This window comes from Aeromonas crassostreae, from assembly GCF_054052445.1.
Genome location: NZ_JBSTYM010000005.1, coordinates 55781 through 112143 on the forward strand (window position 1 = coordinate 55781; position 56363 = coordinate 112143).

Genomic DNA, 56363 nt, shown 5'->3' on the forward strand with positions numbered 1-56363 from the left:
GGCCACCATGCCGGTGGTCTCGTCCACGCTGACGTCGGAGAACTGCAGCTCGCCGGACTCGCCATAGTCGCTGCCATCCTCGAGCTGGAAGCTCACCCTGGCATCGTCAGACTGGCCGGCGGTCAACTTGCCCGCCGCCACCTGGCGCTTGAGGCGCAGCAGGTCGGCGGTGGACTGGCGCACATCCACATACATGGGATCGAGCTGCTGTATGGTGGTCAGGGACGTCGCCTGCTGCGCGGTCACCAGGGCACCCTCGGTCACCGCTGAGGTGCCGATGCGGCCGCTGATGGGCGCCGTGATGCGGGTGTAGCCCAGATTGATCTCTGCGGTGCGCTGGGCGGCCTTGGCGGCCATCACCTCAGCCTGGGCCTGCTTCCAGCTGGCCAGGGCGTCGTCATAGTCCTGGCTGCTGATGGATCTCACCTTGAGCAGGGACTCATAGCGCTTGGCCTTGAGCTGGGCGGTACGCTCGTTGGCCTGGGCCTTGGCGACGTTGGCGCGGGCGGAGGCCAGCTCGGCCTCATAGAGGGAGGGGTCGATCTGGTAGAGCAGATCGCCGGCCTTGACGTCCGAACCCTCGGTGAAGAGGCGCTTGAGCACGATGCCGCTCACCTGGGGACGCACCTCGGCGACCCGCAGGGCCGCGGTGCGGCCGGTCAGCTCTGTGGTGAGCTGCAGCGGACCCGTGTGCAGGGTGATCACCTCGACCGAGGTCGGGGGCATCTGGCCCGGTGCCTCGGCGGCACCCTTCTCGCCACAGCCCGCCAGCAAGCCGGCGGCCAACAAGGCCAGCCCGACTGAACGGGCAATTTTATTTTTATGCATGGAGCACCTGATCCTCTATCTACTGACGAATGACCATGGGGGGAAACACGGGGCCCCCTTGGTAAATGGGCTAAGATGAGGCAATATACATACATTCACGAATGTATGTATATTGGTTTTTGTTATTAAAATCGCCCTTTTGGGACTAAGCGAAACGAGATGGCCAGACGCACCAAAGAAGAAGCCCAGCAGACCCGCTGCCATATCATGAACACGGCACTGGATCTGTTCTGCCGCCAGGGCCTGGCCAAGACCAGCCTCACCGACATCGCCCGGGTGGCGGACTTGACCCGGGGCGCCATCTATTGGCATTTCAAGAACAAGGAGGAGCTGTTCATCGCCCTGTGGGAAGAGCTGTGCGCCCCCCTCTCCCACCAGCTTGATGCCAGCCTGGATCCCCAGGAACCGGATCCCCTGGGGCGCCTGCGCACCTTTCTGCACAGTGCCCTCATCAAGATCTCCCGGGATCCCGGTCATCGCCAGATGTTCGCCATCATGTTCAGCCTGGAGACCATAGAGGGGGAGGCCCTCTTCCTGCGCGAGCACATCCGCCAGCAGTCCCGGCGCTTCACCCAGGATCTGGAGCGATCCCTCGCCAATGGCGTACGCCGCGGCCAGCTCCCCGCCAGTCTGGATCTGGGACGCGCCGCCACCCTGCTCCACTGCACCCTGGATGGCTACATCCTCAACTGGCTGCATTTTCCCGAACACATCGACCTGGCCGCCGAGGCCGATTATCTGCTCGACTGCCTGTTCAACCAGTTGCGTCACATGCCCCCCACCCGTCCGTGACGGCGCCGGGGGCGCCCAGGGTGAACAACCCCTGGCATGGCCGCCCCCGGCCTTGTTAACATGCCCCCCCGCCTCCAGCCCAGGATCTCACAGATGCCTCTGCCAGACGCCACCACCGCCGACCTCCATGCCCTCTGCATCGCGCGCGCGCCCCTCTATCGCGCCTTCCTGGTCGAGCTCCCGCCCGGGGCCCATCTGCTGGATGCGGGCTGCGGCGAGGGGCAGGATGCCCGCCATTTTCAGCTAGAGGGTCATGTGGTCAGCGCCATCGAGCGGGATCTGGCCGCTGCCCGGCGCGCCTCCCGCCATGGCGCTCTGCCGGTGCGGGTCGGCGACATCCTGACCCTGACCACAGTGGTGCCCTTCGACGGCATCTGGGCCTGCGACCTGCTGCCTGATCCGGGGTGCGAGCCGGCGCGGCTGGCGGCAATGCTGGCGCGACTTGGCGCCCTGCTCAAGGTGGGCGGCCTGCTCTACTGCAACCTCCCTGCCTCCCTCGGCCTGGATGAGGGCCCCCCCCCGTTTGCCGCCCACGGCCTTTGCGAGACGCGCCGCTGGCTGGCGCCCCTGCCCCGTCTGGCTTCCTCCACACTCGGCGGGGAGCGCCCTTCGCCGGATGCCCCCTGGCTGCACCTGCTGCTACGAAAAACCGCCCCCTGACCGCTGTGCTCGGCACGCATCCTCCTTGCCCCCTGGTGGCGATGCGTCGGGGCCTGCCCCGCCGGAGGGCGGGGGGTGCCACACAATACTTAACACTGACATAACAAGGCGTAGACAGACATAAGGCTGAATATGTGTTAAAAAGCCGCACTAAATTCAGAATAAGATAACAAATCAGACACTCACACCGGATCTGTCCCATGAAACTCGTGCTCAAACTCCTCGCCGGCATCCTCGCCGGCCTGCTGCTCGGCCTCTACGCCCCGGAATGGGTCGCCCGCCTGCTGTTCACCGCCAAGACGGTGATCGGTCAGCTGATTGGCTTCACCATCCCCCTCATCATCCTGTTCTTCATCACCAGCGGCATCGCCAGCCTGCCGAAGAACTCCGGCAAGCTGCTCGGCAAGACGGTGGCCCTGGCCTATGGCTCCACCATTTTGGCGGGCACCTTCGCCTTCACCCTGGCCCGCCAGCTGATCCCGACCCTGACCGAGGCCGCCACCGCCAGCGCGGATCCCGCCAGCAAGCTGGTCTCCTACATCGGCATGGAGATACCGCCGCTGTTCGGGGTGATGTCGGCCCTGGCCGCCGCCTTCATCTTCGGCATCGGCATCAGCGCCAACGAGGCCACTGACCTGCGCCGCATTGCCGATCAGGGCCGCGACATCATCGACCGCCTGCTGGCCCGGGTGATCATCCCCCTGCTGCCCATCTACATCGCCGGTGTCTTCATCGAGATGACGGTGGAGGGCACAGTGTTCGCCACCCTCAAGACCTTCGGGGTTGTGCTGGTGATGGCTATCGTCATGCACTGGATCTGGCTGTGCCTGCTCTTCCTCGGCACCGGGCTGGCGCTTGGCCGCTCGCCGCTCCTGCTGCTGAAAAACATGCTGCCCGCCTATTTCACCGCCCTGGGCACCATGTCCAGCGCCGCCACCATCCCCGTGGCCCTGCGCGCCAGCCGCCAGAACGGGGTGAGCGAGGGGATAGCCAACTTCACCGTGCCCCTGTGCGCCACCATCCACCTGTGCGGCTCCACCATCACCCTGGTGACCTGCGCCACCGCCGTCATGTATCTCTCCGAGCACCTGGCCATCCCGGGCTACGGCACCATGCTGCCCTTCATCATGATGCTCGGCGTCATCATGATTGCGGCGCCCGGCGCCCCGGGGGGCGGCGTCATGTCGGCGCTCGGCCTGCTCACCTCCATGCTGGGGTTCGGCGAGGCCTCCATCGCCCTGATGATCGCCCTCTACCTGGCCCAGGACAGCTTCGGCACCGCCTGCAACGTCACGGGGGACGGCGTCATCGCCCTCTGGGCCGATCGCTTCGCCCAGGGGGAGCAAACCCGGCTCATCTCCGAACGAGACACGGCCTGAACGCCGACCTCTAACAGCAAAACGGGAGCCAATGGCTCCCGTTTTTGTTGGCTGAATGCGACGTCTCAACCCCGGCGGCGGATCACCCCCTCCTGGGCCGTGCTCGCCACCAGCACGCCGTCACGGGTGAAGAGGCGTTCACGCATCCGCAGCGCGGCGGCGGATCACCCCTTCCTGGGCCGTGCTCGCCACCAGCACCCCGTTACGGGTGAAGAGGCGTTCACACATCTGCTGCGCGGCGGCGGATCACTCCCTCCTGAGCCGTGCTCGCCACCAGCACCCCGTCACGGGGGAAGAGGCTATCGCGCGTCCATCGCCCGGCGGCGGATCACCCCTTCCTGGGCCGTGCTCGCCACCAGCACCCCGTCACGGGTGAAGAGGCGTTCACGCATCCGCAGCGCGGCGGCGGATCACTCCCTCTTGGGCCGTGCTCGCCACCAGCACGCCGTCGCGGGTGAAGAACTGGCCACGCACCAGACCGCGCCCGGCACTGGCACTCGGGCTGTCCACCACGTAGAGCAGCCAGTCATCGAGCCTGAAGTCCCGGTGGAACCACATGGAGTGGTCTATGGTGGCCACCTGCATGTCCGGCTCCCAGTAGGAGACGCCGTGGGGCTGCAGGGCGGTGATCAGGAAGTGGAAATCCGAGGCGTAGGCCAGCAGATACTTGTGGACCCGCTGATCGTCGGGCATCTGGCCGTTGGCCTTGAACCAGACGTGGCGCAGGGGCTCGTGCACATCGGGACGGATGGGGTCGACCAGGGTCACGGGGCGAATTTCGATGGGCTTCTCGCACAGGATCTTGTCGCGCAGGGCCGGCGGGATCTGCTGCTCGTAGGGGCGCACCAGCTCCAGCTCGCTCTTGAGCTGCTCGGGGGGCAGGATCCCCGCCGGCATGGCAATCTGGTGCTCAAAACCCTCGGCCTCCACCTGGAAGGAGGCATTGAGATAGAAGATGGGCTTGCCGCCCTGGATGGCCTTGACCCGGCGGGTGGAGATGGTCTGACCGTCGCGGATGTTTTCCACGTCATAGATGATGGGGCGATTGGCATCGCCGGGACGCAGGAAGTAGGAGTGGAAACTGTGTACCTGGCGATCGCTGGCCACCGTCTGCTTGGCGGCCGACAGGGCCTGCCCCATCACCTGCCCGCCAAACACGGCCCGCAGGCCGAGATCCTGGCTCTGTCCCCGAAACAGGCCCTCCTCGATTTTCTCGAGCGCCAGCAGTGCCAGCAGCTCATCCAGTACCTTGCTCATTGGTTTCTCCTGTATCAATGCCGCAGAGGCTAACAAGCCAACCCCGGCAGGGCAACCTTGCTGACGCTCATTCTCCCGCAGCCCCCCTCCCAACCTTCCTCGCGCAAGGGGAGGAGACCTCTGCCTGTGGGGTTCAAGCGCGGGCAATAGCGGCGGGAGCCGGAAACGAAAAGCCCGCACCAGAGGGTGCGGGCCTTGATGACGGCTGGTGGCACAGGCAGCTGGCGGGCCACCGGCGCCATGGCGGGCGCTTACTTGCTGCCGGTGCCGGAGTTGCGGGTCGAGGAGGTCGGCTTGCGACGGGCGCTCGCGCTGCGGGCGCGGGGCTCCTTGCCCTGCATCTCCTTGTGGCGCTTGACGGCGCGACGGATCTGGGCGGCCTGCTTGTGGCGGGTGCTCTTGCCATCTTGCTGCAGATCCACCTTGGATTCGGTCTCGTTGTTCAGGTTGACCAGGCCGCGCAGGTAGTTCACCTCGGGCAGCTTGAGCTCCATCCAGCCACCGCGGGGAATGGTGCGGTCCAGCTTGACGTCGCCGTAGCGGATGCGCATCAGCCGGCTCACCTGCACTTCCTGGGATTCCCACAGGCGGCGCACTTCCCGGTTGCGTCCCTCGGTCAGGGTGACGTTGAACCACTGGTTCAGCCCCTCGCCGCCGGCGGGCTTGATCTTGTTGAACTTGGCCATGCCATCTTCCAGCTGCACCCCTTTGCGCAGGCGCTGCAGCATGGCTTCGGTGATCTCGCCAAAGACCCGCACCGCGTATTCCCGCTCCACCTGATGGCTCGGGTGCATCAGGCGGTTGGCCAGCTCGCCGTCGGTGGTGAACAGCAGCAGACCCGAGGTGTTGACGTCCAGACGCCCCACCGCTATCCAGCGGGCGCCTTCCATCTTGGGCAGGCGATCAAACACGGTGGGACGGCCTTCGGGATCATGACGGGTACACATCTCCCCTTCCGGCTTGTGATAGGCCAGTACGCGGCAGATCTGCTCTTCTGCGGCACGGGTCTTGACCTGGTGGCCATCCACCCGGATCACGGCGTTCACTTCGACGCGATCCCCCAGTGTGGCGACCTTGCCATCCACACTGACCCGACCTGCGGTGATCAGGGCCTCCATCTCACGACGGGAGCCGTGACCCGCGCGGGCCAACACTTTTTGCAGTTTTTCACTCATCGGGGTTACCTGATTGTTGATCCCCGCCCGGCACCCCGGGCAAGGGTAACGACGGCGGGATCCCGGCTCGGGCCCCGCCATCATGATTGTGGTGCCATCCCGTGACGGGGGCACTCATGGATTGTCCTGACCCTCGCCCGCCATGGCCGACAAGGGGGATTGCAGCGAGGTGTCCAGCTCGGGGAGCTGCTCCAGGCTCTGCAGGTTAAAGTAATCGAGAAATTCCCGGGTGGTGGCGAGCAGCTCGGGGCGACCCACCACCTCCTTGTGGCCTATGCTGCGCACCCAGCCGCGCTCTTTCAGGGTATTCACTATCTGGCTCGAGACCGCCACCCCGCGGATCGCTTCGATCTCGGCCCGGGTGATGGGCTGACGGTAGGCGATCAGCGTCAGGGTCTCCAGCACGGCCCGCGAATAGCGGGGCGCCCGCTCGCTCCACAGGCGAGAGAGCTCCTCGGCGTACTCCTGGCGGGCCTGGAAGCGCCAGCCGGAGGCGACCTCCTTGAGCTCCACCCCCCGCGCGCTGTAATCCTGCCGGAGCTCCGCCAGCAGCAGCTGGACATAGCGGCTGGTGACGGGGTAATCCGCCAGCACGCTCCCCTTGAGCTCGCTCACCGTCAGCGGGCGCCCGGCAACAAACAGCGCCGCCTCGAGCAGGGTCTTGAGCCGCTCAGCAGGCAGGGCCATGATTCATCTCCTGCGCGCCCGCAGCCAGCGCCTGACCGGGCCCGGGCTCCGGGTCGAAATCGCGGGGCGCAGCATACCACAAGTTCGCTGGCGAATTAATGAACTCGCGCCCTTTGCAAGGCCAAGGGGCATTGGTGTCACTGGACATGGGGGGGCGCCTCCTCTGTCTGGCTGGCCAGGGCGAAGTGGATGGGTCCCAGGGGCTCGGCCTGCAGGATCCAGATCAGTTGCTCCTTGCACAGTTCGAGCAGGGCCAGGAAGGTGACCAGCACCCCCATGCGCCCCTCCTCGGCCCGCAGCACCTGCTCCAGGCGCAGGGTCTGGCCCAGGGAGAGCAGGGCGAGGATCTCCGCCATCCGCACCCGGGTCGGGATCTGCTCGCGGCGGATCTGGTGATGTTCAAAATGCGTCGCGCGTTTTACCACACTTTGCATATAGAGGGCGAGCTCCACCAGGGAAACATCGGGGGAGAGCGGCTTGAGGGCACCGAAATCCGGCGGCAAGGCGCTGGCGATGAAGATCTCCCGCTCCACCCTGGGCAGGGCGTCCATCCGCTCGGCGCCGACCTTGTAGCGCTCGTACTCCTGCAGGCGGCGAATGAGGGTGACGCGGGGGTCTTCCCCCTCCTCTTCCTCCGCCAGCTCGGGGGACTTGGGCAGCAGCATGCGGGATTTTATCTCGGCGAGCCAGGCCGCCATCAGCAGGTACTCGGCCGCCAGCTCCAGGTTGAGCTCCTGCATCAGCTCCACATAACCCATGTACTGGGTGGTGATCTGCAAGATAGGCAGGTTGAGGATGTCGAGCTGCTGGCGCCGGATGAGATAGAGCAGCAGATCCAGCGGCCCCTCGAAGGTCTCGAGGAACACCTCCAGCGCATCGGGCGGGATGAAGAGATCCTGGGGCAGCTCATGATAGGGCTGCCCCAGGACGGTGGCGATGGGCGCGGCCATCACCGTCATCGTCTCCCTCTCGTGGGATGGCGTACCGACCTCACTCAAACGGCGTCGGATCCCCGGCGCCGCGGCGACGCACCACGGGCTCGTCATCGGAGAAATCCACTACCGTGGTCGGCTGCTCGCCGAGATAACCGCCGTTGAGCACCAGATCCAGCTGCTTGCCCAGCTTGTCGGCGATCTCCTCGGGGTCGAATTCCGCCATCTCTGAGCCCGGCAGGATCAGGGTGGTGGAGAGCAGCGGCTCCCCCAGGGCTTCGAGCAGGGCCAGGGCAATCTTGTTGTCCGGCACCCGGATGCCGATGGTCTTCTTCTTCTCGTTCATCAGGCGACGGGGCACCTCCTTGGTCGCCTTGAAGATGAAGGTGTAGGCCCCGGGGGTATTGCTCTTGAGCAGGCGAAATGCCGTGTTGTCGACCTTGGCATAGGTGGAGATCTCGGAGAGATCCCGGCACACCAGGGTGAAGTCATGGTTCGGATCGATGCGACGGATGCGGCAGATGCGCTCCAGGGCGCCCTTGTCGCCCATCTGGCAACCCAGGGCATAGCCGGAGTCGGTGGGATAGACGATGACGCCACCGTTTTGAATGATCTGCACCGCCTGCGTGATGAGACGGGCCTGGGGATTGTCTGGGTGTACGTAGAAATGCTGACTCATATATTCCTCCCGGAATAGGGCAGGCTCATCCTGCCATCAAAACAATAGCCACTTTACTACAGGCACGGGGACCTGTGTGGACGCCGCATCAGCCTGCACGGCTGGCAAGCAGGGCCTGATGCTCCTCGCCGCTCAGACCAAAATGGGCGGGATGGGCCAGCCAGAGCGGCATCCCCTCCTTGGGCAGCCAGAGGTGGCGGCCCAGCTCGGTCCAGCTAGACGGGAAGTGAAAATCCGATCCCACCGAAATATAGAGATCGTGCTCCCTGGCCCACTGACCCAGGTTGGCCCGCTCCTGGGGGCTCTGCTGGGGCAGCGAGACCTCCATGGCGTCGCCACCGGCGGCCTTGAAGGCCACCAGCAGCCGCTTGATCCACTTGGCGGTGAGGTCATAACGGCTGGGATGGGCCAGCACCGCCAGCCCGCCGGCGGCGTGAATGGCGGTGATGGCCTCCCCCATCTCGGGCCACTCGGCCGGAGCATACCCCTTGTTGCCACGGCTCAGGTACTTCTTGAATACCTTCTGCATATTGTCGGCCACCCCGCGGGCCACCAGCACCCGGGCGAAATGGGCCCGGGTCACGGCGGCATCGCCGGCCAGGGCCTTGGCCTCTTCATAGGTGCCCGGGATCTGGCACTTCTCCAGACGGCGCCCTATTTCCAGGGCGCGGGCCTCGCGGCGGGCCCGCTGACCGGCCAAAAAAGCCACCAGCTGCGGATTTTTTTCATCCACCCCCAGGGCCACTATGTGGATCTCGTGGTGCTCCCAGCCGGTGGAGATCTCGACCCCGCTCACCAGGCGCAGCGGCAACTGCTCGGCGTGGATGGTGGCACGCACCTCATCAAGCCCATCCAGGGTGTCGTGGTCAGTGACCGCCAACACCTCCACCCCTTTCTCGGCGGCGCGGCGCACCAGTTCCCCGGGTGTCAGCACACCGTCCGAGGCGGTGGTATGGCAGTGCAGATCGAATCGCATCGGTATCTCGCTCGCATGGTTCAGGGCGAATTGGCAAAAAGCGACTTGACTTGGCAGCCGCTTTATCGTTTTCTGTAGGCACTTCATTGCAAACAGCTTTTTACAGGACTCAATCATGCAAACGACTTCCATCCTGACCATCTGGTGGTGGCACACTCCCTGACATGCGGGCGTGTGGTCGTTGCTGTACCTGTAATCTGACAGCAAATTAAGAACCCAAAGAAAAAGCCCGCTGACCCCAGCGGGCTTTTTTATTATCCGGCAAATGGACCCGTGATGAAACCGAGAATTCAGATAAGGGCGCAGACATGGCGATGGCAACCCCATCGACCCGGCCAACACCCATTCATATTCAAGAGATCCAACATCATGAACATCGGTAATTTCCATCACATGCAAGGGACAGCATCATGACAGGCAGCACCACCCCCTTATCCCTTGGCGAATTTGATGCGATCACGCTCAACGCCCCCTATGTGGCCGATCCCCTGGCCCTGTTCACCCGGCTCTGCCAGGACAGAGCCAACACCCTGTTGCTCGAGTCCGTGGAGATCGACTCCAAGGCGGGCACCCAGAGCCTGCTGCTGGTGGATGCCTGCCTGCGCATCGAGTGCCGCGGTCGCACCGTGCGGGTGCGTCCCCTCACCGACAACGGCGTGCCCTTGCTGCGCCTGCTCGAGCAGCGTCTGAGCGCCGTCATCACCCAGACCCGGGTGGCGGGCGAGTTGCAGCTCGACTTCCCGCCATCCGATCGGGAGCTTGACGAAGACAGCCGCCTCAAGGGCTGCGGCGTGCTGGACGTGCTGCGCACCCTGCAGCGGGATCTGCAATGCCAGCAGGGCAAGCAGGCCCTGTTCATGGCCGGCACCTTCGCCTATGACCTCATCGCCTCCTTTGAAGACCTGCCCGAGGTGCCGGAAGGGAGCAACGACTGTCCCGACTACTGCTTCTACGTGGCCGAAACCCTGATCACCATAGATCACATCCACCAGAGCACCCGGCTGTGTGCCTGCCTGTTCGGGGGCCTCGCCGACACCGACGATCACTACGCCAAGCTGACCCACCGGCTGGCAGCCCTCAAGCAGGCCTGCCAACAGGCGCCCGCCCCGACTCAGGCCGCCCCCGTCCTCGATGCCGGCATGAGCGTGGACAAGGGCGACAAGCAGTTCTGCGCCGAGGTCGAAAAACTCAAGGGCTTCATCCGCCGGGGCGACATCTTCCAGGTGGTGCCGTCCCGCAGCTTCTCCCTGCCCTGCCCGAGCCCCCTCGCCGCCTATCGCCGCCTCAAGCAGACCAACCCCAGCCCCTACATGTTCTATGTGCAGGATGAGGGCTTCACCCTGTTTGGCGCCTCCCCCGAGAGCGCGGTCAAGTTCTGCGCCCGCAGCCGGGAGGTGGAGATGTACCCCATCGCCGGCACCCGCCGCCGTGGCCTCAACCCCGATGGCAGCATCAACCTGGATCTGGACGGTCGCATCGAGCTGGAACTGCGCCAGGACGAGAAGGAGGTGGCCGAACACCTGATGCTGGTGGATCTGGGTCGCAACGACATCGCCCGCATCTCCGAGCCTGGCACCCGCTATGTCAAAGACTTGCTGAAGGTGGATCGCTACAGCCACGTGATGCACCTGGTCTCCCGGGTGGTGGGCCGCCTGCGCGCCGACCTTGACGCCCTGCACGCCTATCAGGCCTGCATGAACATGGGCACCCTGACCGGCGCCCCCAAGCTGCGGGCCAGCGAGCTCATTCGCGAGGTGGAAGGGCGCAGACGAGGCAGCTACGGCGGCGCCGTGGGCTATCTCAACGGCGCCGGCGAGATGGACACCTGCATCGTCATCCGCTCGGCCTTCGTGAAAAACGGCATCGCCCATGTTCAGGCCGGCGCCGGCGTGGTCTATGACTCCAAACCCCAGGCCGAGGCGGACGAGACCCGGGCCAAGGCGGCGGCCGTGCTGGCCGCCATCGCCGCCAGCCATGGCACCTCCCTGCAAGCCCTCAGCGCCCAGCAGGAGCAACATAAGGACGTGAGCCATGACTAATATTTTCCTGCTCGATAACTTCGACTCTTTCACTTACAACCTGGTGGATCAGTTCCGCTCCCTCGGCTACCCGGTGCGCATCTATCGCAACAGCCTGCCGGCGAGCCGCATCATGGCGCAAATCGAGTCCTGCGGCGGCGATGCCGTGCTGGTGCTCTCCCCCGGGCCCGGCGCCCCGCACGAGGCCGGTTGCCTGATTGAGCTCATCAAGCTGGCCCGGGGTCGGGTGCCCATCCTCGGCATCTGCCTCGGTCATCAGGCCCTGTGCGAAGCCTACGGCGGCACCGTCGGCGCGGCGGGTGAGATAGTCCACGGCAAACGCTCCCTCATCGAGCACAACGGCCACGGCGCCTTCGCGGGGCTGCCAAGCCCCTTGCCGGTGGCCCGCTACCACTCCCTGGTGGCCACCTATGTGCCACAGGAACTGACGGTGATTGCCCACTATCAGGGCATGCCCATGGCCATCGAGCAAGGGGACGATAGGGTGCTGGGCTTCCAGTTCCACCCGGAATCCATCATGACCAGCGAAGGGGCCCGCCTGCTGACCCAGGCCCTCGCCCATATCACTCGTCCCGAAAGCAGCGTGCGTTAAGGTAAGGAGACCTCATGCATCATCATCTCAACACCCTCTATCAGGGGCAGTCTCTCACCCGCGACGCCGCCCGCGACGCCTTCGGCCAGGTGGTGCGCGGCGAAGTGGATCCCATAGTGCTATCCAGCCTGCTCACCGCCCTCAAGCTCAAGGGGGAGACCCCGGAGGAGATAGCCGGCGCCGCCGAGGCGCTGCTGGCCGAGGCTCGCCCCTTCCCGCGCCCGGACTATGCCTTCTGCGACATCGTCGGCACCGGTGGCGATGGCCTCAACACCATCAATGTCTCCACCACCTCGGCCCTGGTGGCCGCCGCCTGCGGCCTGAAAGTGGCCAAGCACGGCAACCGCTCGGTCTCCAGCAAGTCGGGATCGAGCGATCTGCTGGACAAGATGGGGATCAAGCTCGACATGAGCCCGGCCCAGGCCCGCCGCTGTCTGGACGAGCTCGGCATCTGCTTCCTGTTCGCCCCCCAGTATCACGCCGGGGTGCGCCACGCCATGCCGGTGCGCCAGGCCCTCAAGACCCGCACCCTGTTCAACGTGCTGGGGCCGCTTATCAACCCCGCCCGTCCCAGCTATCAGCTGATGGGGGTCTATGCCCCCGAGCTGGTGCACCCCATCGCCGAAACCCTGCTGGCGCTGGGTCTGAAAACCGGTATGGTGGTACACGGCGCGGGCCTGGACGAGATAGCCATCCACGGCCCGACCCAGGTGGCCGAGATCCGCGACGGCGAAATTCGCGAGTACCTGCTCACCCCGGCTGACTTTGGCCTCGAGACCTACCCGGTCAGCGCCATCCAAGGCGGTGAGCCGGAAGAGAATTGCGCCATCACCGCCGCCATCCTGGAGGGGCGTGGCACCCCCGCCCACAACGCCGCCATCGCCGCCAACGTGGCGCCGCTGCTGGTGATGGCGGGCAAGGCCCCGGACTTCAAGCAGGCGGCCGCCCAGGTGCTGGCGGTGTTGGCCAGCGGCGAGACGGCCCGCCTCGCCCGGGATCTCGCCACCCTGAGCCATCAGGAGGCATGATGTCCACCACCACACAAGACAGTACCCAGCTTCGCAAGGATAACGAGATGTCAGAGCTCATTGCCCCTCACCCCTTTCTGAACATGGCCTCCATCAGCCAGACCATTCTCGGCAAGATCGTGGCCGCCAAGCAGGCATGGGTGGCGGCCCGCAAGCTGGCCCAGCCCCTGGCGAGCTTCCAGGGCGCGCTCACCCCAAGCGATCGGGACTTCGAGGGGGCGCTTCGCTCAGGCTCTACCCGCTTCATTCTCGAATGCAAGAAGGCCTCCCCCTCCAAGGGTCTGATCCGCGACGACTTCAGCCCTGAGGCCATCGCCGATGTCTATGGCCGCTACGCCACCGCCATCTCTGTGCTGACGGACGAGAAGTTCTTCCAGGGGGATTTCACCTTCCTGCCCCGGGTACGCGGCCGCGTCCGGCAGCCGGTGCTGTGCAAGGACTTCATGATTGACCCCTATCAGGTCTATCTGGCCCGCCACTATCAGGCGGACGCCATCTTGCTGATGCTCTCCGTGCTCACCGACGAGGGCTATCGCGCCCTGTTTGCGGTCGCCAGGGAGCTGGGCCTCGGGGTGCTGACCGAGGTGAGCAACGAAGAGGAGCGGGATCGCGCCATTGCGCTCGGCGCCCCGGTGATTGGCATCAACAACCGGGATCTGCGGGATTTGAGCGTGGATCTCGCCCGCACCCAGCAGCTGGCGGCCGACATTCCGAGCGATCGGGTGGTGATCAGCGAATCCGGCATCAAGCACCGCGCTCAGGTGGCGGCCCTGCGCCAGTATGCCAAGGGCTTTCTGGTGGGCTCGTCACTCATGGGCGAGCCGGATCTGGAGGCGGCGGTGCGCAAGCTGGTCCTGGGCCAGAACAAGGTGTGCGGCCTCACCCGGGCCGAGGATGCCGCCACCGCCCATCAGGCGGGCGCCGTGTACGGCGGCCTTATTTTTGTGGCCAAGAGCCCGCGCTATGTGGATATCCCCGCCGCTCGCGCCCTGATGGCCGGGGCGCCACTCAGCTATGTGGGGGTGTTTCGCAACGCCCAGCCCGCCACCATCGCCAAGACGGTGGAAGCCTTGGGACTCGCTGCGGTGCAGCTGCACGGGGAGGAGGACGCCGCCTATATCGAAAGCCTGCGCCCCCTGCTGCCGGCGGGCTGCCAGATCTGGAAAGCCATTGGCGTCTCTCTTGGCAAGGAAAGCGGCGAGCCCCTGCCCAACCTGGATTACCCGGCGGATCGCCTGCTGCTGGATACGAAAGTGGGCAGCCAGAGCGGCGGCACCGGCGAGGCGTTCGACTGGACCCTGCTGGCCGGGCTCGACAAGTCCCGCCTGATGCTGGCGGGGGGCCTCAACCCCGACAACGCCCTGCAGGCCGCCCAGGTGGGTTGCCTCGGCCTTGATTTCAATTCAGGGGTGGAGAGTGCCCCGGGCCGGAAAGATGCCAGCAAACTTGAGGCCTCCTTTGCCGCCCTGCGCCAACTGTGAGAGTGCCCTCTGAACATGTACCAAATTGATGAATCGCTTTCGCTTATAAATACAAGGAATAAACCATGACCCTGCTCAACCCGTTTTTTGGTGAATTTGGCGGCATGTATGTGCCCCAGATCCTGATGCCCGCCCTGCTCCAGCTGGAGAAAGCCTTCGTCGATGCCAGGGAGGATGCCGCCTTCATCGAGGAGTTCCAGACCCTGCTGACCGAGTATGCGGGCCGCCCCACCCCCCTCACCCTGACCCGCAATCTGACCCGCGGCACCAAGACCCGCCTCTACCTCAAGCGCGAAGATCTGCTGCACGGCGGCGCCCACAAGACCAACCAGGTGCTGGGCCAGGCGCTGCTCGCCAAGCGCATGGGCAAGAACGAGATCATCGCCGAGACAGGCGCCGGTCAGCACGGTGTGGCCACGGCGCTGGCCTGCGCCCTGCTCGGCCTCAAGTGCCGGGTCTACATGGGGGCCAAGGATTGCGATCGCCAGAAGCCCAACGTGTTTCGAATGAAGCTAATGGGCGCCGAGGTGATACCGGTGCATTCCGGCTCCAGCACCCTGAAAGATGCCTGTAACGAGGCGATGCGCGACTGGGCCGCCAACTATGAGAGCGCCCACTACCTGCTCGGCACCGCCGCCGGCCCCCACCCCTTCCCCACCATAGTGCGGGAGTTCCAGAAGATGATCGGGGAAGAGGCCAAGGTGCAGTGCTTCGAGAAGGAAGAGCGCCTGCCGGACGCCGTGATCGCCTGCGTCGGCGGCGGCTCGAACGCCATCGGCATGTTTGCCGACTTCATTGACAACAAGGAAGTGCGCCTCATCGGGGTCGAGCCCGGTGGCCACGGCATCGAGTCCGGCGAGCACGGTGCGCCGCTGGGTCACGGCAGCAAGGGAGTCTTCTTTGGCATGCACTCCTACCTGATGCAGGACAAGCAGGGACAAATTCAGGAGTCCTACTCCGTCTCCGCGGGGCTGGACTTCCCCTCCGTCGGCCCCCAGCACGCCCATCTGGCCGCCACCGGCCGCGCCGAGTATGTCTCCATCACCGACAAGGAGGCCCTGGACGCGTTCCAGGAGCTGGCCAGAAGCGAGGGGATCATACCGGCGCTGGAATCCTCCCACGCCCTGGCTCACGCCCTCAAGATGGCCCGCAGCGAGCCGGAAAAGGAGCAGGTGCTGATCGTCAACCTCTCCGGCCGTGGCGACAAGGACATCTTCACCGTTGCCGACATATTTGAGAAAGAAGGAACCTTGTCATGAATCGCTACGCACAACTGTTTTCCCGTCTGGAACACGCCAAGCAGGGCGCCTTCGTCCCCTTCGTCATGCTGGGTGACCCCACTCCCGAGTTGTCGCTCGCCATCGTCGATGCCCTGGTCGAGGGAGGCGCCGACGCCCTCGAACTCGGCATTCCCTTCTCCGATCCGGTGGCGGACGGCCCCACCATCCAGGGGGCGGCGCTGCGGGCCTTTGCCAGCGGCACCACCCCGGATGGCTGCTTCCAGCTGCTGACCCGCATTCGGGCCAAGTACCCCCAGATGCCCATTGGCCTCTTGGTCTACGCCAACCTGGTCTATGTGCGCCACATCGATGGCTTTTATGAAAAATGCCAGCAGGCCGGGGTGGACTCGGTGCTGGTGGCGGACGTGCCGGTGCAGATGTGTGCCCCCTACAAGGCGGCCGCCGACAAGTTCGGCATCGACAGCATCTTCATCGCCCCGCCGAACGGCGACAGCGAGACCCTGAAAGCCGTGGCCGAGCTGGGCTCTGGTTACACCTACCTGGTGAGCCGCGCCGGCGTCACAGGCGCCGAGACCAAGGCGGGCATGCCGGTGGAGGGATTGATCAACACCCTCAACGAGTTCAAGGCCCCCCCCGCCCTGCTCGGCTTTGGCATCAGCGATCCCCAGCAGGTGAAGGAGGCCATCAAGGCGGGCGCCGCCGGCGCCATCTCCGGCTCCGCCGTGGTCAAGATCATCGAGACCCATCAGCAGGATCCCGACCGCATGCTTATTCGCCTGAAGGAGTTTGTGCAAGGGATGAAGGCGGCGACCAACCGATAAGGGGCTGGCATGACAGGCCGTTGGCCGTGAGTAGTCAACCTGCGTATCCGCCTTACGCATAGCGGCATCACTGCATCAAAGGGAGCCTGACCGGCTCCCTTTTCTATTTCCTGCTTGTTGCCGCTTGCAGCTCCCTGTGTCTTTTCCCTCTATCCCCTTGGGAAAGGGTTGGGGTGAGAGGAATATCTACCTTCTCTACTGAACCAAGGGCGACTTAAAACAGCGAGTGCTCACTAACTGATTGAACCGGCTCAGATTTTTATCAACTACCTCTTCCCATGCCTCGAACAGGCCCCTTATGATAGCCAAACGACAATCAACCTCTGGGGAGAGCGTCATGGCAGCGATTGTTGTTATCTCGCGGGTGAAAAGCAGCGAACTGGGGGCTGGAACTCAGGGGCGGTAGCCTTGCCGACGCTTGCAATCACCGACGAAGAAGCCAAGCGAATACGCTCAGGTATCCGAGTCAGACTGGTAATATTTTGATTTAATTTTATTTTTTCGTGGCAACTATCAGGGCAGAGCGGAGTTATATGGAAGGCTCTGCTATCGGATTAGTGCCGCCTTCTATCTAATCACTGTTAGAAATAAATAGGAATATATGAGTATCATTGAAGAAATAAAAGGGTTGAACGCAAATTCGGCTGTAATCTTGGCCATTTTCTTTGTGTCTTTTATTGCGCCTGCATTTTTACTTATCTATCGCCTTAATCCTGATTTATTTCTAGCGTTGGACACGACAAAACTAATCGTTCTTTCTATATCTGTAACAAGCCCAAGTTTTCTTGCGTTATTTATAGTTACATGGATATCTGACATTGTTTTAACACATATAGGGTATCACAAAAAAGGACATCTAGGCACATACACAGACTGGTTTGTTACGCACGGAATAAGTAATACCACAATCATGTATACGGTTTGTTTTATTGTATATGCATTCGAAATATCTGCTAGCACAGCAGTATTGTGGCTTCTTGGTTTAGTTATATTTTATATAGTCTTTGAGTTTTGGCGCGTATTAATTGTAGCAAAAGGCCCAAACTTCAAAAAAAGCGCACTAAATAATGAGTAAAATTTCTAACAAGGCATTGCACCAGACGAATTGTAAGTAGCGCTTATGCAATATTGCTACGCAAAGTTTATCGCACGCGCTACTTACAATTCGCAGGTGACCGCAACGTTACACATGTATATTTTTAATCTTTTCAGTTTGTGCGGTCTGAAGTTTTGGTAGTTGGTGATTTGTTGCAACAATGTAGTTTTGAAATAGCACCGTTCCTTTACCGCCAATAATTATGAATAATTATTGGGACATCCACCATTTTGAGCAGGCCTTGGTGTGACTGGCTGTGGTTGCCGTGATAGCACCATGATTGAGGGCTTTTGGCCAGGAAGGAGAAAAGCTCGAGATTTTGGCTTAAAAAGCGGCTTTTCAGCCAGCGCCAACCATGGCATCACAGGCGATGCTGGGGAGTCAAAGTGGTGTGCCGCAGCTCAGAATGAAGGTTGATGACATCGTCGCTGGCCACAATGTTCTGCGTAACGCAGGCAGCGCGTCTTGTCACCCACCACCCTGATACCCCGCCGCCGAAACAGTGTCACTTGCCTTAACCACTGAGCCTTATCAAGGCCCAACCGTTGAAGAATGGGAGCTAGCTCTTCCGGAATATGGCCCCGTTTATCCGTCCTGATAGCCCGACCGGTCCAATCCACCAGCATCAGATAGTCAGTGAAGGTAAACGGCAGCCCCTCGGGCTGATCTGGGCTGGGAGAAATCAGGACACCCACCTTTCTGAGCGAGGCGCTGCATAGCCCGCGCACCAAAGGTGGGTCTCAGTGTTGGATTTTTACTCGCGGGAATTGGCTAAGCCCGCCCCATAACCAAACGTCATGCCCATACAAGGAATTTTTCGTGATCACAAAATACTTATACATCGCAGGCTGCATACCATTCCTTGCACTTGGGATTCTGCATACTGTCTACACAATCACTGACACGTTCAACCCCAAGAAATTAATACCATACCAATCTGATGTGATGGGGCTCATGAAATCGTCATCCTTGGCCATCACAAAAGAAACAAATATGTGGCGCGCATGGGTTGGCTTTAACATCAGTCACGGTATCGGCATGCTGTTTTTCTCCGTCACTTATTTATACTTGTCAACGTCATATATATCCTTCCTGGAAAGCTCTGTCTTTTTCATGAGTGCGGCGCCAATCATTGCATCACTCTATCTCGCATTGTCTAAAAAATATTGGTTTAGCATTCCCATCATAGGATCAACGATCGGTCTGCTGTGTTTCGTTGCAGGGGCATTGGCACAGTTATATACATAGCAAGTCGTTCAAGCCGTTCGCTTAGTTCACTGGTCACAGGCGAAAATCCGCCTCTTAACCAAACGTTATCATTCAAGCCAGAAACAGGAGTGCCTCACATATGGAAGTCAGTTGCAGCTCACTCGATGAAATCCGCGAGCATATCGACAAGATAGATAGCGAAATGGTGGCATTGCTTGCAAGGCGCGGCGCCTTTGTCGCACAAGCCGCATCCTTTAAGAAGACGACAGAGGACGTGAAGGCCCCCAACCGGGTAGATCAGGTCATCGCCAAAGTCATCTCCCTTGCACAAGAACAAGGCGCCAATCCGGAGGTGGTGGAAAGGGTTTATCGCGCCATGATTGCTGCCTTCATCGACGCGGAACTTAAAGAGCATTCACTGCTGAACGCAAATAGCGAGAGACCTTAACAACGGGTTCAACTCTCTCGCTCTACTTGTTGGGACGGACTAACGCCAGCCTCTTAATCCGAACGGCATATCCAGTCGTCAACGCGGGACGCAACCCAGCCTTGAGCCCATGGCGGGCATTGCCTACAATGACCCACTTTTTATCAACCTCAGGTCTATAAAATGAGCGACAACAAACCTGCACTGCCCGACCGTCTGGCGGCCAACCCGCGCAGCCCGCACCATATGGCCGAGTGCTTCGAGCACGAGATAGGCATTCGCGTGAACGGCAAGGAGCGCACCAATGTCGAGGAGTACTGCATCAGCGAAGGCTGGGTGAAGATCCCCTCCCCCAAGGCCAAGGATCGCTACGGCAACCCCATGCTGATCACCGTCAAGGGCACGGTCGAGGCGTTTTACGCCTAAGAGCCCAGGGCCGCCCTGACTCCGTGGCGCGAGCCTGAATAGCGCTCTTCCTATGCCAAGACACCGGCCTCGCGCCGGTGTCTTTGTTTCTCGTCTGGCAGACGCCCTGGCGCTGCGCCGCCCTCTGCACATAGGCTCCCCGGCTCCCATCCATCGCGCCAAAGCCCGCGCCTGAAAAGAGAGAGGCCCACCATCTGGCGGGCCTCTCTTTTATTCAAGGGTGCGTCAATCAGCCGTTGAGTTCGAGCACAGGGCTGAAGCCGCCGAAGATCATGCGGGCACCATCGAAGGGCATGACCTGATTGGCCGGGTTGCCCGGATCCATCCTGGGGTCTTCCATCATCCTGGCCATGGCCTGATCCCGGGTGGCCTTGTCCGGCCACTCCACCCAGGAGAAGACCACGGTTTCATCCTCCTTCGCCGCCACCGCCCGGTAGAAGTCGGTCTGCTTGCCGTGGGGCACGTCGTCCCCCCAGCACTCCAGCACCCGGGTGGCGCCATATTCGAGAAAGATGGGGTCGAACTGGCGGGCGTGATCGATCAGGGCTTGCTTGTTGGCCGTGGGCACGGCGAGTACGAATCCGTCCATATATGACATCAGACTCTCCTCCTTGGTTGAGGAGTTCAGCATAGCAAACCCGTGTCGACTGCTCCGTCATGCCGCCCCGGGGGGTCAGCTGGCCACCAGCTGCTCCAGATCGCTGCGCTTGATGCGCCGGGAGTCCACCTTGACGTAGAGGGAGCGTTCGGCGCCGTCCAGCAGCACATCGCTCACCCCCTCCCGGGCCCGCACTTTTTGCTCGAGATCCGCGCTGGCCTCCACCCCTGCCGGCAGCAGGATACGCAGGCTGCTGACATAGGGGGGCTCTTTCATGGTGAGGCTGAGCCCGAGCCAGAGCAGCGCCAGCAGGGCGCAGCTGCCAAACACCAGGGCCGCCCCTCCCTCGCCATAGAAGAAGCCCCCCAGGCTGCCGCCGATGGCCACGCCGAGGAACTGGCTGGTGGAGTAGACCCCCATGGCGGTGCCCTTGTAGCCCGGCGGGGATTCCTTGCTGATGAGGGACGGCAGCAGTGCCTCCATCAGGTTGAAGCCGATGAAGAACAGCTGCAAGCCGGCCAGTATGCCCCACAGCTGCAGGCCGGATTGCCACAGCACCACCTCGGCCCCCAGCATGGCCAGCACGCAGAGCTGGAACACCCGTTTCATGCGCCTGCGCTTCTCGGCATAGATGATGACGGGCACCACGCTCACGAAGGCGATCAGCATGGTATAGAGGAACGCCTGCCACTGCTGGTCCCGGGGCAGACCCGCTTGTTCCAGCAGGGGCGGCAGCGCCACGAAGCTCGACATCAGCAGGGTGTGGACGCAGAGGATGCCGACGTTGAGCTTGAGCAGACGGGGGTTGCCCAGCACCCGCTTGAAGCCCCCCTTCACCATGCCGGATTCGCGATTGAGCAGGTGCGCCCCGGGCGCCGGCACCCACCACAGCAGGACGGCGATGCCCCCGAGCGCCAGCAGGGCGATGAGCCAGAACAGGCCGGAGAGGCCGATGGCCTGGGTGATGAGGGGGCCTGTCACCATGGCGATGGCGAAGGTGATGCCAAAGCTCACCCCGATGAAGGCCATCGCCTTGGTGCGGTTCTGCTCCCGGGTGAGATCCGACAGGAGCGCCATGACGGCGGCCGAGATGGCGCCGCTCCCCTGCAGGGCGCGCCCCAGGATCACCCCCCAGATGGAGTGGGTCAGGGCCGCAATCCCGCTGCCCAGGGCAAACAGCAGCAGGCCGCCGACGATGAGGGGCTTTCGGCCGATGCGATCCGAGAGCAGGCCGAACGGGATCTGGAACAGGGCCTGGGTCAGGCCATAGATGCCGATGGCAAGACCGATGAGCGTCTCGGTGGCGCCGGCCAGAGACATGCCGTAGGTGGTCAGTACCGGCAGCACCATGAACATGCCGAGCATGCGCAGGGAGAAGAGGGAACCGAGCGCCCAAGTGGCGCGCAGCTCGCTCCGGGTCATCTTGAAATCATGCATGACGGCCTCAGTGCGATAGAAAAGGGGTGAAAGGGATGGGGCGCGAAAGGCGCTGACAGGGCGAGCAGCAGCCCCTCCCGGACAAGATCCTCGGCTGGCCTTCCCGGGTCGCCCCAATGGCAACAGAGCCGGGACTGTGCCCGGCTCTGGATTTTACGCATTTTCGGGGCGAGATGAAGTCGCCGAGTCCCAAATCCTGAGCCAGCCCCCATCTTGGCAGGCAGGGTTCGGGAAAGGCGGGGCCATCAGGGCAGCATGCTGACCAGCACAGCGGAATCTACATCCGGCTGCCCATCCACCGACATCATCACGCTCAGACAGGTGAAGATGACGACGACAATGGAGAACGAGTCTGCATCAGGGCAGCATGCTGACCAGCACAGCGGAATCTACATCCGGCTGCCCATCCACCGACATCATCACGCTCAGACAGGTGATGGTGACAATCGAGAACATGAACAACTTGCGGGCCCAGAGGGAGTCATCCACCGCCTGCTTGTAACCCGACAGCGCCATCCCCAGCCACCAGACGCTGACCGCGGTGGCCACCACCAGGTACTTGTAACCGGCGTAGCCCCCTAAAAACAACATCAGGGTCGGCACCATGAAGGCCAGGATGTAGAGGGTGATGTGGTGCTTGGCCACCGAAATCCCCTTCACCACCGGCAGCACGGGAATGCCCGCCGCCTGGTAGTCCTTGAAGCGGAAGATGGCGATCGCATAGGAGTGCGGCATCTGCCACAGGCTGAAGATCGCCAGCAGGATCAAGGCCCCAGAGTCGAACTGACCGCTCACCGCGCAGTAGCCGATGACCGGCGGCGCGGCGCCGGAGAGGCTGCCTATCAGGGTGCCGTAGACCGAGTGTCGCTTCATGTAGAGGCTGTAGACTCCCACGTACACGATGAAGCCGAGCACCGCCAGCAGCGCCGCCAGGGGGTTGGCGGCAAAGTAGAGCAGCGCCACCCCGGCCAGACCCAGGGCCGTCGCGTACCAGAGGGAGACCCCGGGGGCGATGAGCCCCCTCACCAGGGCGCGGTGCTTGGTGCGCTCCATGATGCAGTCGATGTCCCGGTCGATGTAGTTGTTGAACACGCAACCGGAGGCCACCACCAGGGAGACCCCCACCATGGTCAGGATGAAGAGGGCCAGATCCAGGTTCCCCTTGGCGGCCAGCAGAAAACCGCCGATCACCGAGATGAGGTTGCCGAAGATGATGCCCGGCTTGGTCACTTGCAGGTATTGCTTCATCATCACGCCGCTCAACCTGGCATCATGTTGATGTTGAGGTTGTACATGATCCACAGGGATCCCCCCACCACGATGGCGATGATGAGCACGGTAAACACCAGGGCGGTCAGGTTCCAGCGCTCCTCGGACGAGGTGTTCATGTGCAGGAAATAGACCAGGTGCACGAAGATCTGCACCACGGCACTGGCGACCACGGTCCCCAGGATGACGCCATGGGAGGCGGTCCCCTCCATCACCAGCCAGAACGGGATGGCGGTCAGGATCACCGAAAGCACGAAGCCAATCAGATAGCTCTTGGCGCTGCCGTGGCTGGCGCCGTGACTGTCAACGGTATGACTGCTCATTTACATTGCCCCCATCAGGTAGACCACGGTGAAGACGCAGATCCAGACCACGTCGAGGAAGTGCCAGAACAGGCTCAGGCACATCAGGCGGGTGCGGTTGCGCTCGTTGATCCCCTTCTTGGCTACCAGCACCATCATGACGATGATCCAGACCAGGCCGCTGGTCACGTGGATACCGTGGGTGCCGACCAGGGTGAAGAAGGCGGACAGGAAACCGCTGCGCTGGGGACCGAAGCCCTCGGCTATCAGGTGATGGAACTCGTAGATCTCCATGGCGATGAAGCCGGCGCCCAGCAGGAAGGTCACCAGCAGCCAGCCATTGACCGACGCCACCTTGTGCTTGTTCATGGCCAGCATGGCAAAGCCGAAGGTGATGCTGCTAAAGAGCAGCAGCATGGTCTCGGCAAACACGAACGGCAGCTCGAAAATGTCCTTGCCGGTGGGGCCGCCCGCGGTGCCGGTCACCAGCACAGCGTAGGTGGCAAACAGGCAGGCAAACAGGATGCAGTCACTCATCAGGTAGATCCAGAAGCCGAACACCTTGGTGGCGCCGGCATCATGGTGCCCGTCGTGGGCACCCTGATGGTGGGAGTGTTGCAGAATATCAGTAGCCATATGGGTTCTCATGCCACCTTGCTGATGTTGTCGAAATGCTGACCTTCGATGCGCGCGATCTCGTCGACCTGCACGTAGTAGTCCACATCATCGTTGAAACTGTGAATGATCCAGGTCCCTATCATGCCGGCGAAGCCGACCAGGGCCATCCACCAGATGTGCCAGATCATGGCGAAACCAAACACCACGCTGAAGGCGGCGATGATGACGCCGGCCCCCGAGTTCTTGGGCATGTGGATGGGGGCATAACGGGCCGGCTTCTTGTAAGCGCTGCCGTCGGCCTTGGCTTCCCAGAACGCATCCAGACCTGTGATGGTCGGCTCGATGGCGAAGTTGTAGAAGGGCGGCGGCGAGGAGGTGGCCCACTCCAGGGTACGGCCACCCCAGGGGTCGCCGGTCAGATCCCGGTTCTTCTCCCGATCGCGAATGCTCACCACCACCTGGATGAGCTGGCACAGCACCCCCAGGGCGATGAGGCCGGCACCGACCGCCGCGACCACCAGCCAGGGGTGGAAGGCGGGATCAATCTGCTGGCTGACGCGACGGGTCATGCCCATGAAGCCCAGCACGTAGAGCGGCATGAAGGCGACGAAGAAACCGACTATCCAGCACCAGAAGGCGCGCTTGCCCCAGGTCTCGTCCAGGGTGAAGCCGAACGCCTTGGGGAACCAGTAGGTGATGCCGGCGAAGCAGCCAAAGACCACGCCGCCGATGATGACGTTGTGGAAGTGGGCGATGAGGAACAGGCTGTTGTGCAGCACGAAGTTCGCCGCCGGCACCGACAGCAGCACCCCTGTCATGCCCCCTATGGTGAAGGTGATGATGAAACCGACGGTCCACAGCATGGGCGAGGTGAACGCGATGCGGCCCCGGTACATGGTGAACAGCCAGTTGAAGATCTTCACCCCGGTCGGGATCGAGATGATCATGGTGGTGATGCCGAAGAAGGCATTGACGTTGGCGCCGGACCCCATGGTGAAGAAGTGGTGCAGCCAGACGATGAAGGAGAGCACGGTAATGGCCACGGTCGCCCACACCAGGGAGGTATAGCCAAACAGCTTCTTCTTGCTGAAGGTGGCGACCACCTCGGAGAAGATGCCAAACACCGGCAGCACCAGGATATACACCTCGGGGTGACCCCAGGCCCAGATCAGGTTGATGTACATCATCATGTTGCCACCCATGTCATTGGTAAAGAAATGGGTACCCAGGTAGCGGTCTGCGGTGAGCAGGGCGACGGTGACGGTCAGGATCGGGAAGGAGGCGATGATCAGGATGTTGGCGCACAGGGCGGTCCAGGTGAACACCGGCAGCCGCATCATGGTCATGCCCGGGGCCCGCATCTTGATGATGGTGGCGAAGAAGTTCACCCCGGTCAGCAGGGTGCCCAGCCCCGAGATCTGCAGGCTCCAGATCCAGTAATCCACCCCGACGCCCGGGCTGTACTCCAGACCCGACAGGGGCGGATAGGCCAGCCAGCCGGTCTGGGCAAACTCACCCACGGCGAGGGAGACGTTGATCAGCACCACGGCGGCGGCGGTGAACCAGAAGCTCAGGTTGTTCAAGAAGGGGAAGGCCACGTCACGGGCGCCGATCTGCAGCGGCACCACTATGTTCATCAGGCCGATCACCAGGGGCATGGCCACGAAGAAGATCATGATGACACCGTGGGCGGTGAAGATCTGATCGTAGTGATGGGGCGGCAGCACCCCTTCCCCGCCGGCCGAGGCCATCACCTGCTGGGTCCGCATCATGACCGCATCGGCGAAGCCGCGCAGCAGCATGATCATGCCGAGAATGAGATACATGATACCCAGGCGCTTGTGATCCACCGAGGTGAACCACTCCTGCCACAGATATTGCCACTTGCCGTAGTAGGTGATGAGGGCGGCGATCGCCAGCCCGCCCAGAATGATGGCCGCCACCGTCACCATGATGATCGGCTCATGGTATGGGATGGCGTCGAGCGTTAATTTTCCAAACATCAGTTATTCCTCGGATCCCGCGTTCACGGAGTGGTCATCCATCGGCATATGCCCTGCATGATCCCCTTGGCTGTCATGGGCCATGGCGGCGTGGTTCATGGCCTGGTGTGCTCCCTCCTGACGAGGGGTTGCGCCGTGCGCCATCCCTGCATGACTCCCGTGGTTCATGTCACCCATGAACTTGTTGATCACCTTGGTGAACAGCACGGGGTCGGCCGCGGAGAAATACTCCACCGGATGGTATTGGGTCGGCTTGGCCAGGGCGTCGAACTCCGCCATGGTGGCCAGCACCTTGGGCGCGGCTCTCACCTTGGCAACCCAGGCGTCGAAACCGGCTTGATCCTGGGTCGCGATGGCCTTGAACTTCATGCCGGAGAAGCCGGCGCCGCTGTAGCTGCTGGAGATGCCGTCATATTGACCCGCCTCGTTGGCGATGAGGTGCAGCTTGGTCTGCATCCCGGCCATGGCATAGATCTGTCCCCCCAGACGCGGAATGAAGAAGGAGTTCATGACCGAATCCGAGGTGATGCGGAAATTGACCGGGGTATGGGCCGGGAAGGCCAATTCATTGACCGAGGCGATGCCCAGCTCGGGATAGACAAACAGCCATTTCCAGTCCAGCGAAATCACATCGACCTGGATGGGTTTGACGTCGGAGGTGAGCGGCTGGTAGGGATCGAGCTCGTGGGAGGTCTTCCAGGTGATCACGGCCAGAATGGCGACGATAATCACCGGTACTGTCCAGACCACCACTTCAATCTTGTTGGAGTGGGCCCAATCCGGGGCATAGGTTGCACTGGTATTGGAGGCTCGATATTTACGGGCAAATACCACGGCCATGATAATGACCGGGATCACCACGATTAACATTAAATAAAGCGCGGTTAATATCAGCGACTTCTCTTCCAGACCAATCTGGCCCTTGGGATTCATTAATGCCATATCGCAGCCACTCAACAAGCCAGTGACGGCGATTAATAACAACGCTCCCAAGCCCCTCTTATAGTCAAAAGGTCTCATGCTACTTCCTTTCTCTTGCAAGGCGTAAAGCTGTAAATAAAACGCATCATTCTGGGCAAGAGACACCCGGCTAAACAACATGAAAAATTAATCCGGGCAGAGGGTCAGGTTTCGGGGAGGGGGCATCGGCTGCACACTAATCAATCCCGGTCTGATACCAATTAATTAACAGCCTCATACAGAACCAACAAAAATCCTTCATCAGCTGAAATGAACAATTCCTGAACGCATAACATGATAAAAAAGAGGGGTAATGACGTGAATTCGTCGGGCGGGAAATAAGGCCGAGGCCGCAGCCAGCGGGTATTTCCTGGCATGATTAATTATATTTTGTACGCCTCGGCACCTGGTTCAATCCCGATGGCGCCATATATTCACAACCTTATTACATTAATAAAAAACAAATAAACCAAACCCTCACCCAATACAACAAATAAGGGCAGAGGCCTGGCCCCTGCCCTGACATCATCGCGTTCCCTTACCGCGACATCCGCCTCGGGGTCAGGGGTGCCGATGCTCCATCCGGGTGGCGACCGCGATCCGGTTCCAGGCGTTGATGGTGACGACCTGCATCAGGCATTGGGCCAGCAGGGCCTCGCCAAGCAGGCCCAGGGCCCGCTGGTAGGTCTCCTCCGTGAGCCCTTGCTCGCCGATCAGCGTCACCTCGTCGGTCAGGGCCAGTACGGCGCGCTCCCGTTCATCAAACAGCGGCGATTCACGCCAGGCAGAGAGCGCCAGCAGACGCTGGGGGCTCTCCTGCTCGGCCATGGCGGCCTCGGCGTGCATCTCGATGCAGTAGGCACAGCCATTGATCATGGAGGCCCGCAACTTGATGAGCTCCTTGAGCATGAAGGGAATGTCGGTGCCACCGAGATAGGACTCGAGGCCCCTCATGGCCTTGACGGCGGCGGGGACCAGACTGGCCAGTTGGATACGTGCTGACATGGGATGCTCCTGTGCAAACAGTGCCCGGTTTGGGCGACGACCTCATTGTTCATCTTCGCAACTGAAAATAGAATACCGCCATAAACTGCAACAGTTTTGCATTCATCGCAAAGGAGTATCCATGCTGGATCGCATTCGTATCCTGGCTCAGGTGGTGGAGTCCGGCAGCTTCTCCCGCGCCGCCCGCGCCCTCAGCCTGGCCCCCTCCTCGGTGACCCGCACCATCGACAGCCTGGAGGCCCAGCTGGGGGTGCCCCTGTTCAAGCGCAGTACCCGTCAGCTGGTGCTCACCGAGCAGGGGGACTATTTTCTCGCCCGCTCGGTGCGTCTGCTGGAGGAGGCCGATCAGCTGGTGCAATCCCTCCAGCCGCTCCATGAGGCCCCCAGCGGCCCGCTGCGGGTCTCGGTATTCGAGAGCTTCGGCGCCGCCTGCCTCTCGCCCCTGCTGCCCGAGTTCCTGGCGCGCTACCCGGGGATACGGCTCGAGATCGAACTCGACAACCGCCTGGTCGATCTCGATGCCGACAACGTGGATGTGGCGATCCGCATCGGCCGCCCGACCGACAGCGGCCTCCATGCCCGCACCCTGCTGACCAACCGCTCCCTGCTGGTCGCCTCCCCCGCCTATCTGGCCCGCCATGGCGAGCCCGGCACGCCGGAGGAGATCGCCGGCCACAACTGCCTCATCCGCGGCCAGGGTCGTCAGCGCCAGCACTGGTATTTTCGGCAAGGGGCGCAGCAGCGCAGGGTCGCGGTGCAGGGCAACCTCACCTCCATTGGCGGCACCCCGCTGCTGGAGGCGGCCCGGGCCGGCTGCGGCCTGTTGTTGCTGTCGAGCTGGATGGTGCAGCGCAGTCTGGATGAGGGAAGCCTGCGGCCAGTGCTGCCTCTGTGGCGGGCCTCCCCCTACGAGCACAGCGACGACCAGATCCTTGCGGTGTTTCGCGGTGGCCGTTTCTTGAAGCCCCAGAGCCGCGCCTTCATCGACTTCCTGGTCGAACGGATCCCGCCCCTGCAAATCCAGGGACCCGGCTGGCCCGAATAGGGGGAACAAAGCCGAGGGGCAAGGGCAAAGGCGGGGCCCATATCAGCAAGGCCCGCCGGGGGGCGAGCCTTGTCATGTCAGCTGGCCTTGGGATCCTCCCCGAAGCGGTTCGGGCCCGCCTGTCCCTCGCATACCATGAAGTAGAGGAAGACCAGGGTGCCGACGATGGGGATCAGGTTGATGAGCAGCCACCAGCCAGTGCGATCCGTGTCGTGCAGGCGCCGGGCCCCCACCGCCAGACTCGGCAGCAAGACCACCAGGGAGTAGAGGTTGGCGATCTGCTCCTTGAGTCCGATCAACTGGCCAAGCAGACTCAGCAGCAGGGCTATCCCCAGGTTGCAGAGCACGAACATCCAGTACTCCTTGCGCCGCGCCCGCCCGGTAAAGACGGCATATTTCTTCATGACGATCAGATACCACTCCATATCGACTCCTTATCAACAATGAAAGAAATGAGATAAACCAAGGATCCCCGTGCTAGTCGCGCCCCTTGCCCCAGGCCACCAGAGTATCCCGATAGAGGGCCAGCAGGGCCTGATCCCGCATCGCCACCCCGACCCGCTGCGCCGGGCAGTCCGCCCACCCGTCATGGGGATGGCGCCTGTCGTCAAACTTTTGCAGGGTGTGGCCGATGGCGGGGCCGTCCGTGACGACCCGCACCGGCCCCTCTCTCAGGGTAAACAGGGTCGGATCGATCACATAGGCGATGGCGGACGGATCGTGCACGTGGCAGCCATCCAGGCCAATGCGCTCGGAATAGAACCTCAGATAGAAGCGGCTGACATCCCACAGGAAGCGGCCTGGCTCCCCCGCCTCGTCGCGCAGGGTGTCGAGGTAGGCGCCGCTGAAGAAACTCTGCTGGGTCACGTCCAGCCCGATGATCACCAGGGGCCAGGGGGCGGTGAACACCCTGTCCGCCGCCTCGGGATCGTCGTGAACGTTGGCCTCTGCGTAGGGGGTCACGTTGCCGCGATGGCCGTTGACGCCAAAGGCGCCCCCCATCACCACCACCTGCTTGACCAGGGTGACTATCTCAGGGGCGGCCTCGAGCGCCAGGGCCAGGTTGGTGAGGGGCCCGATTGTCACCAGGGTGATCTCGCCGGGGTGAGCCTGCACCGTCTCGACGATGTATTGCCAGGCCGGGCGAGAGTCCGGCGTCAGGGTCACCTCCCCCGCCGCCACGTCCCCCAGCCCGCTCGGGCCGTGCACCACTGTGGTCGGCCCCACGGGATCGCGCACCAGGGGCGCGGCGGCGCCCATGGCCACATCGGCCTTCATGCCGTATTTGTGCTTGAGCCAGAGGGCATTGCGGGTGCCGTTCTCTATGGTGGCATTGCCAAAGACGGTGGTGATCCCCACCAGATCGATGGCGGGGTGCGCCTCGGCGAAGAGAATGGCCATGGCATCGTCGATGCCGGGGTCCGTGTCCAGGATGATCTTGCTGGTCATGATAAGGTTCCAATGAGAACGAAAAGCCAGTGTAGCGCCTTGGTGCCCCTGCGTCAGGATCCCCTTCACAGGATGAGCCCGGGGAGGCAATTCCAGGCCCGATCCCGTTTTTATCGCCCTCGGCCTGTTATAGTCGACAGGGCATGGCGCCGGTTTGATGACGGGCCGCCCCAGGCCAAGGCCGACTCTTTTTCTCCCAATCAGGTGGACAGCTTATGGATACCAGACCCTCCCTCGCCGCCCTGCTCACCCTCTGCCTGCTCTGCCCGGCCCAGAGCTGGGCCGTGCCGGTGCGCAGCCTGCAATCTGAATCGGATTACGGCCAGCTCATCAGCAAGCGCCAGGTGGTGGATCAGTTACTCGGCGAAGCCAGGCAGATCTATGACTCCCCCGCCCGCGTCTCGGATGCCGACTTCACCACCAAGATGCCGAGCAACATGGAGCTCGTCACCACCCGGTTGCTCGAGGCCTATCAGCTCGAGCCCTATCGCACCGATCTGCTCATCTCGGCCGCCAACGCCCAGATCGACAACGGCAAGCTGGACAGGGCCATCGCCCTGCTCAACCAGGCCCTGACCGCCGCCCCCGATGATGTGGATCTGCTCTCCTATCTGGCGGTCTGGCTGCGCGCCAAGGGCGACGAGGGGGGCTCGCGCCAGTATCTCGACCGGGTCAAGGCCCGCAACCCGGGACGAGAGGCCGATCTGCGCCGCCTCTTCGACACCATAGACAGGGTGATAGCGACGCCGCTCAAGGAGCGGGCAGGACGGGATCAGGACAAGACGGGACGGCGCGCCATCGTCACCCTGGGCGATGCCCTGAATCCCGATGGCTCCATGAGCGACATACTGCTGGGGCGACTCGACACCACCCGCGCCCTGGCCAAGGCCGATCCCCAGGCCCTCATCATAGTGAGCGGCGGCGTACCCCAGAATCGCAAGACAGAAGCCAAGGCCATGGCCGACTGGCTGGTGAGCAAGGGGATCAGCCGATCGCGGATCATAGAGGACAACTATGCCACCAGCATGGTGGAGAACGCCCTCAACACCGCCTGGGTGCTGGCCCGTCACCAGATAGACAAGGCCACCCTGGTCAGCTCGGCCAGCCATGTGCGCCGTGGTCAGACCCTGCTCGAGATTGCCTGCTGGCAAACCGGCCCGGCCAACATCCGCATCGACAGCGTCAGCTACCCGGACAAGCCCGTCTCCAGCCTGGCCCGGGTCGAGGCGGGGGAGCGGCTCGGCATCTATCGTGATGCCCTGCGCACCTATGGCATGTGGAGCTATCGCTCCCCTCCCCTGCTGGCACGCTAAGCCCCACCAACTTGGGAGGCGTCCCCGGCAGCGGGGGCGCCTCCTTGTCATGGGGCGGGATCAGCGGCGCCTGTGGCCCGAGGGCGGGGTCGGCTGCTGGCCGCGATAGTCGGCGCAAGGGAAGATGTTGCGCACCCGCTGGGCGATGGACTCGGGGATGGAGCGGGAGAAGACCAGGCGCACCCCCTTGCCATCCCGCTGCCCCAGGATGCGGCCGCGTACCGGCTCGTGCTTGAGGATCTGCCGCACCTGTTCGATGAAGGCGGGGGGCAGGCTGCCCCTGTGCACCACCAGCTTGCCCGGGGCAAGCCGGATCTCGAACAGGGGGCCGCGCCCCAGCTTCAGCAACCACCAGATGAGGGCCACCCCCACCAGCAAGGATATCCAGGCCATCGTCACTCTCCTTGGCGTCATGGGCTCCGTTGAGCATAACCCCGGCCCCGCCGCCGGACCTTGATCGAGGCCCGCTTTTCCCACCCGCCCCCTGCCCCGCGCACTGGAAAAAACCGCACTCGCACCGGACGGGCTTGTCCTCGGGGCGGGGGGAGTGGTATCTCTGGGGCCAGACTCACCATGAGGGAACCCAGTGTACCGACTCATCACAGTGGCCCAGCAGCGCCAGATGCCCTGGAAAAATGGCAAGGGCAGCACCGCCGAGATAGTGATTGCCCCGGCGGGCAGCACCCTGGCCAGGCTCGATTTCGACTATCGCCTGAGCTCGGCCCCCATCAAGGAGGCGGGCCCCTTCTCCCGCTTTCCCGGCTATGACCGCATCCTGCTACCCATCAGCGGCGCCGGTTTCGTGCTCAACGGCCACCCCTATGCCACCTTCGAGGCGGCCCATTTCAAGGGGGACGACGAGACCCACTGCGAACTGCTCAAGAGAGAGGTAACGGATCTTGGCCTCATCTATGACCCCGACAGGATCGGCGCCAACGTGCGGGTGCTGACCCTGCCCTTCTCCCTCTCCCTCACCCTGGTCCCGGCCCACACCTATCTCATCACCCTGCTGGAGGGAAGCCTGAGGGTGGCGCAGCATGAGCTTGCCCCGGGAGATACCCTGGTGGTCACGGCCGAGGAGGACATCCGATTCGAGTGCAGCAAGAAGGCCAGCATCGCCTTTTTTACCCTGCAACATCCCTGAAAACAGACATGAAAAAGCCGGGCAAGCCCGGCTTCTCTTGTCTTGAGCGGCGATATCAACCGACCTTGAAGCTGCCCTTCATCATGGCCCAGTGGCCGGGGAAGGAGCAGAAGAAGGTGAGATCCTTGCCCGCCAGCCCCTCGGTCGGGAAGCTGATGCTGGTGGTCTCGCCGCCGCCGATAAGCTTGGTGTGAGCCAGCACCCGGGCGTCATCCTTGGGCAGATAGTTGTTGTCCGGGCCCGCCCCCATGCCGGCGGTGGCCACGTCCTGGAAATCGGCCGTGCTGGTCAGCACCCAGTTGTGGCCCATGGCCGCGACCGGCAGCTTGCCGGTGTGGGTCAGGTTGAGGGTCACCTCCTTGCAGGTCGCGGGCACGCTCAGGGCCTTGGTGTCGAACTGCATGGCATCGTTCGCCTCGACCGTCAGGGTGCACTCATCGGCGAAGGCGGGGGCCGCCAGGGCGCTCAGAAACAACAGGGACATTACCTTTTTCATCATCCTCTCCTATGGGTTGCCAGGGTTGGCGACAGGATTGTCTGACCCGCGGTCGCGAGCCAGACAAAGGTGCTATTTGAATCGACCTTATTGTACTCATATGCCCTTGGTCAACCAGGGTTTACGGCCAAGCCTGCGGGCCAGATCACTCCCTTTCCGATGCCCGCCCCTCTGGGACCGCCCTGGCGCCCCCCTTTGTCAATTGCCTGATCCCGAACTTTGGTGGCACACTGGCGCATCGACGCCCCAAGACCCAGAGCCATGCCGACCCAGGATCCCGCCCTCCCCTCTGCCGCTGGCGATGCCACCCCCAAGCCTGCCCCCGTCAAGCCGCTGCGCCTGCTGCTGGTCGATGATCAGCGCGCCTTTCAGGTGATGATGAAGGCCATGCTGCAAAACATCGGCATCAACCGCATCAGCTTTGCCAGCAGTGCCGAGGAGGCCCGGCGCCGCTGCCAGAAGGAGAGTTTCGATGTCTATCTGTTCGATTACGACCTGGGCGGGGGGGAGAACGGCCGCCAGCTGCTGGAGAGCCTGAGGGACAAGGGACTGATCCCGCCCCTGAGCGTGGTGATCATGGTCAGCAGCGACAACTCCCGCGCCATGGTGTTGAGCGCCCTGGAAGTGGAACCGGACGAATACCTGATGAAGCCCTTCTCCCAGGAGCAGTTCAAGTTTCGCCTGCGCCGGGCCCTGGCTCGCCGCCGGGCCCTGGAGAGCGTGTTCCGGGCCCTGGCCGAGGACAAACCCGAGCAGCTGATCCACGCCTGCGCCGAGCGGGCCGACGCCATCCCGCGCTTTGCCAACTTCTGCCGCTGTCTGCAGGCCGACACCCAGCTCAAGCTGGGTCAGGCCAAGGAGGCCCGCAGCCTGATGCGCCAGCTGCTGGCGGGCCAGGAGAACGGCTGGGCCCGGCTCACCCTGGGCAAGGCGTGCCATACCCTGGGGCTGAACGAGGAGGCGGTGAGCCACCTGCAGGCGACCCTCAAGCACAATCCCCTGATGGTGGAGGCCCACCGCTGGCTGGCGGAAGCCCAGCTTGCCCTGGGGGAGGAGGAGACGGCCCAGCGCGAGCTCAAGCGGGCGGTGGAGATCTCCCCCCAGTCGGTGCTGCTGTCGCGCCGCCTGGCGGAGGTGTGCCTGCAGCGCCACGACTATGCCCAGGCCAGGGATGTGCTCCTCTCCCTCATCGAGCTGGCGCGCAACTCCATCCACCGCACCCCCCACTACCTGGGGGCCTACATCCAGTGCCTCACCCTCTACGCCCTCAACAGCAATGACGGTTATCACATCGCCAACCTGCAAAAACAGGTCAACTCGGCCCTGTCGCGCATTCGCGACTCCCTGATGGTGAGCGAGTTCAATTACCCCGTGTTCGAGCAGATTTGCCAGGCCAGGGTGCAGATCGCCCTGGGCCAGCTGCTCAAGGGCAAGAAGATGCTCTATCGCGCCAACCAGCAGTGGCTGGATCAACCGGCCAGCATGCCGAGTACCCTGCTCGGCGAGACGGTGCTGGCCCTCTATCAGCTCGGGGAGTTCGAGTATGCCGAGAGCCTGCAAGCGCACCTGACCGAGGATGGGGACAGGCTGCTCACCATCTGCATCCAGGCAACCCGCAACGACAAGACGGTGCAGGAGCGGCGCCAGCGCTATCAGCAGCTCAACGAACTCGGCATCAAGGCCTATCAGGGGGGTCAGCTCGAGCAGGCCCTCACCCACTTTCGCGAGGCCCTGCGCCGCGCCCCCGCCAACACGGGGGCGGCGCTCAACAAGATCCAGGTGCTGCTCAAGCTCATCGAGAAGCATCGCAAGAACCCGGACTTTCCGAGCGAATGCAAGGAGACCCTGGCCATACTGGAGGGGATCCCCCTCAATCCGGCCCAGCAGGAGCGCTTTCGCAAGCTGCGCCAGGAGTTCAGCCAGAGCCAATGAGCCCGCGGCTTGCATCGACCCGGGATTCCTTGTCCAATAGCCACCTATAAAAACGACATGAGCACATCGACATGAAGATCATCTCTTTCAATATCAACGGCCTGCGCGCCCGTCTTCATCAGTTGCAAGCCATCATCGACAAGCATCAGCCGGACGTGATCGGTCTGCAGGAGATCAAGGTTCACGACGAGGCCTTCCCGGTGGCGGACGTGGAGGCCATGGGCTATCACGTCGAGTTCCACGGCCAGAAGGGTCACTACGGGGTCGCCATCATGAGCAAGCAGGCACCCCTCGAGGTGCAAAAAGGCTTCCCCACGGATCCCGAGGATGCCCAGCGCCGCATGATCATGGCCAGCTTCCAGCGGGAAGATGGCTCCGTCATCAAGGTGATGAACGGCTACTTCCCCCAAGGGGAAAACCAGGATCACGAGACCAAGTTCCCGGCCAAGCAGAAGTTTTACGAGGACCTGCAGCACTACCTCGAGACCCACCACAGCCCGGACGACCAGATTGCGCTGATCGGGGATATGAACATCTCCCCCACGGATCTCGACATCGGCATCGGCGAGGCGAACCGCAAGCGCTGGCTGCGGGATGGCAAGTGCTCCTTCCTGCCCATCGAGCGCGAATGGATGGCCCGTCTGGAAGGGTTCGGCCTGACCGACACCTTCCGCGCCGCCAACCCCACCGAGTGCGAGCGTTTCTCCTGGTTCGACTACCGCTCCAGGGGCTTTGACGAGAACCGTGGCCTGCGCATCGACCTCATCATGGCCTCCGACGCCCTCAAGGACAAAGTGACCGAGACCGGCATCGACTACGAGCTGCGCGGCATCGAGAAACCCTCGGATCACGCCCCCATCTGGACCTGCTTCGCCTGATCGGCCCTCTCACCGCCATCCAGCCCCCGCCAACGCGGGGGCTTTTTTGTCTGCCCATCCGGCATTTCTCAATCCATATCAACTCTTTGGCAGACGGGTTTTGCCATACCTTGACCTTCACCTTTAGGTAAGGTTTACATTTCACCTATTCGTCGCAGGGAAACCGCCCATGTTGTCATCGAGATTGCCCACAGTGCTCATCGCCCGGCTGTTGCTGGCGCTGATGCTCGTCTGCAATCTCAGCCTCTGCCTCGGCTGGCTGGGCACCCATGCCATGGACTCCCCTCAGGCCGCGCACCACGACGCCGCCATGGATACCGGTGCCATGGAGGGGATCGCCTGCCACCCCCCCCTGGATGGGCAGGCGAGTGATGGGATGAGTCAGGAGTGCCAGATGCACGGCGGCCTCACCTCGCCCACCGGCGCAGGCCTGCCGCTGCTGGCCGCCCTGCTGACCCTGCTCGCCCTGCCCCTGTTGCTGCTCCCCCCCGGGGCCGCCAGCCAACGACTGGACAACTGGCTGCGGGATCCCTTCCTTCGCAGTCGCGGTACCCACCCTCCCTCCTGGCCACGCCGACACCTGATGCTGTCGGTGCTGCGTCACTAGAAAGCTCTTCTCTCCCGGCGGCGGCAAGCCTCGGCTTGCCCCTTGTCTGCCGCCTTGCCTGACCCTGCGCCTTGGCCAAACCGGCCCGCTCACAGGGAGCCGTGCGCACGCTGACCGTTCAGCCGCGCCCCGTTTGCCGCCAACCCCTTTGGTGATGCCTTATCACCCGCCCGGCGGCCTGCACAAGAGAAGAGATATGATGTCACTTGCCCCTATTCGCGGCCTTATCGCCGCCAAACGCCCTGCCCCTCTCCCGCTGAGTGGAGGTGTGCGATGAGCCGGACACTGCTGGTATCGGCCCTGCTGCTCGCCCTCGGCGCCGGTGGCGGCTACTGGGCCGCCAAACAGAGCACTGATGGCACCGCTGCCAAAGAGAAGACGCCCCTCTACTGGGTCAACCCCATGGATCCCCGCGACAGGCGCGACGGCCCGGCCAAGGACAACATGGGGATGGACTTTATCCCCGTCTATGAGGAGCAGAAAAACGGCTCGCCGGGTACCGTCACCATCAGCCCCGAGATCCAGCAGAACCTGGGGGTGCGGCTGGCCAAAGTCGAAAAGCTGCCCATCCACCAGCAGATCGAGACGGTGGGCTATGTCGGTTATGACGAGGACAGGCTCGAGGCCATCAACGCCCGCATGGCGGGCTGGATCCGCACCCTCGCCATCAAGAGCGAGGGGCAGAAGGTGGCCAAAGGTTCCCTGCTCTACGAGATCTACGCCCCGGATCTGGTCAACGCCCAGCACGAATACCTGCTCGCCCTCAACACAGCCAACCCGCTGCTGCTGCGCGCCGCCGAGGGCAAGCTGAAATCCCTGCAGGTACCGGCGGATCAGATTGCCGCCCTCAAGCGCAGCCGTCAGGTGCGTGAAACCATCAGCATTTACTCCCCGAGCAGCGGCTATGTCTCCGAGCTGAAAGTGCGCGAGGGCCAGTATGTGGAGCCCGCCGCCGCCCTGTTCAACATCGGCACCCTCAGGCAGGTGTGGGTCAGCGCCGAGGTGTTCGAGCGCCAGGCTGCCCAGCTGATGGTGGGGGATCCGGTCACCATGACCCTGGACTACGCCCCCGGCCGCAGTTGGCAGGGCAAGGTGGATTACCTCTATCCGACCCTGGATGCCACCACCCGCACCCTCAAGGTGCGGCTGCGCGTTGACAACCCGGATGAATTTTTGAAGCCCAATATGTTTGCCAAGGTGACCATTCGCACCGGCCAGGGGGAACCCCGGCTGGTGGTGCCGAGCGAGGCGGTGATCCGCACCGGCAGCCAGGACAGGCTGGTGCTGGCCCTGGGGGATGGCAACTTCAAGTCGGTCGCCGTCACCCTGGGCCCACAGTTTGGCGACAAGGTTGCCATCAGGGAGGGAGTCGAAGCGGGGGACAGCATAGTCAGCTCGGCCCAGTTCCTGCTCGACTCCGAATCGGCCATCGACTCGGACTTCCAGCGCATGACGGCGGTGCGTCCCGCCCAGGTGTGGACGCAAGGGACTGTGCAAAGCATGGATCTGGCCAGCCGCACCCTGATGGTGGCCCACCCGCCCATCCCCGAGTGGCAGTGGCCCGCCATGGAGATGGAGTTCATCGTGGCGGACGGGGTGGATATTTCCCGGCTCGCCCAAGGGCAAACCCTCCATCTGCAAGTAATGCAGGAGGGGGATGAGTACAGCATCACCAGCATCCATCAGGAGAAGACACCAGCAACCGACGGCGCCGCCAAGCCTGCAACGGGTGAGATGGACAAGATGGAAGGCATGGACCATAGCCAGCATGATATGGGGGCCAAGCCATGATCCCTTCCATCATTCGCTACATTGCCAACAAACAGACTCCGCTCTCTGCACCATATGAGAAAGGAGCCCAATCATGATCCCGTCGATCTCTTGCCGCTTTACTAGCAACCATGTCCTGCCGTTCACGCCACGCCAAGAGGGAGGAGCCAGATCATGATCCCTTCCATCATTCGCTGGTCAGTAGGCAACCGCTTTCTGGTGCTGCTGCTGACCCTCATGCTCACCACCTGGGGGCTCTGGTCGGTCAAACAGACCCCGGTGGATGCCCTGCCGGATCTCTCCGACGTGCAGGTGATCATCAAGACGGCCTATCCGGGGCAGGCGCCCCAGGTGGTGGAGGATCAGGTGACCTACCCGCTCACCACCGCCATGCTGGCGGTGCCGGGGGCGACCACGGTGCGCGGCTACTCCTTCTTCGGCGACTCCTTCGTCTATGTGCTGTTTGATGACAGTACGGATCTCTACTGGGCCCGCGCCCGGGTGCTGGAGTATTTGAGTCAGGTGGCCCCGAGTCTCCCCGCCTCCGCCCGCCCCCAGCTCGGCCCCGATGCCACCGGGGTGGGTTGGGTCTATCAATACGCCCTGGTGGACAGAACCGGCAAGCATGACTTGAGCGAGCTTACCTCCCTGCAGAACTGGTTCCTCAAGTACGAGCTGCAAACCGTCAATGGCGTCTCCGAAGTCGCCACCGTCGGCGGCATGGTGCGCCAGTATCAGGTGCGGGTCGACCCGGACAAGCTGCGCGCCTACGGCATCCCGCTCTCCCTTATCGAGACCGCCATCAAGCAGGGCAATCAGGAGACAGGCGCCTCCGTCATCGAGATGGCGGAAGCGGAGTATATGGTGCGCTCCAATGGCTATTTGAAGAGCGTCGACGACCTCAAGCAGATCCCCCTCGGCACCACGGTACGCGGCGCCCCCCTGCTGCTGGGTGACGTGGCGGATGTGGTCACAGGCCCCCAGATGCGGCGCGGCATCGCCGAGCTCAACGGCGAAGGGGAAGTGGTGGGCGGCATCATCGTCATGCGCTACGGCGAGAATGCCCAGCACACCATAGACGGGGTCAAGGCGCGGCTGGCCCAGCTCAAAAGCAGCCTGCCAGAGGGGGTGGAGGTGGTCACCGTGTACGATCGATCCGATCTTATCGCGCGCGCCATCGACAACCTCTCCGGCAAGCTGGTCGAAGAGTTCGCCGTGGTGGTGCTGGTCTGCCTCACCTTCCTGTTCCACCTGCGCTCGTCGCTGGTGGTGGTCATCACTCTGCCCATCGCCATCCTGACCGCCTTCATCGTCATGCACCTGCAGGGGATCAACGCCAACATCATGTCGCTCGGGGGCATCGCCATCGCCATCGGCGCCATGGTGGATGGCGCCATCGTGATGATAGAGAACGTCCACAAGCATATGGAGCGGGAGGCACTCACCGACAAGAACCGCTGGCGCATCATCACGGAGGCGAGCATCGAGGTGGGGCCCGCCATCTTCTTCTCCCTGCTCATCATCACCATCAGCTTCCTGCCGGTGTTTGCCCTGGAGGCGCAGGAGGGGCGGATGTTCCACCCGCTCGCCTACACCAAGACCTACGCCATGGCCGCCGCCGCGGCGCTCGCCATCACGCTGGTGCCGGTGATCATGGGCTACTTTATCCGTGGCAAGGTGCTGCCCGAGCAAGCCAACCCCCTCAACCGTGGCTTGAGCCAGGGCTATATCCCCCTGCTCAAGGCCGTGCTGGCGCGCCCGAAAACCACGCTGGCCATCGCCGCCGTGGTGACGGTGGTGGGCTTCTGGCCACTCCAGTATCTGGGTTCCGAGTTTATTCCGCCGCTGGACGAGGGGGACATCATGTATATGCCCACCACGGCGGCCAATATCTCGGTGGGCAAGGCGCGGGAGATTTTGCAGCAGACCGACAAGCTCATTCGCACCCTGCCCGAGGTGGCGAACGTGTTCGGCAAGGCGGGGCGCGCCGAGACCGCCACCGACCCCGCCGACCTGGTGATGATGGAGACCAGCATCCAGCTCAAGCCGCGCGATCAGTGGCGCCCCGGCATGACCCCGGAGAAGCTCAAAGAAGAGCTCGACTCCCTCATCCGTTTCCCCGGTCTCACCAATGCCTGGGTGCCTCCCATCAAGACCCGCATCGACATGCTGGCCACCGGCATCAAGACCCCGGTCGGCATCAAGATAGCCGGGCCGGATCTCAAGGTGATCCAGCAGCTCGGCCAACAGCTCGAACAGATCGTCGGCAAGGTGGAGGGCGCCTCATCGGTCTACGCCGAGCGAGTAGCGGGTGGCCGCTACGTCAAGGTAGATATCGACCGGCTCAAAGCGGCCCGTTACGGCCTCAACATCGCCGATGTGCAGGCGGTGCTCGCCACCGCAGTGGGCGGCATGGAGGTGGGCCAGACCATAGAGGGGCGCGAGCGCTATCCCATCAACCTGCGCTACCCCCAGAGCTATCGCGACTCGGTGGCCAGTCTGGAGCTGCTGCCGCTGGTGACTCCGAGTGGGGCGCGCATCGCCCTGGCGGACGTGGCCCGGGTCTACATCAGCGACGAGGCCCCCATGCTGCGCAGCGAGAACGCACGGCTCAACGGCTGGGTCTACGTCGACATTCGCGGCCGCGACATCGGCTCTTTCGTGGCAGAGGCCAAGGCCGAGGTAGGCAAACAGTTGGTGCTGCCGGCGGGCTACGCCCTCACCTGGTCGGGTCAGTTTGAGTACATGGAGCGGGCCAAGGCGCGCCTCGCCTACGTAGTGCCATTAACCGTCGCCATTATCGTGCTGCTGCTCTATCTGGCATTTCGCCGCTTCCAGGAGGTGCTGCTCATTCTCACCACTCTGCCGCTCGCGGTGGTAGGCGGGATCTGGACCCTCTGGTTGCTGGACTTCAACCTCTCGGTGGCGGTCGGGGTGGGCTTTATCGCCCTGGCGGGTGTGGCGGTGGAGACAGGCGTCTTGATGCTGGTCTACCTCAACCACGCTTGGGATGACCTCGTGGCCTGCGGCAAGCCGGACAAGGCGGGGCTGCACCAAGCAGTCATTCACGGCGCCGCCCTGCGCCTTCGCCCCAAGATGATGACGGTAGTGACCATCATAGCCGGCCTCTTGCCCATCATGTGGAGCCAGGGCACGGGTTCTGAAGTGATGCAGCGCATCGCCGCGCCGATGATCGGCGGCATGGTGAGCGCCCTGGTGCTGACCCTCTTGGTGCTGCCCGCCGCCTACTACCTGTGGCGCAGCCGAAGCCTTGGCAAACAAGCCGACCAACCAGCCTACTAACCCTTTTTGCAATCAACGAAGTGTTCAATCCATCACGAAGGAAAAGACCATGAACTACAAGACATTTGCAATGACCCTGCTGCTCGGCCTGGCCTCTCTCCAGGCCCGGGCCGAGATGACCATGAGCCACGAAGGGCACGATATGGCCCAGATGGAGGGAATGGATATGCAGGCGACGGGAGAGAACGCGATGACCAAGGGGATCATCAGCCGTATCGACGAGGCCAGCGGCAAGGTGGGGATCAAGCACGAGACCATCGCCAACCTCAAGATGCCCCCCATGACCATGGTGTTTGTGGCAGCCGATCCGGCGCAGCTCAAGGGGCTCAAGGTGGGGGATGCCATCCACTTCCATGCCGAAAGCCTGGGCGGCAAACTCACCCTGACCGCCATCCAGCGGCAATAAGCGGCACGGCAGGCAAAAAAACGGCGGGCTCATCCCGCCGTTGGTCTTTAGCGGGTTCGGGCCCCATGACGAACAACCCGATCAGCGCAGTGCCGCCTGCAACCAGCCAGAGAGTTCATCGAGCTCGGCGTGCCGGGCCGGGAAATCGCCCTTCAATTGCCCCAGCAAGGCTGCGATCGCCTCGGGTCGATAGGCAGAGCCCGCCAGCCGCTGGGCCAAGGCATCAAGCGGCGCCGGATCCAGGCTGTCGCTGAAGATCTGCGCCCGACCTATCACCCCCTTCTCCACATCGAAATGCAGCTCCACCCCGCCCCAGCCGAAGCGCTCGTCCAGCTGATGGCTGAACGCAGGCGCATGGCCAAAATTCCACTCCCAGCTGCGCTGGCGGGCGAAAGTCTCGGCAAAGCCGGGCAGGTCCGGCATCTGCTCGGGGGAGATATGCTCGGGCGCTGCTCGCTCACCGTAGTAGTGGAAGCAGGCCTCCATGAGGGCGTCATTCACCTGCTGATGATCTATCCCCGGCAGCAGCTCGCCAAGGTTCGCGACCCGGCTGCGCACCGAGCTGATCCCCTTGGCGGCCAGCTTCTTGGGGTCGGGATTGAGGTAGTGGGCGAGTCGACCGAGGTCTGCATCGAGCAGCAGGGTGCCGTGATGAAAACCGCGATCCTGGGTCTCCCGGTAGGCCGAGCCCGACACCTTGCGCTCCCCGTCCGGGGTGGCCACCAGCAGATCGTTGCGCCCGGAGGCAAAGGCGGTCACGCCGAGCCGCTTGAGCGCATCGAGCACGATGGCGGTGGAGACGCTCTTGTCATACCCGGGCTTGCCCGCCATGAAGGTGAAGCAGCTGTTGCCGAGATCGTGAAACACGGCCCCGCCCCCGCTGCTGCGCCGCGCCAGGGTCACCCCGTCCTCTTCCATGCGGCGGGTGTTGCACTCCTTCCACGGGTTCTGGGCCCGACCAATCACCACCGTATTGGCGTTGCGCCACAGAAACAGCACCCGCTGGTTCGGGTCCATCTGGCGGAAGATACACTCCTCCACCTCCAGGTTGAACAGGGGATCCTGGGAGTCGGAAACGAGCAGGTGAAGGGAAGGCATGGCGGTATCCTGTCAGTCAAACGAGGGGCCATGATAGCAGCATGGCGCCCTCGTCGCGTGCCTTAACGCCACCCATCAGGGTCGGGCGGGCAGCAGTCTATCCACCCCGAGCAAGCCGACGGCCATGGCCAGCACGAACAGGGCGATGAGGGGCTGACCCGTACCCAACAGGGCCAATCCGGGGCCGGGGCAGATGCCGAGCAGGCCCCAACCTACCCCGAACAGCGCGGCGCCGCCCACCAGACGCCGGTCGATACGGGGCGCGGGAGGCGCGGGCAGGGGATCACCACACAGACTCTGGCTGCGCGGCTTGATCAGGAGGGCATAACCGGGGGCGAACACCAGCAGGGCCCCCCCCATCACGAAGGCCAGGCTGGGATCCCAGTTCCCGGCCACATCGAGAAACCCCAGTACCCGGGCCGGATCCACCATGCCGGAGATCCCGAGGCCCACACCAAACAACAGGCCGGACAAGAGCGCGATAAAGAGTCCCATTCTGACGCCTCCTCAGAGCAGATGCAGGGTGACGAACACGGTGAGCACACCGGTCGTCATGAAGACAAGGGTGGCGACCAGGGAGCGCAGTGACAGCCGCCCCATGCCGCAGATGCCATGGCCACTGGTGCAGCCATTGCCAAGGCGGGTGCCTATCCCCACCAGCAGACCGGCCAGCAGCACTGTGGGCCATCCCGGCAAGGCGGCGAAGTCAGGCAGGCGAGCGAGCCCCAGGGCGAAGGCCATGGGACCGCCGAACATCAGTCCCAGCAGAAACAACCAGCGCCAGCCCTGCCGACTCTGCAGGGCGGTGGCGAAGATGCCGCTTATCCCGGCGATTCGCCCCGTGAACAGCATCAACAGCAGGGCCGACAGACCGATCAACATGCCTCCCCCCAGGGAGAACCACCAGTGGCTTTCTATCATGGCAACACCTCATCATGGACGCGAGCACGAAGCGGATCCCGCTTCCCTCTGACCGCACTGTGGCGCAGGAGTGCATCGCATGTTAATTAGCAATCACTTATATAGAGCCCTATTCTAGGGCGCCACATTAAATTAGCAATATCTAATTTTACTCGGTTAACCCGTCTGACGACGCGGCCAGGGAGTGCAGGAGAGAGGCATGATGAGACCGCCAGGGGGCGCTAACGGCGACTGCGCCAGCGCACCCTGGGGGCAATCACCTGGGCGGTCTGGGCAGGGGGATTACCCGCGATCAGCTGCTGCATCAGCTCGAAGGCGGCCCGGGCCAGGGCCGGGCAATCCTGGGCCACGGAATCGATGCGCATGGGGATGCAGTCGAGCAGATCGTGATCGTCGAAGGTACACAGCCGCATGCCCGTCTCCATCAGCCCCGCCTCGTTGAGGTAGCGCAGCACCCCTTCGAGCAGGGTGAAGGAGGCGGTGAACAGCCCCTTCGGCGGCGCCCCGAGCTCCGCCACCAGCTCGGCCATCAACTGATAGCCGGAGCTCGGCTGGTAATCGCGGTGACGTACCTGGCCGTCCGGCGCCTCCAGCCCGGCTCTGTGCAGCCCCAGCTCGTAACCCGCCAACCGGTGGCGGCTGGGGGAGAGATCCAGCAGGCCGCCGAAGTAGTAGATCTCCTCGCCACACTCGCGGGCCATGTCCTGCACCAGCTCGGCGGTGGCCTTGCAGGCGTCCGAGATCACCATGGGCAGGCGCGACTCGCCGATGTGGCGGTCGAGCTGCACCACCGGCAGACGGTCGTGGATGCGGGCATAGATGTCGTCGCTGTGGCCGCTGGAGGCGACGATGAGGCCATCCACCTGACGGCTGATGAGGTTGTCCACCACCCGCTGCTCCAGGGTGGGGTCATCCTCGGAGCAGGCGATGAGCAGCTGGATCCCCGCCTCTCGACAGCGGGCCTCCAGGGCACGGGCGATGCTGGCGAAGCCGAAGTTGGTGAGGTCGGGGATCACCAGCCCCCAGGTGTAGCTGCGCACCTCCCGCAGGGAGCGGGCATGGATGCTGGGCTGATAGTGGCACTCGTCCGCCACCGCCTGGATCCGCTTGCGGGTATCATCGGCGATGCGGTATTCCGCACTCTTGCCGTTGAGCACCAGGCTGGCGGTGGCCTTGGAGACCCCCGCGAGCGTGGCTATCTGGGCAATCGTGATCCGTTTCTTCTTCTCCACCTGACCTCCCGGCACACTGAGACCGGGCTATTGTACTAGGCAGGTCGCCAGCGGCCAGTGATCGAGGCAAATTTTGCTGCCATCACCACCACAACGCGTGGAAAGTACTGGGTTTTTGCCGGGGAAGTAGCGGGTCGACAGGCTCTGGCGCCCGCCATCGACGAAGCACTCCAGGCTGGAGCGGTCACACAAGATGGTGATCTTGCCCCCAAGCCAGGGGGAGCTTCGCTCTTCCCACTCCCCGCTCTGCCAGTTCTGGCGACGCAGGACAAGACGCCCCGGCTGCCAGCACAGCTCGACCACGGCGCCAAACCCGAGGCTCCCCTCCCCGCACAGATCCAAGTCGAGCCAGGCCGAGTCGATGGCCATCCCCGCAAACTCGCTGGGCGTCCCCTCGAAGCGGGTCTGCTCCCCTTTCAAGGCGCCAATCTCCGCCACCGGCCGCTGACAGAGCCAGTCGTCCTGCCAGAACAGCTCCCGCGGGCAGCTCATCTGGTGCAGCCAGCCGTGCTCGAGAGTCGGCTGGCTCATCTCGTTCTCCTCCGGCAAGCCCAGCCAGCCGAACAGCAGGCGTCGACCCTGGCTGTCCTGGGTGGTTTGGGGGGCGTAAAACTCGAACCCCCTGTCCAGCTCGTGGAAGGCCCCGTGCTCGAACTTTGCTCCGTCGAAACTGCCCGCCAGCCAGCCGCACTGATAGAGATTGCGATAATCCTCTCCCTGGGATGCGATGCCCTGGGGGCAGCTGATCAGCACATGACGATCCCCTAGGGGGAAGAGGTCCGGGCACTCCCACATATAGCCAAACTCACCCAGCCCCCCGCGCCCACTGCCGGCGATGGGGCCCACCAGCGTCCAGGCATCCAGGGTGTCGCCGCGATAGAGCAGCACTTCACCCTTGTCATCCTGGGTGCGCGCTCCCAGCACCATGAGCCAGTGCCGACCGTCGTGCCACACCTTGGGGTCGCGCACATGGCCGCTGTAGCCTTCAGGCAAGTTCAGCACGGGGCCCAGCTTGGCAAAACCGCCCTCATCGTCGGCGCGGGCCAGACACTGGTAGGCGGTGCGGCCGCCGTCCGGGTATTTGACGTTGCCGGTATAGATGAGGGTCAGGCGCCCCTGCTCGTCGCTCACCGCCGAGCCCGAATAGCAGCCGTGGCTCTCATAGTCCTCGGTGGGCAGGAGCGCCACCGGCTCGTGCCGCCAGTGCAGCAGATCGGTGGAGGTGACGTGGCCCCAGCCCTTGTTGCGGTGCTCGCAGCCGAGCGGGTTCCACTGGTAGAAGAGGTGGTAGCGCCCGTCGTGCTCGATGAAGCCGTTGGGATCGTTGAGCAGCCCCACCGGGGCTGCCAGGTGCCAGCGGGGCCGATGGGGATCGGCCGCCGCCTTGAGCTGTCCGGCCAGCAGCGACCGGACAACCTGGTTGAGGAGATAAGCGTCCTTCATCACTCCACCTTGTACTTCAGCAGGTAGGAGGCGGCGAAGGCGGCGCCAAAGGCGATCACCAGACCGATGACGTAGTGAATGAGGCTCAGCGGCTGGACGATGGCCATGCCCGGGATGCCGGTCAGGCCTACCGCCGTCATGCCGACCTTGGCCGCCACCACGTAGGCGCCGCCGCAGGCACCGCCGAACAGACCGGCCAGGAAGGGTTTGATGTAGCGCAGGTTGACCCCGAAGATGGCGGCCTCGGTGATGCCGAGCAGGCAGGACATGGCCGCCGGCACGGTGATCGCCTTGATCTTCACATCCCGGGTCTTGAAGTAGACAGCCAGGCAAGCCCCCCCCTGGGCCACGTTGGCCATGGCCCAGATGGGCAGCAGGAAGTTGACGCCTATGGCCGGGTTGGTGAGCAGCCCCGCCTCTATGGCGTGGAAGCTGTGATGGATGCCGGTGATGACGATGAGCGAATAGGTGCCGCCGAACACCAGACCCGCCAGCCAGCCCGCCTGCTCATAGAGGGCGCTCAGGCCAAAGGAGATGCCATCCCCCAGTACGCGCCCGGCAGGGCCGATGAAGAGCAGCGCCACGAAACCGGTGATGATGACGGTGAGAAACGGGGTGAGGATCAGATCCAGGGCATCCGGGATGCGCCTTCTCAGCTGCTTCTCCAGGTGGGACATGAACCAGACCGCCAAGAGCACCGGGAAGACGGTGCCCTGATAGCCGATCATCGCCACGTCCAGCCCGAAGAAGTCCATGGTCTTGAAGCCACCCGCCACGCCCCAGGCGTTGGTCAGGGCCGGATGGGTCAGAATGCCGCCCAGCGTCGCCCCCAGATAGGGGTTGCCGCCAAATTCCCGCGCCGCCGTAAAGCCGATGAGGATGGGCAGTATGATGAAGGCCGCCGAGCTGAACATGTCGAGCATCACAAAGAGCGCGCTGTCGGCGTTGACCCAGCCGTAGGTGCGCACCATGCCGAGCAGCCCCATCAGCAGGCCGGACGCGACGATGGCCGGAATGATGGGCACGAAGATGTTGGAGAGGGTCCGCGCCAGACGCTGGGCCACATTGAGCTTGGCCGTCGCCATGTCGGTCAGTTCTGCCTTGCTGGCGGTGCCGGTCCCGGTCAGGGTGACAAACTCGGCATAGACCTTGTTGACCAGACCGGTGCCGAAAATGACCTGAATTTGACCGGCGTTGCTGAAGCACCCCTTGACTCCGTCCAGCTTGTCGATGGCGGCCTTGTTCACCTTGCTGTCGTCCGCCAGCACCAGCCGCAGCCGGGTGGCGCAGTGGGCGGCGCTGACGATGTTCTCACTGCCCCCGAGCAGGGGCACCAGATCCTTGGCTATCGCACTGATATTCATATTCTTCCTCTTATGGCCCACCACGCTGGCGGGCCCTTGTCACATGAGAGTAGGGTCTGTCGATGTGAGCGGCTAGCCGCGGATCAACAGCCGCTTGCGCCCGATCGCAAAAAGGCATCCAGTTCGGTGCGGGTCGGCAACGCCGTCATGGCACCCTTGGCGGTGGTGGCGAGCGCCCCGCAGCCGTGAGCCTGAGCCAGGATGGCGGGCAGCTCGGCGAGACTCGGTAGCGACGAGCGCCCGGCCAGCGCCGCCAGCAGCCCGGCGACGAAGGCATCCCCCGCCCCCGTGGTGTCGAGCGGGGTCACTTTGGGCCCCACCCACTCCAGCCGCTCACCGCCGAGGCGGGCCACCACACCGGCCGCCCCTCGGGTCACCAGCACCAGTGCCGGCCCCGCTATAGTGGCGAGCCCCGCCGCCAGATCCTCCTCGCCGCTCAGCAGTTGCAGCTCCTCCACCGAGAGCTTGACCACGTCCGCGAGGGCCATGGCCTCGCGCACCACTGGCAGCATCTCGGCCGGGTTGCCCCACACCTCGGGCCTCAGGTTGGGGTCGAAGCAGACCCGTCCCCCGACCGCCCGTATGGTCGCCATGGCCTGCAGGCAACTGGCGCGCACCGGCTCGTTGGCGAGCGCGATGGAGCAGGTCAGCAGCCACTGACCGGCCTGGAAGACCGGCAGATCGGCGGGGCTCAGGAACTGATCGGCACTGGGGCGCACCATGAAGGTGAAGCTGCGCTCCCCTGCTTCATCGAGCTCCACCAGCACTGTGCTGGTGCGATGGGCCGGATCCAGAGTCAGGTGGCGAATGTCGACGCCCTCCGCCGCCAGGGTGTCGGCCATGAAGCGGCCGAAGGGATCGCCGCCGACCCGGCCAATAAAGGCCGACTCGCCGCCGAGGCGGGCAACGCCGACCGCCACGTTGGCCGGCGCGCCGCCCGGACACTTGAGGTAGTGCGCCTCCCCTTCCGGGATCAAGTCCACCACCGCATCCCCCATTACCCACACACGATTCGTCACCTTGCTACTCCACTGCTGCACAGGATTTGCCAGAGCCGGGCCCCGACCTCTTGGTCGACATTATCTGCTAAACCGATTTAGCTAACCAACAGATCCCGGCACCGGCTGCCATTTTTGTGATCGGGATAACGAACTAGAACCAGGTTTCCATCTGAATGCCGAAGTTCCACTCGCCACCGGCGGTGAAGTCGCTCTGGCCCATGGCATCTGTGCTGGCGTAATTGTCGAGCTCGGAGGACCAGTCCATCCAGGTGGCGAGCACCCGAAGCTCTGGCCGCTCGAAGAAGCCGACGGTCTGGGCCTTGAAGGTAGGCGCGAAGGTGAGCTTGGCAAAATCGCCGCTCACCGCCTGGCGACCCTTGTAGCCCTTGGGATCCAAGTCCATGTATTGCCAGGTGGCCTCGTAGACCAACTCGACATTCTGGCTCAGCACCTGGGCGACCCGGGTGTTGAGGGTCAGCCACTGGTACTCGTCCCCCTTCACGTAGCGATCCTGGCTCTGCTCGGCCAGCAGGGCCGGGGCGACACGCCAGCGGGGAGTGATATCCGTGGCACCAAACACGGCAACCCGCACCGCGTCGGCGTCCGGCAGCAGCTCGCTGTCGGAACCCAAGCCCTTGAGCTCGGCCCCCAGGCCATGACCATAGAGCACGGCCGCCTTGGAGAAGCCGGGATTGATGCCAAAGAAGCTGTCGGCATGGTAGGCCAGCAGGGTGTGGGCCCCCTTGTCCGCCGCCTCGCTACCCGCGCCGTCGTCGTTGATGCGCGCCTCGTTGTCCTTGGCCGAGAGGCCATTGACCATCCACTGCCAGTTGCCGAAGCGGTTGTTCATGGTGAGGATGTAGCTCTCTATGTCGGACAGATCACTCGCGCTGATGTCGCCGTAATCGCGGCCATAGAGGGAGAAGTTCGCCTTCCAGCCGTCGGCCAGCTGCACGTCGTAGACGCCGCCGCCGGTACCGGCCAGGAAGACCACGTCCGAGTCGAGCCAGTGGATGTCGAAGTTGTCCCGATCGAAGCGCTTGCCCGCCCAGAGCACAGAGTGCTGGAAGGGGCCGCTGAAGCTCGCCAGGTCGCCGATCTCGGCAAACACCTGACGGGTGTTGAGGCTCGAATCGCTGGCGGTCCAGTCGTTGCTGGTCTCCACTCCGTCCGCCAGCATCAGCTTGTAGCGGGCCCAGCTGCCGTCCTCAAAGGTCTGGGTCTTGAGCAGATTCGCTTCCATGTAGGTGTCGTCTTCGTTGCCAAGGCGACCCACGGCGCCGCCCACGGATCCGGCCGGGGTGATGTAGGGGCCGCCACGGCCGCCATTGCCGTTGCCGTTGACCAGGAGCCCGGAGCGGGCATAACCGTGAAACTCGAAGCCCTGGGCACCGGCGGTCTGCTTGTCCACCTTCTCGCTGCGGGTGTTGGCGACTTGGGCCTCCTCACTGGCCGCACTCGCCTTTATCTCGGCCTGACTGGCACGGCTCTCCGCAGCCTCGGCTCTCGCTTCGGCCGCCTGCACCCGCGCCTCCAGCGCCGCCAGCCTGGCTTCGATACCGCCCTCGGCCGCCCACAGCGGGCTGCTCATTCCCAATCCCAGTGCCACCGCCAGCGCCAACTTGCTCTTGAACATGGTCATCTTCCTCATCTCTGGTCCCTGCCCTGCCGGGCTCTGTTGTTATCGCGAAGAGAGCATAGCTAAACCGCTTTAGCTTATTCAATATGACGGCTAAACCGTTTCAGCCAGTCTGTGAGCGAGGTAGCATTTGCACGGGAAGAGTTGGTGGAAGTTGTGAGGCGGATCCCTCATCGGGATCCACTCAATAGGGCGAGCTCGGGCCGAACGACAGGCAAAAAAAGAGCCGGCACTCAGGCCGGCTCTTTTATCTGGGTCGCAAAAATCAGCTGGTCAGATCGTCGAAGAAGCGTTTCACCCCTTCGAAGAAGCCTTCCGATTTCGGCTTGTGGGTCTTGGCGGCGGCGCCGCTGAAGGACTCGTCCAGCTGGCGCAGCAGCTCCTTCTGGGACTCGGTCAGCTTGACCGGGGTCTCGACCACCACCTTGCACATCAGATCCCCCACCTGGCCGGAGCGCACGGACTTGACGCCCTTGCCCCGCATGCGGAACATCTTGCCGGTCTGGGTCTCGGATGTGACCTTGAGCTTGACCCGGCCATCCAGGGTCGGCACTTCAATTTCGCCGCCCAAGGCGGCTGCGGTGAAGCTGATGGGCACCTCGCAGTAGAGGTTGTTGCCATCACGCACGAAGATCTCGTGCTCCTTGACGTGCACCTGCACATACAGATCGCCAGCCGGTGCGCCGGCTTCCCCCGCTTCCCCTTCGCCGGAGAGACGGATGCGATCCCCGGTGTCGACACCGGCCGGGATCTTGACCGACAGTGTCTTGGTCTTCTGGTAGCGACCCTCGCCATGGCACTTGCGGCACGGATCCTTGATGATCTTGCCGCGACCGTGACAGTGGGGGCACGCCTGCTGCACCGCGAAGAAGCCCTGACGCATCTGCACCTGACCGGCACCATGGCAGGTCGGGCAGGTCTGGGCACTGCTGCCGGTGTGGGCACCGGAGCCGTTGCATACCTCGCAGTGGACCAGGGTCGGCACCTTGATCTCCTTGGAGACCCCGCGCACCGCCTCTTCCAGGGTCAGCTCCATGGTGTAGCGCAGGTCGGAGCCCCGGGCCGGGCCGCGACGACCGCCGCCACGGCTGCCACCGAAGATGTCGCCAAACACGTCACCGAAGATGTCACCGAAGTCGGCGCCACCGCCGAAGCCGCCGTGACCGCCGCCCTGGCTCTGATCCACCCCGGCATGGCCGTACTGGTCGTAGCGGGCGCGCAGGTTCTCGTCGGTCAGGACCTCGTAAGCTTCCTTGACCTCTTTGAACTTCTCTTCGGAGGCGGCATCACCCTGGTTGCGATCCGGGTGATACTTCATCGCCAGACGCTTGTACGCCTTCTTGATCTCGCGCTCGTCGGCACCCTTGGCCACCCCGAGCACTTCATAGAAATCGCGCTTCGACATACTTATCCTATTGCGTTGTCAGCAGTTATGCAGACGGGCGTTGGTTGCCCAACGCCCGTGAATTCATTGACGAATCTGCTCACACTCTTACTACGAAGCCGTGATCAAGGCTCATGTGCAGCTCGCTTGTTTGTAACCAAGAGTGCTCATGTATTTACATACACTCCGGTTCCTGCGCTGCTCTTTACCTTGCTGACGGCCTCTCGCGACAGACCGTAAACAGATTCTGAGCCAATGGGCGAAGCGAACCTCGCCCATCCGGGTCGGGCTTATTTCTTGTCGTCTTTCACTTCTTCGAACTCGGCGTCGACCACGTCGTCGTCCGCCTTGGCAGAAGAGGAGGACTGACCGGCCTCGGCACCGGCGCCTTGCGCCTGAGCCTGCTGCTGGGCAATTTCCATCAGCTTCTGGGAGGCTTCCATCAGCGCCTGTTGCTTGGCTTCGATGGCGGCCTTGTCGTCGCCCTTGATGGCGGCTTCCAGCTCGGACAGAGCAGTCTCGATCTTGGTCTTGTCGTCGCTTGGCAGGGCGTCACCGGCTTCGGTCACCTGCTTGCGCACCGAGTGGACCAGACCGTCGGCCTGGTTGCGGGCATGCACCAGCTCTTCGAACTTCTTGTCCTCGGCCGCGTTGGCTTCGGCTTCGCGTACCATGCGTTCGATCTCCTCATCAGACAGACCGGAAGAGGCCTGGATGGTGATCTTCTGCTCCTTGTTGGTCTCCTTGTCTTTGGCGGAGACGTGCAGGATGCCGTTGGCGTCGATGTCGAAGGTCACTTCGATCTGCGGCAGGCCGCGCGGTGCCGGACGGATGCCTTCCAGGTTGAACTGGCCCAGGGACTTGTTGTCGCTGGCGCGCTTGCGCTCACCCTGCAGCACGTGAATGGTCACGGCAGACTGGTTGTCTTCGGCGGTGGAGAACACCTGGGACTTCTTGGTCGGGATGGTGGTGTTCTTCTCGATGAGCGCAGTCATCACGCTGCCCATGGTCTCGATCCCCAAGGAGAGCGGGGTGACGTCCAGCAGCAGTACGTCGGTCTTGTCACCGGACAGTACGGCGCCCTGGATGGCGGCGCCCATGGCCACGGCTTCGTCCGGGTTGACGTCTTTGCGCGGCTCTTTGCCAAAGAACTCGGCAACTGTCTTCTGAACCAGCGGCATACGGGTCTGACCACCCACCAGGATGACGTCGTCGATCTCGCCAACCGCCAGACCGGAGTCTTTCAGGGCGACACGAACCGGCTCCAGGGAGTCTTTCACCATGTCTTCCACCAGGGATTCCAGCTTGGCGCGGGTCACCTTGATGTTCATGTGCTTGGGACCGGTGGCATCTGCGGTGATGTACGGCAGGTTGACGTCGGTCTGCTGGGCGGAAGAGAGCTCAATCTTGGCCTTCTCGGCGGCATCTTTCAGACGCTGCAGCGCCAGCTGGTCGTTGCGCAGATCGATGCCCTGCTCGCGCTTGAACTCGTCTACCAGGTAGTTGATGACGCGGTTGTCGAAGTCTTCACCACCCAGGTGGGTGTTGCCGTTGGTGGCCAGCACTTCGAAGGTGGTTTCCCCTTCCACTTCATCGATCTCGATGATGGAGATGTCGAAGGTACCGCCACCCAGGTCATAGACGGCAACCTTGCGCTCGCCCTTGACCTTGTTGACGCCGTAGGCAAACGCAGCCGCGGTCGGCTCGTTGATGATGCGCTTGACGTCCAGACCGGCGATGCGACCGGCATCCTTGGTAGCCTGACGCTGGGCGTCGTTGAAGTAGGCCGGCACTGTGATGACCGCTTCGGTCACCGGCTCGCCCAGGTAATCCTCGGCGGTCTTCTTCATTTTCTTCAGCACTTCGGCAGAGATCTGCGGCGGAGCCATCTTCTTGCCTTTGACTTCTACCCAGGCGTCGCCGTTGTCGGCCTTGGCGATGGCGTACGGCATGATCTTCAGGTCACGCTGCACCTCTTCATCTTCGAAGCGGCGGCCGATCAGACGCTTGATGGCGAACAGGGTGTTCTTCGGGTTGGTGATGGCCTGACGCTTGGCAGGCTGACCAACCAGGATCTCGCCATCATCGGCATAGGCAATGATGGACGGAGTAGTACGGTCGCCCTCTGCGTTCTCGATCACGCGAGCAGTGTCGCCATCCAGAATGGCGACGCAGGAGTTGGTAGTACCCAGGTCAATACCGATGATTTTACCCATTTGACGAATCTCCAAATACTTAGATTAAACAGGCGAATCGCTCGCCTTAATGCGTTAACGGCTAGGTGGGGGCTTCGCGAGTCGCTTTCAAGCTCCCGACAGTAAATTTTTACTGCCACCGTGCCTTGTCACCTATATGGGGCCGGGCCCGATGGCTTCAAGGGCACCATACAAAAAACGCGGGATTTTGTTGCATGCCAGCCCGAAAAAGCGCCACGGCGGCCAACAAAAAGCCCGCCGAGCGGCGGGCTCAGCACAGTGACGGGGCTCAGGCCGGGGCCTTGGAGACCATCACCATGGCCGGACGGATCACCCGACCGTTGAGCTCGTAGCCTTTCTGCATCACGGCGATGACGGTGTTCGGGGCCACATCGGCGCTCGGCACCATGCTCATGGCCTGATGGGCGTTGGGGTCGAACGGCTGGTTCTGGGGATCCAGCGCCACCAGGCCAAACTTGGCGACACCGCTCTGCATGGATTTGAGGGTCAGCTCGACCCCTTCGATCATGGGCTTGAGGGCCTCGCTCTCCTTGTCAGCCAGTTCGATGGCGCGCTCCAGGTTGTCCAGCACCGGCAGCAGTTCGGCGGCGAACTTCTCCAGGGCGAACTTGTGGGCCTTCTCCACGTCCTGAGCGGCGCGGCGACGCAGGTTTTCCATCTCGGCGACGGCACGCACGGCACGCTCGCGCTCTTCCTGGGACGCCAGCAGGGCGGCTTCCAGCTGCGCCTCCAGCTCGGCGATACGCACCTGCTCGGCTGTCACTTCACTGTCTACATCGGTCGGCTCGACTGGCTGGACTTCCACTTGCTCCATCGCTTCAACCTTTTGCTCTTCGTGGTTCATGACATCTCCAATGTTCAGGGTTGCTTGTGAGGGGTGGCTGAGATACGGGTAGAGGATGACGCCTCAGCAGCCCCTGTGTTGGCGCTATTATGGGGACGCAGCCCCGGCTTTCAAGGGGAAAAGCCCATGTCGTGGGCAATGGATCCCGCCAACCGGCCATTTTGCCGCGCTTCAGAGCCGATTGCGCCAACTGCCATGGAGACAGACAAATCCCCGGCAAAGCGCGGTATACTCCCCCCAATACTCACCCAGACCCGATAAGCCATGGATTCTCCGTTCAAAACCGTCGCCCTGATTGGCAAACCCCATCACGAAGGGGCCAACCAGACTCTGACCGGCTTGCACCACTACCTGACCACCCGGGGCTTCCGGGTGCTGGTGGAGAGCCGGGTCGCCCACACCCTCGGCATCCTGGATGAAAACGTGATGGATCTGGTGCAGCTCGGCGAGCAGGCGGACTTGGCCATCGTCGTCGGCGGGGACGGCAACATGCTGGGGGCGGCCCGGGTGCTGTCACGATTCGATGTGGCGGTGATCGGGGTGAACCGGGGCAACCTCGGTTTTCTCACCGATCTCTCGCCCCAGGATTACCTGGTGCCCCTGGAGCAGGTGCTCTCCGGCCACTTCAAGAGCGAACACAGATTCTTGCTGGAGGCGGCCGTCTATCGCCACGGCGAGCGCAAGGCGAGCAACCTGGCGGTGAACGAGGCGGTGCTGCACCCGGGCAAGATAGCCCACATGATCGAGTTCGAGGTCTATATCGATGGCAGCTTCATGTACAGCCAGCGCGCGGACGGCATCATAGTGGCCACCCCCACCGGATCCACCGCCTACTCCCTGTCGGCGGGGGGCGCCATCCTCACCCCCAAGCTCAACGCCATCACGCTGGTGCCCATGTTCCCCCACACCCTGAGCAGCCGTCCCATCGTGCTGGATGCGGACAGCGAGGTGCGGCTGCTGG

53 protein-coding genes (2 of these 53 running past the window's edge) are annotated in these 56363 nt (G+C 63.0%); 23 read left to right on the forward strand and 30 right to left on the reverse strand.

Going from position 1 to position 56363, the window contains the following annotated elements; translation table 11 throughout:
• On the reverse strand, nt 1-828 hold the 5' portion of the coding sequence (locus tag ACW5W4_RS05515; protein ID WP_427261630.1) for an efflux RND transporter periplasmic adaptor subunit. It extends 345 nt beyond the left edge of the window; the window shows 828 of its 1173 coding nt (coding positions 1-828); the start codon lies at nt 826-828; the stop codon falls past the left edge of the window.
• A 159-nt stretch (nt 829-987) separates the two neighbouring features.
• On the opposite strand from ACW5W4_RS05515, the gene ACW5W4_RS05520 reads away from it, so the two are divergent.
• From ACW5W4_RS05520 to ACW5W4_RS05530, 3 genes are all read left to right on the forward strand, one after another.
• Nucleotides 988-1620: a TetR family transcriptional regulator gene (locus ACW5W4_RS05520; protein ID WP_427261631.1), complete on the forward strand. Its 633-nt coding sequence runs from the start codon at nt 988-990 to the stop codon at nt 1618-1620.
• Between the two features lie 93 nt (nt 1621-1713).
• Nucleotides 1714-2280, forward strand: coding sequence for a class I SAM-dependent methyltransferase (locus tag ACW5W4_RS05525; protein WP_456688679.1), 567 nt, complete (start codon nt 1714-1716; stop codon nt 2278-2280).
• Nucleotides 2281-2480: 200 nt separating this feature from the next.
• On the forward strand, nt 2481-3659 hold the full coding sequence (locus ACW5W4_RS05530) for a dicarboxylate/amino acid:cation symporter (protein ID WP_456688680.1): 1179 nt from the start codon (nt 2481-2483) through the stop codon (nt 3657-3659).
• A gap of 384 nt (nt 3660-4043) precedes the next feature.
• On the opposite strand, the gene tesB is transcribed toward ACW5W4_RS05530, so the two are convergent.
• The 6 genes from tesB to rnm all read right to left on the reverse strand — a co-directional run bounded on the left by tesB (nt 4044) and on the right by rnm (nt 9365).
• Complete coding sequence (gene tesB, locus ACW5W4_RS05535) at nt 4044-4916, reverse strand: acyl-CoA thioesterase II (protein ID WP_427261634.1); 873 nt, start codon at nt 4914-4916, stop codon at nt 4044-4046.
• A gap of 251 nt (nt 4917-5167) precedes the next feature.
• Entirely contained in the window at nt 5168-6091 is a 924-nt protein-coding gene (rluB, locus tag ACW5W4_RS05540; RefSeq protein ID WP_427261635.1) for a 23S rRNA pseudouridine(2605) synthase RluB, read from the reverse strand.
• A 114-nt stretch (nt 6092-6205) separates the two neighbouring features.
• Nucleotides 6206-6778 carry an SMC-Scp complex subunit ScpB gene (gene scpB / locus ACW5W4_RS05545; RefSeq protein WP_427261636.1) on the reverse strand — a complete coding sequence of 191 codons (573 nt, stop codon included), beginning with the start codon at nt 6776-6778 and terminating at the stop codon, nt 6206-6208.
• A gap of 137 nt (nt 6779-6915) precedes the next feature.
• Nucleotides 6916-7737 carry a segregation and condensation protein A gene (locus ACW5W4_RS05550; RefSeq protein ID WP_456688681.1) on the reverse strand — a complete coding sequence of 274 codons (822 nt, stop codon included), beginning with the start codon at nt 7735-7737 and terminating at the stop codon, nt 6916-6918.
• Between the two features lie 31 nt (nt 7738-7768).
• Complete coding sequence (locus ACW5W4_RS05555; RefSeq protein WP_408794390.1) at nt 7769-8389, reverse strand: L-threonylcarbamoyladenylate synthase; 621 nt, start codon at nt 8387-8389, stop codon at nt 7769-7771.
• 88 nt (nt 8390-8477) lie between these two features.
• Nucleotides 8478-9365, reverse strand: coding sequence for an RNase RNM (gene rnm / locus ACW5W4_RS05560; RefSeq protein WP_408794387.1), 888 nt, complete (start codon nt 9363-9365; stop codon nt 8478-8480).
• Nucleotides 9366-9775: 410 nt separating this feature from the next.
• Between rnm and ACW5W4_RS05565 the strand changes: the two genes are divergently transcribed.
• The 10 genes from ACW5W4_RS05565 to ACW5W4_RS05610 all read left to right on the forward strand — a co-directional run bounded on the left by ACW5W4_RS05565 (nt 9776) and on the right by ACW5W4_RS05610 (nt 19725).
• Nucleotides 9776-11404, forward strand: coding sequence for an anthranilate synthase component 1 (locus ACW5W4_RS05565; RefSeq protein ID WP_456688682.1), 1629 nt, complete (start codon nt 9776-9778; stop codon nt 11402-11404).
• The gene (locus ACW5W4_RS05570) at nt 11397-11996 is read left to right on the forward strand and encodes an aminodeoxychorismate/anthranilate synthase component II (protein WP_427261640.1); all 600 of its coding nucleotides are present in this window, start codon (nt 11397-11399) and stop codon (nt 11994-11996) included. Before ACW5W4_RS05565 ends, ACW5W4_RS05570 begins: the two co-directional genes overlap by 8 nt.
• 14 nt (nt 11997-12010) lie before the next feature.
• Complete coding sequence (gene trpD, locus ACW5W4_RS05575; RefSeq protein WP_456688683.1) at nt 12011-13024, forward strand: anthranilate phosphoribosyltransferase; 1014 nt, start codon at nt 12011-12013, stop codon at nt 13022-13024.
• Nucleotides 13025-13071: 47 nt separating this feature from the next.
• Nucleotides 13072-14505: a bifunctional indole-3-glycerol-phosphate synthase TrpC/phosphoribosylanthranilate isomerase TrpF gene (gene trpCF / locus ACW5W4_RS05580; protein ID WP_456688684.1), complete on the forward strand. Its 1434-nt coding sequence runs from the start codon at nt 13072-13074 to the stop codon at nt 14503-14505.
• Between the two features lie 65 nt (nt 14506-14570).
• Complete coding sequence (gene trpB / locus ACW5W4_RS05585) at nt 14571-15764, forward strand: tryptophan synthase subunit beta (protein ID WP_456688685.1); 1194 nt, start codon at nt 14571-14573, stop codon at nt 15762-15764.
• Nucleotides 15761-16567 (forward strand): tryptophan synthase subunit alpha, encoded by an 807-nt coding sequence (gene trpA, locus ACW5W4_RS05590; RefSeq protein WP_427261644.1) that lies wholly within the window; start codon nt 15761-15763, stop codon nt 16565-16567. Before trpB ends, trpA begins: the two co-directional genes overlap by 4 nt.
• A 601-nt stretch (nt 16568-17168) precedes the next feature.
• On the forward strand, nt 17169-17642 hold the full coding sequence (locus tag ACW5W4_RS05595) for a hypothetical protein (RefSeq protein WP_456688686.1): 474 nt from the start codon (nt 17169-17171) through the stop codon (nt 17640-17642).
• 840 nt (nt 17643-18482) lie between these two features.
• Complete coding sequence (locus ACW5W4_RS05600; protein ID WP_427260610.1) at nt 18483-18911, forward strand: LIC_13387 family protein; 429 nt, start codon at nt 18483-18485, stop codon at nt 18909-18911.
• Nucleotides 18912-19011: 100 nt separating this feature from the next.
• The gene (locus ACW5W4_RS05605) at nt 19012-19320 is read left to right on the forward strand and encodes a chorismate mutase (RefSeq protein WP_456688687.1); all 309 of its coding nucleotides are present in this window, start codon (nt 19012-19014) and stop codon (nt 19318-19320) included.
• Between the two features lie 162 nt (nt 19321-19482).
• Nucleotides 19483-19725, forward strand: a complete 243-nt coding sequence (locus ACW5W4_RS05610) for a DUF3297 family protein (protein ID WP_456688688.1) — start codon at nt 19483-19485, stop codon at nt 19723-19725.
• 229 nt (nt 19726-19954) lie between these two features.
• Here ACW5W4_RS05610 and ACW5W4_RS05615 read toward each other — a convergent pair whose 3' ends face one another.
• The 8 genes from ACW5W4_RS05615 to ACW5W4_RS05650 all read right to left on the reverse strand — a co-directional run bounded on the left by ACW5W4_RS05615 (nt 19955) and on the right by ACW5W4_RS05650 (nt 27917).
• Nucleotides 19955-20323 (reverse strand): DUF1428 domain-containing protein, encoded by a 369-nt coding sequence (locus ACW5W4_RS05615; protein WP_456688689.1) that lies wholly within the window; start codon nt 20321-20323, stop codon nt 19955-19957.
• 75 nt (nt 20324-20398) lie between these two features.
• Nucleotides 20399-21760: an MFS transporter gene (locus ACW5W4_RS05620; protein ID WP_456688690.1), complete on the reverse strand. Its 1362-nt coding sequence runs from the start codon at nt 21758-21760 to the stop codon at nt 20399-20401.
• A 357-nt stretch (nt 21761-22117) separates the two neighbouring features.
• Nucleotides 22118-23014 carry a heme o synthase gene (gene cyoE, locus ACW5W4_RS05625; protein WP_456688691.1) on the reverse strand — a complete coding sequence of 299 codons (897 nt, stop codon included), beginning with the start codon at nt 23012-23014 and terminating at the stop codon, nt 22118-22120.
• A 5-nt stretch (nt 23015-23019) separates the two neighbouring features.
• Nucleotides 23020-23352: a cytochrome o ubiquinol oxidase subunit IV gene (locus ACW5W4_RS05630; protein ID WP_456688692.1), complete on the reverse strand. Its 333-nt coding sequence runs from the start codon at nt 23350-23352 to the stop codon at nt 23020-23022.
• A complete protein-coding gene (locus ACW5W4_RS05635) occupies nt 23353-23967 on the reverse strand; it encodes a cytochrome o ubiquinol oxidase subunit III (RefSeq protein WP_456688693.1) in 615 nt (204 codons plus the stop codon). It abuts the gene before it with no gap.
• Nucleotides 23968-23975: 8 nt separating this feature from the next.
• The gene (gene cyoB / locus ACW5W4_RS05640) at nt 23976-25952 is read right to left on the reverse strand and encodes a cytochrome o ubiquinol oxidase subunit I (protein ID WP_456688694.1); all 1977 of its coding nucleotides are present in this window, start codon (nt 25950-25952) and stop codon (nt 23976-23978) included.
• Nucleotides 25953-25955: 3 nt separating this feature from the next.
• A complete protein-coding gene (gene cyoA, locus ACW5W4_RS05645; RefSeq protein ID WP_456688695.1) occupies nt 25956-26972 on the reverse strand; it encodes a cytochrome o ubiquinol oxidase subunit II in 1017 nt (338 codons plus the stop codon).
• 501 nt (nt 26973-27473) lie between these two features.
• Nucleotides 27474-27917 carry a carboxymuconolactone decarboxylase family protein gene (locus tag ACW5W4_RS05650; protein WP_456688696.1) on the reverse strand — a complete coding sequence of 148 codons (444 nt, stop codon included), beginning with the start codon at nt 27915-27917 and terminating at the stop codon, nt 27474-27476.
• Between the two features lie 121 nt (nt 27918-28038).
• On the opposite strand from ACW5W4_RS05650, the gene ACW5W4_RS05655 reads away from it, so the two are divergent.
• On the forward strand, nt 28039-28962 hold the full coding sequence (locus tag ACW5W4_RS05655) for a LysR family transcriptional regulator (protein WP_456688697.1): 924 nt from the start codon (nt 28039-28041) through the stop codon (nt 28960-28962).
• A 77-nt stretch (nt 28963-29039) separates the two neighbouring features.
• Here ACW5W4_RS05655 and ACW5W4_RS05660 read toward each other — a convergent pair whose 3' ends face one another.
• Together ACW5W4_RS05660 and ACW5W4_RS05665 are read right to left on the reverse strand one after the other, a co-directional pair.
• Nucleotides 29040-29387, reverse strand: a complete 348-nt coding sequence (locus ACW5W4_RS05660; RefSeq protein WP_456688698.1) for a DUF805 domain-containing protein — start codon at nt 29385-29387, stop codon at nt 29040-29042.
• 52 nt (nt 29388-29439) lie between these two features.
• Nucleotides 29440-30411 carry a nucleoside hydrolase gene (locus tag ACW5W4_RS05665; protein ID WP_456688699.1) on the reverse strand — a complete coding sequence of 324 codons (972 nt, stop codon included), beginning with the start codon at nt 30409-30411 and terminating at the stop codon, nt 29440-29442.
• Between the two features lie 215 nt (nt 30412-30626).
• Here ACW5W4_RS05665 and ACW5W4_RS05670 point away from each other — a divergent pair, with 215 nt between their 5' ends.
• Nucleotides 30627-31724, forward strand: coding sequence for an ElyC/SanA/YdcF family protein (locus ACW5W4_RS05670; protein ID WP_456688700.1), 1098 nt, complete (start codon nt 30627-30629; stop codon nt 31722-31724).
• Between the two features lie 60 nt (nt 31725-31784).
• Here the strand turns inward: ACW5W4_RS05670 and ACW5W4_RS05675 are convergent, their stop codons facing one another.
• Entirely contained in the window at nt 31785-32117 is a 333-nt protein-coding gene (locus ACW5W4_RS05675; protein ID WP_456688701.1) for a DUF3634 family protein, read from the reverse strand.
• A 229-nt stretch (nt 32118-32346) separates the two neighbouring features.
• On the opposite strand from ACW5W4_RS05675, the gene ACW5W4_RS05680 reads away from it, so the two are divergent.
• Entirely contained in the window at nt 32347-32868 is a 522-nt protein-coding gene (locus ACW5W4_RS05680) for a HutD family protein (protein ID WP_456688785.1), read from the forward strand.
• Nucleotides 32869-32923: 55 nt separating this feature from the next.
• Here the strand turns inward: ACW5W4_RS05680 and azu are convergent, their stop codons facing one another.
• Nucleotides 32924-33364: an azurin gene (gene azu, locus ACW5W4_RS05685; protein ID WP_408794332.1), complete on the reverse strand. Its 441-nt coding sequence runs from the start codon at nt 33362-33364 to the stop codon at nt 32924-32926.
• Nucleotides 33365-33625: 261 nt separating this feature from the next.
• Between azu and ACW5W4_RS05690 the strand changes: the two genes are divergently transcribed.
• The 6 genes from ACW5W4_RS05690 to ACW5W4_RS05715 all read left to right on the forward strand — a co-directional run bounded on the left by ACW5W4_RS05690 (nt 33626) and on the right by ACW5W4_RS05715 (nt 42260).
• The gene (locus tag ACW5W4_RS05690; RefSeq protein ID WP_456688786.1) at nt 33626-35296 is read left to right on the forward strand and encodes a response regulator; all 1671 of its coding nucleotides are present in this window, start codon (nt 33626-33628) and stop codon (nt 35294-35296) included.
• A 71-nt stretch (nt 35297-35367) separates the two neighbouring features.
• Nucleotides 35368-36174 (forward strand): exodeoxyribonuclease III, encoded by an 807-nt coding sequence (gene xthA, locus ACW5W4_RS05695; RefSeq protein ID WP_456688702.1) that lies wholly within the window; start codon nt 35368-35370, stop codon nt 36172-36174.
• Nucleotides 36175-36343: 169 nt separating this feature from the next.
• Nucleotides 36344-36781, forward strand: coding sequence for a hypothetical protein (locus ACW5W4_RS05700; protein ID WP_456688703.1), 438 nt, complete (start codon nt 36344-36346; stop codon nt 36779-36781).
• 273 nt (nt 36782-37054) lie between these two features.
• A complete protein-coding gene (locus tag ACW5W4_RS05705) occupies nt 37055-38572 on the forward strand; it encodes an efflux RND transporter periplasmic adaptor subunit (RefSeq protein ID WP_456688704.1) in 1518 nt (505 codons plus the stop codon).
• A gap of 153 nt (nt 38573-38725) precedes the next feature.
• On the forward strand, nt 38726-41854 hold the full coding sequence (locus ACW5W4_RS05710; RefSeq protein ID WP_456688705.1) for an efflux RND transporter permease subunit: 3129 nt from the start codon (nt 38726-38728) through the stop codon (nt 41852-41854).
• Nucleotides 41855-41903: 49 nt separating this feature from the next.
• Complete coding sequence (locus tag ACW5W4_RS05715; RefSeq protein WP_456688706.1) at nt 41904-42260, forward strand: copper-binding protein; 357 nt, start codon at nt 41904-41906, stop codon at nt 42258-42260.
• An 81-nt stretch (nt 42261-42341) separates the two neighbouring features.
• Here the strand turns inward: ACW5W4_RS05715 and ACW5W4_RS05720 are convergent, their stop codons facing one another.
• The 11 genes from ACW5W4_RS05720 to grpE form a co-directional block, all read right to left on the reverse strand.
• Nucleotides 42342-43358, reverse strand: coding sequence for a lipoate--protein ligase A (locus ACW5W4_RS05720; protein ID WP_456688707.1), 1017 nt, complete (start codon nt 43356-43358; stop codon nt 42342-42344).
• 75 nt (nt 43359-43433) lie between these two features.
• Nucleotides 43434-43853, reverse strand: coding sequence for a DUF6691 family protein (locus tag ACW5W4_RS05725; RefSeq protein ID WP_427260591.1), 420 nt, complete (start codon nt 43851-43853; stop codon nt 43434-43436).
• A gap of 12 nt (nt 43854-43865) precedes the next feature.
• Nucleotides 43866-44279 (reverse strand): YeeE/YedE family protein, encoded by a 414-nt coding sequence (locus ACW5W4_RS05730; RefSeq protein ID WP_456688708.1) that lies wholly within the window; start codon nt 44277-44279, stop codon nt 43866-43868.
• A 221-nt stretch (nt 44280-44500) separates the two neighbouring features.
• A complete protein-coding gene (locus tag ACW5W4_RS05735) occupies nt 44501-45511 on the reverse strand; it encodes a substrate-binding domain-containing protein (RefSeq protein ID WP_456688709.1) in 1011 nt (336 codons plus the stop codon).
• Nucleotides 45512-45538: 27 nt separating this feature from the next.
• Entirely contained in the window at nt 45539-46954 is a 1416-nt protein-coding gene (locus ACW5W4_RS05740; protein ID WP_456688710.1) for a glycoside hydrolase family 32 protein, read from the reverse strand.
• Entirely contained in the window at nt 46954-48318 is a 1365-nt protein-coding gene (locus ACW5W4_RS05745) for a sucrose-specific PTS transporter subunit IIBC (RefSeq protein WP_456688711.1), read from the reverse strand. Before ACW5W4_RS05745 ends, ACW5W4_RS05740 begins: the two co-directional genes overlap by 1 nt.
• A gap of 83 nt (nt 48319-48401) precedes the next feature.
• Nucleotides 48402-49358 carry an aminoimidazole riboside kinase gene (locus tag ACW5W4_RS05750; protein ID WP_456688712.1) on the reverse strand — a complete coding sequence of 319 codons (957 nt, stop codon included), beginning with the start codon at nt 49356-49358 and terminating at the stop codon, nt 48402-48404.
• A 112-nt stretch (nt 49359-49470) separates the two neighbouring features.
• Nucleotides 49471-50961: a carbohydrate porin gene (locus tag ACW5W4_RS05755; RefSeq protein ID WP_456688787.1), complete on the reverse strand. Its 1491-nt coding sequence runs from the start codon at nt 50959-50961 to the stop codon at nt 49471-49473.
• Nucleotides 50962-51223: 262 nt separating this feature from the next.
• Entirely contained in the window at nt 51224-52363 is a 1140-nt protein-coding gene (gene dnaJ / locus ACW5W4_RS05760) for a molecular chaperone DnaJ (RefSeq protein WP_427260586.1), read from the reverse strand.
• Nucleotides 52364-52632: 269 nt separating this feature from the next.
• Entirely contained in the window at nt 52633-54558 is a 1926-nt protein-coding gene (gene dnaK, locus ACW5W4_RS05765; protein WP_427260585.1) for a molecular chaperone DnaK, read from the reverse strand.
• A gap of 268 nt (nt 54559-54826) precedes the next feature.
• Entirely contained in the window at nt 54827-55402 is a 576-nt protein-coding gene (gene grpE, locus ACW5W4_RS05770) for a nucleotide exchange factor GrpE (RefSeq protein WP_427260584.1), read from the reverse strand.
• Nucleotides 55403-55666: 264 nt separating this feature from the next.
• Here grpE and nadK point away from each other — a divergent pair, with 264 nt between their 5' ends.
• Nucleotides 55667-56363, forward strand: partial view of an NAD(+) kinase gene (gene nadK / locus ACW5W4_RS05775; RefSeq protein WP_427260583.1) — the 5' portion only. The gene runs 188 nt beyond the window's last position; 697 of the gene's 885 nt are visible here — the first part of the coding sequence; it begins with the start codon at nt 55667-55669; its stop codon lies beyond the right edge, outside the window.

Excerpts from the sequence above, each read along its gene's own strand:
- ACW5W4_RS05680 (WP_456688785.1), top strand. The coding sequence starts at position 32,347 with ATGCCCTGGAAAAATGGCAAGGGCAGCACCGCCGAGATAGTGATTGCC.
- rnm (WP_408794387.1), bottom strand. The coding sequence starts at position 9,365 with ATGCGATTCGATCTGCACTGCCATACCACCGCCTCGGACGGTGTGCTG.
- trpB (WP_456688685.1), top strand. The coding sequence starts at position 14,571 with ATGACCCTGCTCAACCCGTTTTTTGGTGAATTTGGCGGCATGTATGTG.
- ACW5W4_RS05655 (WP_456688697.1), top strand. The coding sequence starts at position 28,039 with ATGCTGGATCGCATTCGTATCCTGGCTCAGGTGGTGGAGTCCGGCAGC.
- ACW5W4_RS05755 (WP_456688787.1), bottom strand. The coding sequence starts at position 50,961 with ATGACCATGTTCAAGAGCAAGTTGGCGCTGGCGGTGGCACTGGGATTG.
- trpA (WP_427261644.1), top strand. The coding sequence starts at position 15,761 with ATGAATCGCTACGCACAACTGTTTTCCCGTCTGGAACACGCCAAGCAG.
- ACW5W4_RS05650 (WP_456688696.1), bottom strand. The coding sequence starts at position 27,917 with ATGTCAGCACGTATCCAACTGGCCAGTCTGGTCCCCGCCGCCGTCAAG.
- ACW5W4_RS05670 (WP_456688700.1), top strand. The coding sequence starts at position 30,627 with ATGGATACCAGACCCTCCCTCGCCGCCCTGCTCACCCTCTGCCTGCTC.
- ACW5W4_RS05705 (WP_456688704.1), top strand. The coding sequence starts at position 37,055 with ATGAGCCGGACACTGCTGGTATCGGCCCTGCTGCTCGCCCTCGGCGCC.
- ACW5W4_RS05745 (WP_456688711.1), bottom strand. The coding sequence starts at position 48,318 with ATGAATATCAGTGCGATAGCCAAGGATCTGGTGCCCCTGCTCGGGGGC.
- ACW5W4_RS05630 (WP_456688692.1), bottom strand. The coding sequence starts at position 23,352 with ATGAGCAGTCATACCGTTGACAGTCACGGCGCCAGCCACGGCAGCGCC.
- ACW5W4_RS05660 (WP_456688698.1), bottom strand. The coding sequence starts at position 29,387 with ATGGAGTGGTATCTGATCGTCATGAAGAAATATGCCGTCTTTACCGGG.
- ACW5W4_RS05595 (WP_456688686.1), top strand. The coding sequence starts at position 17,169 with ATGAGTATCATTGAAGAAATAAAAGGGTTGAACGCAAATTCGGCTGTA.
- ACW5W4_RS05635 (WP_456688693.1), bottom strand. The coding sequence starts at position 23,967 with ATGGCTACTGATATTCTGCAACACTCCCACCATCAGGGTGCCCACGAC.
- azu (WP_408794332.1), bottom strand. The coding sequence starts at position 33,364 with ATGAAAAAGGTAATGTCCCTGTTGTTTCTGAGCGCCCTGGCGGCCCCC.
- ACW5W4_RS05620 (WP_456688690.1), bottom strand. The coding sequence starts at position 21,760 with ATGCATGATTTCAAGATGACCCGGAGCGAGCTGCGCGCCACTTGGGCG.
- ACW5W4_RS05720 (WP_456688707.1), bottom strand. The coding sequence starts at position 43,358 with ATGCCTTCCCTTCACCTGCTCGTTTCCGACTCCCAGGATCCCCTGTTC.
- dnaK (WP_427260585.1), bottom strand. The coding sequence starts at position 54,558 with ATGGGTAAAATCATCGGTATTGACCTGGGTACTACCAACTCCTGCGTC.
- grpE (WP_427260584.1), bottom strand. The coding sequence starts at position 55,402 with ATGAACCACGAAGAGCAAAAGGTTGAAGCGATGGAGCAAGTGGAAGTC.
- ACW5W4_RS05525 (WP_456688679.1), top strand. The coding sequence starts at position 1,714 with ATGCCTCTGCCAGACGCCACCACCGCCGACCTCCATGCCCTCTGCATC.
- ACW5W4_RS05530 (WP_456688680.1), top strand. The coding sequence starts at position 2,481 with ATGAAACTCGTGCTCAAACTCCTCGCCGGCATCCTCGCCGGCCTGCTG.
- trpD (WP_456688683.1), top strand. The coding sequence starts at position 12,011 with ATGCATCATCATCTCAACACCCTCTATCAGGGGCAGTCTCTCACCCGC.
- ACW5W4_RS05690 (WP_456688786.1), top strand. The coding sequence starts at position 33,626 with ATGCCGACCCAGGATCCCGCCCTCCCCTCTGCCGCTGGCGATGCCACC.
- ACW5W4_RS05570 (WP_427261640.1), top strand. The coding sequence starts at position 11,397 with ATGACTAATATTTTCCTGCTCGATAACTTCGACTCTTTCACTTACAAC.
- cyoA (WP_456688695.1), bottom strand. The coding sequence starts at position 26,972 with ATGAGACCTTTTGACTATAAGAGGGGCTTGGGAGCGTTGTTATTAATC.
- ACW5W4_RS05710 (WP_456688705.1), top strand. The coding sequence starts at position 38,726 with ATGATCCCTTCCATCATTCGCTGGTCAGTAGGCAACCGCTTTCTGGTG.
- cyoB (WP_456688694.1), bottom strand. The coding sequence starts at position 25,952 with ATGTTTGGAAAATTAACGCTCGACGCCATCCCATACCATGAGCCGATC.
- ACW5W4_RS05715 (WP_456688706.1), top strand. The coding sequence starts at position 41,904 with ATGAACTACAAGACATTTGCAATGACCCTGCTGCTCGGCCTGGCCTCT.
- ACW5W4_RS05520 (WP_427261631.1), top strand. The coding sequence starts at position 988 with ATGGCCAGACGCACCAAAGAAGAAGCCCAGCAGACCCGCTGCCATATC.
- ACW5W4_RS05675 (WP_456688701.1), bottom strand. The coding sequence starts at position 32,117 with ATGGCCTGGATATCCTTGCTGGTGGGGGTGGCCCTCATCTGGTGGTTG.
- trpCF (WP_456688684.1), top strand. The coding sequence starts at position 13,072 with ATGTCAGAGCTCATTGCCCCTCACCCCTTTCTGAACATGGCCTCCATC.
- ACW5W4_RS05605 (WP_456688687.1), top strand. The coding sequence starts at position 19,012 with ATGGAAGTCAGTTGCAGCTCACTCGATGAAATCCGCGAGCATATCGAC.
- ACW5W4_RS05740 (WP_456688710.1), bottom strand. The coding sequence starts at position 46,954 with ATGAAGGACGCTTATCTCCTCAACCAGGTTGTCCGGTCGCTGCTGGCC.
- ACW5W4_RS05725 (WP_427260591.1), bottom strand. The coding sequence starts at position 43,853 with ATGGGACTCTTTATCGCGCTCTTGTCCGGCCTGTTGTTTGGTGTGGGC.
- scpB (WP_427261636.1), bottom strand. The coding sequence starts at position 6,778 with ATGGCCCTGCCTGCTGAGCGGCTCAAGACCCTGCTCGAGGCGGCGCTG.
- ACW5W4_RS05550 (WP_456688681.1), bottom strand. The coding sequence starts at position 7,737 with ATGACGGTGATGGCCGCGCCCATCGCCACCGTCCTGGGGCAGCCCTAT.
- ACW5W4_RS05730 (WP_456688708.1), bottom strand. The coding sequence starts at position 44,279 with ATGATAGAAAGCCACTGGTGGTTCTCCCTGGGGGGAGGCATGTTGATC.
- tesB (WP_427261634.1), bottom strand. The coding sequence starts at position 4,916 with ATGAGCAAGGTACTGGATGAGCTGCTGGCACTGCTGGCGCTCGAGAAA.
- ACW5W4_RS05610 (WP_456688688.1), top strand. The coding sequence starts at position 19,483 with ATGAGCGACAACAAACCTGCACTGCCCGACCGTCTGGCGGCCAACCCG.
- dnaJ (WP_427260586.1), bottom strand. The coding sequence starts at position 52,363 with ATGTCGAAGCGCGATTTCTATGAAGTGCTCGGGGTGGCCAAGGGTGCC.
- ACW5W4_RS05700 (WP_456688703.1), top strand. The coding sequence starts at position 36,344 with ATGTTGTCATCGAGATTGCCCACAGTGCTCATCGCCCGGCTGTTGCTG.
- ACW5W4_RS05665 (WP_456688699.1), bottom strand. The coding sequence starts at position 30,411 with ATGACCAGCAAGATCATCCTGGACACGGACCCCGGCATCGACGATGCC.
- ACW5W4_RS05565 (WP_456688682.1), top strand. The coding sequence starts at position 9,776 with ATGACAGGCAGCACCACCCCCTTATCCCTTGGCGAATTTGATGCGATC.
- ACW5W4_RS05555 (WP_408794390.1), bottom strand. The coding sequence starts at position 8,389 with ATGAGTCAGCATTTCTACGTACACCCAGACAATCCCCAGGCCCGTCTC.
- rluB (WP_427261635.1), bottom strand. The coding sequence starts at position 6,091 with ATGAGTGAAAAACTGCAAAAAGTGTTGGCCCGCGCGGGTCACGGCTCC.
- xthA (WP_456688702.1), top strand. The coding sequence starts at position 35,368 with ATGAAGATCATCTCTTTCAATATCAACGGCCTGCGCGCCCGTCTTCAT.
- ACW5W4_RS05615 (WP_456688689.1), bottom strand. The coding sequence starts at position 20,323 with ATGTCATATATGGACGGATTCGTACTCGCCGTGCCCACGGCCAACAAG.